A 56,946-nucleotide genomic window follows, 5' to 3' on the forward strand; every position below is an offset into this window, starting at 1 on the left:
CGACATCTAACTCTGGAGCTTTGACCAGTTCGGGGCCACGTTTAAACCCAAGTACCTGCACGCCAGGGACTTTACACAAAGCCAACTCTCCGAGGGTTTTGCCCATTAAGCGTGAACCAACCACAAATTCAGTCATGGCCAAGCCGCTGCCAAGTGGATGAAATTCAAGAACGCGTTTGTCGAGCATCTTCCTTGCCACGCGGATCCCCATATCGCGCTCCGGCATGATGATGTGGTCTGCGCCGATTTTTTGCAAAACTCGAGCTTGGAACTTGTCGTTGGCTTTAACCCAAACGGATTTGACACCCGCTTCTTTGGCAATCAGAGTGGCTAAAATGCTGGAGTTCATATCCGCACCAATGGCGACCATCACCATGTCGTAGTCATCCAATTTCAGCTCTGCCATGGTCTCTTCATGTGTACAGTTGGCCACTAGAGCTTGAGTGACAAAACCAGCTGCTAGCTTGACGCGTTCTTCATTAACGTCGATGGCCAGTACTTGAGCACCGGAATCGGTCAATTCCTGACACACCGCAAGACCAAAACGACCTAAGCCAATCACGGCAAATTGTTTTTCAGCTCGTCTCATGAGCGCCTCTTAATCTATGGATTTCGGCAGAAAAGTCTGCGCCTAATTTCACTGCGGTGCAAATTTATTGATGAGAATTTGACAGAAGATTAACGGAAATTGTGCATAAAAACAGCGATGTTTCATGATGGCGCGGGTGATGCGTGAAGCAACATGCCTAAGATTGAACAGAATAAATACTTTTGCTGATTTGTGTGAGAAATGGTGTCTGAATTTACTTGGCAAAAGGAGAGATAACTAACTTGGATGCGGCAGAAACGAAAAGGGCCACTAATGTCTTAGTGGCCCTTTTACTAAAGTGGCGGAGAGATAGGGATTTGAACCCTAGGTACGCTATTAACGTACGCCGGTTTTCAAGACCGGTGCTTTCAACCACTCAGCCATCTCTCCAGTGCGGGCAAATATATAAGCCCGGAATTCGTTTGTAAAGCCCTATGAATGCTAAGTGAATAGAAAATCACCAACCAATAGCGGCTTAGTTACTTTTAGCGTAAAAACGCTGTAACTCAGTGAGCCCTTGCATCAAAACGGGCAGTTTCGGGCTGTCGTCGCGAACTCTCTGATAGTGGTTATCGTACAGTTTGAAATTACCGAATTTATCGATCACCGTGGTTTGACTTGGCGTGATCAGCGCGATTTCGCGGGTATCGCCTGCAAGGATCCAACGGCGTTTACTTTCATCAAACAAATTGCGACCGGAGCTGAAATCAGCCGGATTCGACGCGACCCCCATCAGGTCTTGAAGTAGGGTAACGGAAAGATCCAAATGACTGGTACTTTGGCCAAATTGCGCAGGCAGTTTTCCTGGCCAATGAATCACCATAGGTACCTGTAACTGGTAACGACTGTAGTTACTGTTTGCGCCCCAGCTGTTGGTTTGAGTTTCGTTAAACTCGCTGCCGTGATTTGAGGTGATGATCACCACGGTGTTATCGCTTAACTGCTGTTCATCTAGGGTCGCAAAAATACGTTGTAGCGTGCTGTCGGCTTGTCGCACTGCAACATCATAAGCTTGCTTGAATTTGTCGCTCGCGTTGGCCGTGGTTGGCAGCGAAGCGGTTTCAATATTATCGAGTTCAGTCACTTCGATGTAGCTGAACCAAGGCGATTTCGCTTGGTTTAATAACCATTCGTTCCACGCATCGACCGCTTGTGCATCGGAATGAGTCACCGCTTGTTCCGCGTTTTTTTCTGCTTCGATCTGCGTCGCTAAATTCTGATTACGGAAGATAACTTCACTATACAAAGGCTCGTTAAAGCCATTGCCGCTAAACAAACCAAATTGATAGCCCTGCTCTTGAAGGACTTTCAAAAAAATGGGGGCGGTACCTTGCGCTTTAATGCTGCTGGCATAGCTGGTCGGTAGGCCATAGAAGAGGCCAAAAATGCCGTAACCATCGTTACTTGAGCTGTAGTGGTTGGTAAACCATTGGTTGTTAGAGGTAAACTCAAACATATTTGGCATTTGTTCTGCCGATAGACGATCGCTGCGTAAATTATTTACGCTGATCATCAGTACATTGAGGTTGTTACCACGACGGTTGAACGTTAGCTGATCTAATGGGTAACGCACCAACTCGACGTTGTTTTCGTTCGCTTCCAAACGTTTTAGGTATTCATCACGATCCAGTAGGCCATGTTTTTCCATAAAGCTTTTCGCTGTCATTGGGTAAGACAACGGGAAGTTGGCTCTTTGGCTAGTCACTGGATTATAGAAATAAGCATCGGACCACATGTAGATCAGATGACTAACAATAAAGCAGACAAAGAAGACGGCAGCTAACGGGCGGCCAATATGTTTGTGTGCGAGTTTACGTTGTTTCTTCCACACCCATTCCGACAAGCCAAGTTGCAGGAAAAAAATCAGTGGAAGCACAATAAACAGATGCTGGAGATCGGCGCTGAGAGCCGATTTGTCATCACTAAAGAGCAACTCCCAAACCACGGGGGTTAGGTGCAGGTTGATGCTTTGATACGCTTGCGTATCGATCAGCAGCACCGTCAATCCTGTGGTCGCAAAAACCACAGAGGTTAAACGGAACAACCGTTGCGATGGCAATAAAAAAGTTAAAGGAAACAGAATCAGCAGGTATAAGGCAAACACCAAAAAGCCAAAATGACCAACCCAAGAGACAACCAGATAAAATTGCCCGAGTAGCGTTTCTGGCCAAGGGGACTGGGTGATATAACGCGTACCAATCAACATCGCAGCAATGATATTGAAAAATGCGAACCAGTGACCCCATCCAACTAATCTGGATACGCGCTCGCCGTATGAGTTTCCGCTGTCAACCATGTCTGATTCTGTTATCCGTTATTAGTGAGTTTTTGGTTCTTGTAAAGAAGAGATCAGTGCCTGTGCAAACTTTTCAGCAATTAGCTTACGTTGAGAAGCGGCAACTTGTTGATTCAGAACGTTTGTTGCGATGTTTCCGGCAATCATCAGTGATAATTCTGGTGTTGCACCGTGCTTATCAAGCACTGCTCCAATCTCAGTAAGAATGGTTTCTACTTGTTCGTCTGTGTATTTCGATGTAATCGGCATAAAAACTCTAATAATGATAGTAAAAGCGGCCTATGATAACCTACAATGCCTCGCAACTAAAACCTTGAAGCAAGATAAAATACTATGAGTCTGCATCTTTCAAACGTTATTCTGCATCAGCTTAGTAAAAATGATCAGGATGAGCTAATGGTAAACTACCGTTCTGAGTCCCTGGTCAATGATTCTTCTACAGAAAATCTGGTCGCTGAGCTGCACCGCGTGTTTCATTCCAAAGCAGGAAAAGGCTTTGGTTGTTTTCAATCTGACAGCGAATTTCAGATTTGGCTCAATGAATTACAACGTGGCGAACTGGATTTTTATGATTTCTCACAAAAATGCGCCGTAAGACTGAAAGAAGAGTTAGCAAAATACCCGTTTGCGGACGAAGGTATTCTTGTGTTTGCGGAGTACCAAAGCCTAGCGACCGATTATTTGTTTGTGGGTATATTGCCGCTGAATCAAAGTTTGAAAGTGACAGAAGGGTTGGACATCAGCGCAACCGATTATTTGGATATCAATAAGATGGACATCGCTGCGCGTATTGATTTATCGGTGTACGAAGCAGATAAAGATTCCAACCGTTATCTCTCGTACATTAAGGGCCGAGTTGGCCGTAAAGTGGCGGATTTCTTCCTCGATTTCTTGCAAGCGGAAGTGGGCCTAGACAGCAAGCAGCAAAACCAAGTGTTGATGCAAGCGCTCGATGATTTCTGTACCGATGCAAAGTTGGAAAAACAAGAAGTCAACGAGTACAAGAAGCAAGTCTATGAATACTGTAATGGCCAGATCAAAGCAGGCGAAGAAGTGGAAATTCGCGAGCTTTCTGGCGAGTTACCACCAAGCCCATCTGGCGCGAGCTTCTTAGAATTTACGCAAGAACAAGGCTATGGTTTGGAAGAGAGTTTTCCTGCCGATCGTGGCTTAGTGCGCAAGTTGACTAAGTATGTTGGGGCAGGTGGTGGTCTTAACGTGAGCTTCGACAGTTTGCTGTTGGGTGAGCGCATTTTCTACGATCCAGAGACCGATACGCTGACGATCAAAGGCACGCCGCCAAATCTGCGTGACCAACTGACGCGAAATCGATAATACAAATGAAGAAAGAGAGCGAGATGCTCTCTTTTTTTGTGACTTCACATTACCCTAGCGGATTGTGTTATAAGCTTATGAAAGCAACTTGGAATCTCTGTGCAAGGATGGAGCATGGTTCGATTGAGTAATAAATGGGTATTTCGCTATTCTTTGGGTCTTGCCTTGGTGTGGTTGTGCTCTGTCGCGTTTGTTTGGATGCAAATCACCAACATGCGTGCTGCGGTCGATGCCGTAGAGGAAGTGGGGAACAAAATTGAAGAAGTGCACGCGGCGTTTTCTTACAAGCGTGAACAAAGAATTCAAAAGTTAGATGAAATTTCGCTGAATGTGCAATTGATTTATGCGTTACGTATTCAGCTCGAAGCAACCTATGTACACTCGTTTTTTGCCCCTGATATTACGCAGTTTTTGCACGTCACCGATCGCTACGTAGACAGCGTAAAAACCATTTTGCAAATCGACAGCCGCTTGTCAGACTTGGTTGCTGAGGTGCGTCGCCAACGTCTTCAGCAAACGCATGCGGATTCCATTCTCTCCTTTGCTTTACTTGGCTCGTATATTTCCGAGGCCACGTTAAGTAACAGCACGCGCTTAAGCCCAGTATTTAAAGATATCGATAACTTAGTGTTGTTATCGAATGATCTTGAAGAAGCGCAACGTGTGCCGTTACAAAAGTTGTTGGCCCAATCGGCGGTGGTACTTGGGCAAAATGCCGAAGTGAACCATCTGGTCAATCAAGTCAGTACCCACGAAGTGTACGCCCAGCAATCTTGGTTAGAAGAGCAGTATCACCATATTGTTTTGCAATCCATCGTGATTGTGATTGCGGTGAGTGGGCTCTGTTTTCTGGGTTTGTTGTGGTTACTGTACTGGGGCAATACGTTAGTGAAGTCGCCACAACAATCGGCAGAGAATGAGGTGTTGTGCGTTCCAACAGAAACCTTGAATGAACGATTGTCATCCGAAGCGGAGCAAACCGCGGAAAGGCCAGAGCAACCAAGCCGTCAAAGTGACACATCTCTGGTTGAGCAGGGCAAAGAGATAGATAGAAACCGTTCCGTTTCCACCACGACAGTACCGCATGGGAATGAAGAACTGCCGCCGATTAAAATCGATTTGATGATGGACTCTTTATCTGGAGATGAAGAATCGGTGCAGATGTTATTGAGCGTGTTTGTCCAAGATCATGCAGATGAGCACAGCAATTTTGTTGCAACCTATCGCGATGATCCCGAAACCGCACAGCGCATTGTTCACAGCCTGAAAGGGGTCGCTGCCAGCCTTGGTGCAGATGCTTTACGTAAAGTGGCGATGGAGATTGAATCCAGCATGAAGCATGGCCATGAACCGACAGAGCAACAATTGCAGCAACTGAAAGAGTGCATTGATAAAACCGTGGCTTACGCGCAACGCATTCTCAATCGCGAGATTGTCATCTCATCATAAGATGCTGATATTTCTCTGACTTATACTGGTTATATTCGTCATCCTTTTCTTTTTGTAGTGGTTATAGCAATGACTCGCTCAACGATGGTCGCTTTTTACAAAAGTTTTTGTTTGCCTATTTTGGTGCTAATGAGTTTGTCGGGATGCTCGTTATTAGAGGTGAAGCTGGATAGCCAAGTCACCCCGTTGACTCAGCAAGAGCTGAATACTCGTTTACATACGCGTGAATACGCATTGCAATTTTTTACCCAAGTCGAGCAAACGGCGGATACGCTTAAAAGTGGCTATCCTGCGACGGATACTCTGCACCAGTCCTATATTTTGTTGTGGAAAATCAATGCAGAGGAAGGTCTAGCACGGGCTGCGTATCAGGTTTCACCCACTGCGGCGCTGATCGACAGTTGGGTGTTTACTCAGCAGATGACAGACTATTTTTCTCAAGGGCCGGGTCGCGAGCAGTTTGAATCGACTCTCGCCTCAGATGCATCACAAGCTTTACTGACACAAGTGGAACAGTTGGCGAGTGTTCTATTGAAGAACAGTTCGTACAAGAGCAGCCAGCAATTTGTTCGCGAGTTTGCCACGCAACATCCATTTACCGATCTCAAATTTAATCCCACACCAGCTTACCGCGCTTGGCTAAAAGCCAATGATATTAACGAAGATGAGGCGATAACCACGCTAGGTACCATGCCGGAAGCTTTAGGCGATGTCTCCGATCGCCTCAGTTTGATTTCAGAGCAAACGCCGAAGATCATGAGTTGGAAAGCGGAGCTTATTGCCCTTAATAGCAGCATCAGTGGCGAAGATTTGTCACAAACCTTGGCCTCCATGAAGGCCACTTCTGAGGCCTTTCAAGATTTCGTGAAGAATAACCCAGAATACATGAAGAACTTGGCGGAGCAGATGGCCATAGAGTTGCAGCCGCTGGTGGCTGATATTGACCAAAAAACCTCGCGTCAGATGAGTAAACTCGATGAACAAAGGGCGGCGTTGGAAGCCATGGTTGCACGCGAGAGGGTTGAGCTGTTTGCGATGATAGAGCGTGAAAGAGAAGCGTTGAATAAGATGGTGACGCAAGAGCGAGTGAGCTTTACTCAAGACATGGATACGCTCTCACAAGATGTGGTCGCGCTGGCGATGGATAAGTTGGTTGAGCTGATCAAAAGCGTGATTATTTACTTTGTTCTGTTTATCGCTGTAATTTTCTTTGCTCCGCTTGGCTTAGGTTATGCACTCGGAAAGAGAGCACAAAGAAAGAGCAATTAGCCAAAGGGCTGGCCGTTGGCGCAACGAATGCTGCTGAAACGACAAACAAAAAAGCGTAGCTCGAGGGCTACGCTTTTTTATTGAGTGGCGGAGGTTAAGCGGTTTGTTGTCTTGTCTCTGCCAGTGTTTCTTCTTCGCTCGCTTGCGCGGTTGGCTCGCACTTGTCGACAAACCAACCCATGTAGGAGGTGAAAATCGTCACTGCGATACAGACAAAGCTCAACCACATGAACGGTGCGTAAGATAACGTCGCCACCCCTAAGATGCTCGCCATGTAAATGCCGTTATCACTCCAAGGCACCATACCGGATGTTAGCGTGCCGCCAAACTCGGCATTTCGTGACAGATTCTTACGTTTGTAACCTAGGCGATCGTAGTTTTTCGCACAAATCTTTGGTGTCAGAATCAGTGAAACGTACATCGCTGAACCGAACACGTTACCCATAAACGCTGTACCAATTGTGCTGGTTGCGAGAGAACCTGCATTTTGCACGCGACGCTCAAACAGTTTCGCGATGGTTTCTAGCACGCCAACTTTATCCAGTAGACCACCAAAACCAAGACCAAACACGATCACGGCCACCGAGCCCAGCATGGAGGACATGCCACCACGGTTTAGGATGGAATCAATGAAATCGACGCCTGAAGAAATCGCAAACGGTGCCCAAGCAGTATTGAACGCGGTTAGGAAATCCACATCTTGGATCATCACGGCCCAAATAATACCCAGTAGAGAACCAAAGCTGATGACTGGGAATGAAGGCATGCGCATGGCAAGTAGCGCCAATACGATAATGACAGGAACAAACGAGTAAGGCGTGATGTAGAACTGCTGATCCATCGCTTTAATCACAGATTCCACTTGGCTCATGTCAACATTACCTGCGTAATGGAAGCCAAATGCTGTGAACATAATGCCGGTAATGATGTAGCTGATCAGAGCGATAGGCAGCATGCCTTTGATGTGCTCCATGACTTCCACGTTCGACATCGAAGAAGCAAGGATCACTGAATCTGAAAGCGGAGACATTTTGTCACCGAAGTAACAGCCTGATAGTACCGCACCTGCGGTGATCGGTGCTGGTACGCCAAGGCCTTGGCCAATCCCCATCATTGCGATACCTGCGGTACCTGCTGCGCCCCAAGAGGTGCCTGTTGCAAGTGCTGTTAGGGAGCAAATGATCATAGTGGCTAAAAGGAAGATAGAAGGATGTATTGCCTTCAGACCATAGTAAATAATAGTGGGTACGATACCGCCGGAGATCCAGGTACCAACCAATGCGCCAACGGCTAATAGAATAAGAACAGCGCCTAAACCATTCGAAATTCCGTTTAATGCCGCTTTTTCCAGGTCTTTATACTGATGACCTAGACGTAAGCCCAACACCATAATAATGAACCAGCCGATATAAAGTGCTAGCTGAATAGGTAGATCTAATTTCGCGGTAAACGAAAAAGCCAAAAGTAAAAACAATCCCAGTGAAATGAGCACTTGGGGAAGACTTGGTAAGCGAGTAATTTCCTGCTTCATATATTCCTCTGATAAATGTCGGAGCGTTAGAGGGATTACGCCCCCGTATGTTTAGGATGCTTACATTACATTAACGTAGTGGATAATTCGATTTATTTAGTCGTTTGTTTTGATGTGGATCGGTGTAATACGTATTTTGTGAAATAATAAACTACTAAAGTTTAAAATAATTAGTTTTAAGTGTTGTGTAATGTGAAATAAATGTGCTTCATATGTGAATGTGGCGGCCGGGTAGGAAATCCTGCTCGGTCAGAGCTCTTACCAAAGCTAAATCATGAAGTTTTGCGACCTTAACAAATCAAAACGAAAAAGTTGGACGTTTTCGTCAATTAGTGCTTGAGATTTTGCCTAGAAAATAGAACTATTAATGCAAATTTATTTTGTTATTTGAATACACGGAGAGTTAATGTGATGAGAGTGGGTTTAGTTGGTTGGCGTGGCATGGTTGGCTCGGTGCTGATGCAGCGCATGGTTGAAGAAAAAGACTTTGATCTGATTGAACCAGTCTTTTTCAGTACCTCTCAAATTGGTATTCCAGCGCCAAATTTTGGTAAAGATGCTGGTTTACTACAAGATGCATTCAATATTGATGCGTTGAAACAGCTCGACGCAGTCATCACTTGTCAAGGCGGTGGTTATACAGAAAAGGTTTACCCAGCGCTGCGCGAAGCGGGTTGGAAAGGCTACTGGATCGATGCGGCATCTACGCTGCGTATGGCTCCAGATTCGATTATCACTCTTGATCCAATTAACCTAGCTCAAATTCAGCAAGGCATCCATAGCGGCACAAACACCTTTGTAGGTGGTAACTGTACCGTTTCTCTAATGCTAATGGCGTTAGGCGGACTATACAAACAAGGTATGGTTGAGTGGATGAGCGCGATGACTTACCAAGCGGCTTCTGGTGCAGGCGCACAGAACATGCGTGAACTGATTTCTCAGATGGGCGTGATCAATGATGCAGTAAGTTCAGAGTTGGCCAACCCATCAAGCTCTATTCTTGATATCGATCGTAAGGTTGCGGAAACGATGCGCAGCAGCTCGTTCCCAGTTGACAACTTTGGTGCGCCTCTAGCTGGTTCATTGATTCCATGGATCGACGTGAAACGCGAAAACGGTCAAAGTAAAGAAGAGTGGAAAGGTGGCGTAGAAGCGAACAAGATCCTTGGTTTACAAAACTCTCCAATTCCAATCGATGGTACTTGTGTTCGTATCGGTGCAATGCGTTGTCATTCACAAGCGCTGACTATCAAGCTTAAGCAAAATGTCCCTCTTGATGAAATTGAAGAGATCATTGCGAGCGACAACGAGTGGGTTAAAGTGATTCCAAACGAGCGTGACATTACCGCGCAAGAGCTAACGCCAGCTAAAGTGACAGGAACGCTTTCAATCCCTGTTGGTCGTTTACGCAAAATGTCGATGGGTGATGATTTCCTTAACGCATTCACCGTGGGTGACCAACTTCTTTGGGGCGCGGCAGAACCTTTGCGTCGTACGCTAAGAATCATCCTTGCTGAGAAGCAATAACTCAAATATGAGACATCATTCTAAAAAGCGCCTAAAAGGCGCTTTTTTATTTTTTCAATGACAGTTCGTTGACATTGATGACCTAATTTAGCGTGGGTTTTGAGAGTGGTGTGCTGTATGTATAAGAAATTTCGAGGTTTTACACTAATAGAATTGATCGTAGTGATTGTGCTTGTTGCCGTGTTAGCGGTGGTCGCTGCGCCAAGATTCCTGAATTTACAATCCGATGCACGGCGTTCCGTCGTCGAAGGTTTAGCTGGCGCCGTAACGAATGCGGCGGAGATGGCGTATGGAAAAGCCGCTGTGGAAGGGATGGAAGAGCTTGAATCCTACCACGTGCCGAATTACGGGATTGTGCAATATGGTTATCCGAGTGTCTCGCGTGGTGGAATGGAAAGCTTCTTACAAATTGACACGGGGTACCATGATTTAGAACGTGAATGGGTTTGGGCTGCACACAATAATGGCTCAGTCTCAGATCCCGATTGGTGGATCATTACGCAGTCACAATGGTTGGCCGATGACAACATTGTGGATTTCAATAAAGCCATTGAAGATAGCCGTTGCTACGTCAAATATACCGCAGCGATGGAACCGGGGGCGGACTTTGCCGTGGAAACCATCACAGACGGATGTTGAAGCCGCTACGGCTCATGCAACAAGGTAATCAAGCGCTCACACGAGCGCTTATTTTTTGTCGGCTTCTGCGTTTTGGACGGCGACCACTCGTTTATCGGGATCCGCCAGTTCACTGCCGCAGTGTTTGCAAAAGAGTGCATCGGATTCATGTCCAGCACGTGAGCAGTTAGGGCACTTGACCAATTGTCGGTGTGAGTTCATCTCTTGGTTGAGTTCGGCGGTAATGATCCCCGTTGGCACCGCCAAAATTGAGTAACCGAGTAACATTGTCAGCGACGCGATGGCTTTGCCTAGATCGGTTTGTGGCACGAGGTCACCATAGCCTACGGTCGTAATCGTCACAATGGCCCAGTAGATACTTTTGGGAATACTGGTAAAGCCATTGTGCGGACCTTCAATCACGTAGATCAGGGCGCCAAATATGGTAACCAAAATAGCCACCGCACTGAAAAATATCAGTATTTTTCTTCGAGCCATCAGCAAGGAGCGCATCAGCAAATTTGAGTCTTGCAAATAACGGACGAGTTTCAGAATACGGAAGATACGCATCACACGCAGCAGTCGAATTACGCCCATAAAAGCCGCTGATGGGAATAAAAAGGCAAGATAGGTCGGCAGTATCGCCAGTAAGTCCACCACACCATAAAAACTGCGTGCGTAGGCGGCAGGTTTTGGTGAGCAATATAAACGCAGCAAATACTCGAGCGTAAATAGGGCGGTAAAACCGTACTCAAGGTATTTGAGTTCGCTTGCCCACTGAGCGCGAATCGACGGGATAGATTCGAGTAAAAGCACCAGCAGCGAGGTCAAAATCGCGATGATCAAGCCAATATCAAAGGCTCTGCCTGCGGGCGTGTGCGTACCGAAAATAATAACGTAAAGATGATGCTTGAGTGACTGGCGTGACATGATGTTGCGACATAGTTGAAACGTTGCAACATCATACCTTTAAATCGGGAATCAGGCTAATCCGGGGAAGAGATTACGTAGACCATTGGCGATAAATTCGATGCCGAGTGCGCCCAAGATCAGACCCATAATACGGGTGATCACGTTGATGCCGGTTTGTCCTAAAAAGCGAACGATAATTGGCGCTGAGCGGAATAGCAGCCATGAGCAAAAGCTAAAGGCAACTATAGTGATCACAATACCCATGGTATCGAACATGCTTGGGTAGCGAGAACCATAAACGATGGTCGAGCTAATCGCACCAGGGCCTGCCATTAAAGGCATTGCCAAAGGCACAACACCAATTTGTTCGCGACTCACGTATTCCGACTGCTCTTGTTTGTTTTGTTTATCTTCACCCAACTTACCGCTCATCATCGAAAAGGCGATGCTAAGTAGTAGTAAACCACCGGCAACGCGGAAGGAGTCGAGAGAAATACTAAACATGTCGAGTAGCATCTGACCAGCTAGCAATGAAACGGTCAGAATAATCGCCACCGCCACATTGGCGGTAAGTGCGGTTTTGTATTTTTCTTCCGGTGTCATGTGGCCTGTAAGCGACACAAATACCGGCATGATGCCCACAGGGTTTACTGCGGCCACTAAGCCTAAGAAAAACTGCAAAAAGATAGCGACTTCGAACGTTTGCATTAGAGAAACCACACGAAAGATAGGAGAACAGATTGTTGGCGAAATATAGTCGATATTGCGCGACTTCACGAATGAAAAAAACTAACGTGTGAGCTGTTTGATTGCTGAGAAAAACTAATTATTGAAAGAGTTGTAAAATAATTTGTCACACTTTGTTGTGTATAATCCTTCGCGAACATCCAATCAATTTACATAAACGTTAACATTCGCACATTTTTGATAAAAACCAAGCGCGCTTCTTTAGCGAGTTAACCATTTGGATATACTCTCAGTAGCACAGAATTTCTCGTCTACATGTAATTTTATGTAATTTTGTAGATTTATAATGAAACTTTTTTACAAGGTTTTGTTGTTAATTTGACCTTTTGGTTCGTTTGCTTCTTTTTTGCTCAACCAAAAGTAACTTTTAATTTACTTGTTTATCAATGAGTTAGCGGTTTTTGTTGTACTGAAGCACCACTTTGGGGGTATTTAGAGTGTGTGAACTGATCCAAGTCAATTTTTTTCACACTCTGAAATATTATACTCAGCCCTGAAAGCAATTTACTAAGTCGGTTGTTCAGTAACTTACTGATAAACAGTAAAAACGATAGACAAGTAGCCTTACTAAAAAGTTTTTAATATTTGTTAATTTTAGGAGATTCCCTATGCCTGTAACTAATATGGCTGAACTAGATGCGATGATTGCACGCGTTAAGAAAGCGCAAGAAGAGTTCGCTACTTACTCTCAAGAGCAAGTAGATGCAATCTTCCGTGCAGCTTCTCTAGCCGCTAACCAAGCTCGTATCCCGCTAGCACAAATGGCGGTTGAAGAATCTGGTATGGGTATTGTTGAAGATAAAGTAATCAAGAACCACTTTGCATCTGAGTTTATCTACAACAAATACAAGGACGAAAAAACGTGTGGCATCCTAGAAGAGGATGACAACCTAGGTACGATGACTATCGCTGAACCAGTAGGTATCATCTGCGGTATCGTTCCAACCACTAACCCAACTTCGACTGCAATCTTCAAATCACTGATCTCTTTGAAGACTCGTAACGGTATCATCTTCTCGCCACACCCACGTGCGAAAAACTCGACTAACGACGCAGCGAAACTGGTTCTAGAAGCAGCAGTAGCAGCTGGCGCACCAAAAGACATCATCGGTTGGATCGACCAGCCATCTGTAGAGCTTTCTAACGCGCTTATGAAGCACGATGACATCGCACTTATCCTTGCAACTGGTGGTCCAGGCATGGTTAAAGCCGCTTACTCTTCTGGTAAGCCAGCAATCGGTGTAGGTGCAGGTAACGTTCCTGTTGTTATCGATGAAACAGCGGACATCAAACGTGCAGTTGCATCTATCCTAATGTCTAAGACGTTCGATAACGGCGTAGTATGTGCTTCTGAGCAAGCTGCAATCGTTGTTGATGCAGTATACGACGAAGTGAAAGAGCGTTTTGCTTCTCACAAAGCATACGTACTTAGCAAAGCTGAAGCAGAAAAAGTACGTAAAGTACTGCTAATCGATGGCGCACTAAACGCGAAAATCGTTGGCCAGCCAGCTGCAGCAATCGCTGAAATGGCAGGCGTTAAAGTTCCTGCTGATACTAAAGTTCTCGTTGGTGAAGGCCTAGGCAAAGTGTCTTACGATGATGCATTTGCTCACGAGAAGCTATCTCCAACTCTAGGTCTATTCCGTGCTGACGACTTCGAAGACGCAGTTGCACAAGCAGTAACCATGGTTGAAATCGGCGGTATCGGTCACACATCTGGTCTATACACTAACCAAGACGTAAACGCAGACCGTATCCGTTACTTCGGTGACAAACTGAAGACTGCACGTATCCTTGTAAACATCCCAACTACTCACGGTGGTATCGGTGACCTTTACAACTTTAACGTTGCACCATCTCTAACTCTTGGTTGTGGTTCATGGGGTGGTAACTCTATCTCTGAGAACGTAGGTCCTAAGCACCTAATCAACAAGAAAACTGTTGCGAAGCGAGCTGAAAACATGTTGTGGCACAAACTACCTAAGTCAATCTACTTCCGTCGTGGTAGCCTTCCAATCGCACTAAGCGACCTAGAAGGTAAGAAACGCGCATTCCTAGTAACTGACCGTTTCCTATTCAACAACGGTTACGCAGATGACGTAGTACAACTTCTTAAAGCTCAAGGCATGGAAGTTCAAACATTCTTTGATGTTGAAGCTGACCCAACGCTATCTGTTGTAGAGAAAGGCGCAGCGGCAATGCAAAGCTTCCAGCCAGATGTGATTCTAGCGCTAGGTGGTGGTTCACCAATGGATGCTGCGAAGATCATGTGGGTAATGTACGAGCACCCAGAAACTCACTTCGAAGAACTTGCAATGCGCTTTATGGATATCCGTAAACGTATCTACAAGTTCCCTAAAATGGGTAAGAAAGCTGAGCTTGTATGTATCACTACCACTTCAGGTACAGGTTCAGAAGTTACACCATTCGCGGTTGTGACTGACGACAAGACTGGTGCTAAATACCCACTAGCAGACTACGAATTGACTCCTCAAATGGCAATCGTAGATGCGAACCTAGTGATGAACATGCCTAAGTCTCTAACCGCATTCGGTGGTTACGATGCAGTGACTCACGCTCTAGAAGCTTACGTATCTGTTCTTGCGAACGAATACTCAGATGGTCAGGCTCTACAAGCACTTAAGATGCTAAAAGAGTACCTACCTTCAAGCTACGCGAACGGTGCAAAAGACCCAATCGCTCGTGAGAAAGTACACAACGCAGCGACCATCGCTGGTATCGCATTCGCGAACGCGTTCTTAGGTGTATGTCACTCTATGGCACACAAGATCGGTGCAGAGTTCCACCTACCACACGGTTTGGCGAACGCTCTACTTATCTCTAACGTGGTACGTTACAACGCGAACGATAACCCAACTAAGCAAACTGCGTTCTCTCAATACGACCGTCCACAAGCACGTCGTCGTTACGCTGAAGTTGCTGACCACCTAGGCCTAAGCCAAGCTGGTGACCGCACTGCTCAGAAGATTGAACGTCTACTAGCATGGTTGGATGAGCTAAAAGGTAACCTAGACATCCCAATGTCTATCCAAGCGGCAGGTGTTGCTGAAGCTGACTTCCTAGCGAAAGTTGATGAACTAGCAGTAGAAGCGTTCGATGACCAGTGTACTGGTGCGAACCCACGCTACCCACTAATCGCTGAGCTAAAAGAAGTTCTACTGGCTTCTTACTACGGTAAAGCTTTCGTTGAAGGTGAAACTTTCGAAGGTACGACTGTAATCAAGAAGAAAGCAGACCAAGTAGCGCCAAAAGCGAAAAAATAAGTCTGATACTTAGTCACTAAGTGTCAGCAAGAAGTAAGACTCAGGAATGAGGTAGGTTTTCGCTAGCACGAAACCTAAAAAAATCGGGAAAAAGATCAAAGCCCCAGTCGAAAGACCGGGGCTTTTTTTCAGTTTGATTTTTTGAGTTCAGTTAGATTTCGGTGGTCACCACTCTGCCACTGAAATACTCATTGGCGACGATGTACTCAGCGTTGCGAATGAGTTCATCCTGCACTTGAGCCCAATGTGTCGCGTCTATTTGTCCGTGAAGATGAGAGATCGAAGGGATCACACCGCCAACGCGAATATTAAAAGGGGTGAGCTCTCTCGCCCAACTGTGGGTAAACCCCGAAACTAGGGAAGTCACACTCTCAACACCGGTAAAATTTTGATGGTCATCGTGCGAAATAACATTAACGATCACGCCTTTCGTTTCGGTGCGTCGCATTCGTTCCGCGCACACTTGCACATAGCCGTATAGTGCGCCTGCGGTACTTGATAGCTTTTCTATGAAGCCTTCTGAGGTTGCTTCAGTATTCAAAAGTGGCAGAGGAGAGCTGGTCCAACAGTTTACGAGTACATTAGGGACTCGGTTAAACTGTGCCTGAATGTGGTCAAACAAGGATTGGATGGAAGATTGACTGTAGTCTTGCAAGGTGATCGGATAAACATCTTGAGTGATGGCATAAAGCTCTTTGTGCGTATCATTCAATGCAGCTTGGTCTTGGTCGCAGAGAATAACAATGGCACCGAGACGCGCAAAGTGCGCTGCCACTGTTCTGCCCAATAATGAGCCCGCACTCGTCACTAAAATCAAAGCGTTCTTGATATCCATCTCGTTGCTCTCCCTCAAGCATTCAGACCGTACTTTCATCTTGGGTGAGAAATTGGGTACGCTGTGTGAATAACTTCAAACAACGGTTAATCGTGCAAAAGAGATGATGAGATATTTGTAAACAGTCACAGTTTGGTGTTCTGAGGGATGAAAAATTGTCGCATAGCGTCTAGCAAAGTTGATCCGTGCCATGCCAGTAAATACAACGATAAACAGCGTGTTACGCGTAGGCGGCAAATTTCGCTTTGACCAGTGCAGTGGATAGGTGGTTGTACAACCCTGCTTCTGGTAGCAATTTAACTTCTGGGGTTGCGAGTTTTGTTCGCTCGTGCCCAGAAAGGTTTTGATAAACCTCTTCTGGTAGATCAAACGTCTCTTCTGGCATATAAGCCAATGGCTCTGCGCTGAGATAGTGACTCAGTTTGGCAGAAGGAAGCCCTGCATTGTGGAACTGTTTCGCTTGTTCTGCAGAAATCGCGTAACTTGATTGATCGCTTCTCAATTTTTGAGGTTCAGACAAACCAAATTGCTTACGCAACATGGCATCCGTCATTTCCTGCGTTTCAATTTGTTCTACGGGGGTGATGTGACGAGCGTCTTCAGAAAACATCGAAAGCAGCAGTGCAAAGTCGGCACGACGTCCTTGCTGAACGGCTTGGCTAATGCCATTACCGAAGCTCAGCTCGTTAATGATGCTTGCTTTGTCTAATGTGTGTATCTGCATGCGGCTCTCCATGTGATGCTTTATTAGCGGCACGTCGGCAGATAACTTTAGGGAAAATAAACAAAAAGCCCGCGAATGCGGGCTTTCAAGTATGACTAAATTGGAACTTAAGGGGCGAAAATTATTTCGCTAGGTTCTCTGCAACGAAATCCCAGTTAACCAGTGCCCAGAAACCGTTCATGTAGTCAGGACGTAGGTTGCGGTAATCGATGTAGTAAGCGTGTTCCCATAGGTCTACAGTCAGTAGTGGAGTTACGCCTTCTTTAGTGATTGGTGTTGCCGCATTTGAAGTGTTAACGATTGCTAGAGAACCGTCTGCTTTCTTCACCAACCAAGTCCAAGATGAACCAAAGTTGTTGATTGCTGAATCTGTGAATTTTGCTTTGAATTCTTCGAATGAACCGAATGCTGCGTTGATCGCTTCTGCAACTGCACCTGTTGGCTCGCCGCCTGCATTTGGAGCAAGACAGTGCCAGTAGAAAGTGTGGTTCCATACTTGTGCTGCGTTGTTGAAGATACCGCCAGTAGAAGTCTTGATGATCTCTTCTAGAGTTTTACCTTCGAATTCAGTACCAGGAATTAGGCCGTTTAGTTTCACAACGTAAGTGTTGTGGTGTTTGCCGTGGTGGAATTCAAGAGTTTCTGCAGAGATGTGTGGCTCAAGCGCGTCTTTTGCGTAAGGAAGAGCTGGTAGTTCAAATGCCATTGCTCGATTCTCCATTTGTATGAAGGGATTACCTTCGGTTGCTTCCAGTGAATTTATAATTAAATCAACCCGTTTGATGATTCATCAACGAATCGACTGTCAATATGACTGACTTGCGCTATAGTTTAGCAAGTTTTTACTTTATTAAAAGGAAAAATCCGCTTTTTGATATGAAATTTCTTTGTCATTCTAATGCGGATCTAGTACGGACAATAGCCCTTAATTTTATGTGCTTTTTATTCTGCACTAATAAGGTAGAATGTGCGAAAAATTTGCAGTCATTCCGTGAACGAGGAAGCAATGGAAACTATCGACAAAATCAAACAACAAATCGCAGAAAACCCAATCCTTCTCTACATGAAAGGTTCTCCAAAGCTACCAAGCTGTGGTTTTTCTTCTCAAGCAGCTCAAGCATTGATGGCATGTGGCGAAAAATTTGCTTATGTAGACATTCTACAAAACCCAGATATTCGTGCTGAGTTGCCAAAATACGCGGAGTGGCCTACTTTCCCACAACTATGGGTTGAAGGTGAGTTGATTGGCGGTTGCGATATCGTGATTGAGATGTTCCAAAAAGGCGAACTTCAACCATTGATCAAAGAAGCGGCAGCACGCGCAGCGGGCAACGACGCGGAATAATTTGGCCAACCACTATGGCGCTTGAAAGAGTTTCGGTAGTGGTTATCGTCAAACGAAGATAGAATACGAAGGAGCTGTTTGGCTCCTTTTTGTTTTTGAGTACTACCATGAAAATCAAACTATATTACGTCCATGATCCTATGTGCAGCTGGTGCTGGGGATACAAACCTACCTTGGAAAAATTGAAGCAACAGTTACCTGGAGTCATTCAGTTTGAGTATGTGGTTGGCGGCTTAGCGCCAGATTCAACATTGCCGATGCCACCTGAAATGCAGCAAAAAATTGAAAGCATTTGGCATCAAATTGAACAGCGCCTAGGGACTCAATTTAATTATGAGTTTTGGACTCGTTGTACACCAGTTCGTAGTACCTATCAGGCGTGTCGTGCGGTGATTGCCGCAGGTTTTCAAGATTCTTATGAGCAAATGCTAGAGGCGATCCAACACGCGTATTATTTGCGCGCCATGCCACCACATGATGAAGCGACACATCGCCAGCTTGCGCAAGAAATTGGACTCAATGTTCAACAGTTTGAAAACGATGTGACGGGGCGTTTATTGGAAGGTGTCTTTGCAGATCAACTGAGTTTAGCTCGAAGCTTAGGCGTCAACGCTTACCCAAGTTTAGTATTGCAAATTAACGACGCGTATTTTCCAATCGAGATCGATTACCTCTCCACCGAACCGACGTTAAAGTTGATCCGTGAGCGCATTGTCGAGAATATGCCCGCTCAATAGTGTAATGAAAATAGCGTGATGGAATAGGTCAGCGGGACACGCTGAAAAAGACCAACCTATTTTTATTGAAAGAGAAAGCCGCTCAACAGAGCGGCTTCTTTATGATTGTCGATCGTACAACGTATTAAAGCGCTTACAGCACCATAGCTGCGATCCAACCAAAAATAATGAGCGGGATATTGTAGTGGATAAAGGTTGGAACAACCGTTTCCCAAATGTGCTCGTGTTGCCCGTCGGCATTCAAACCAGATGTTGGGCCTAACGTTGAATCAGAAGCGGGTGAACCTGCGTCTCCAAGCGCTGCAGCGGTACCCACAAGAGCGATGGTTGCCATCGGTGAAAAACCAAAAGCGATGGAAAGCGGAACGTAGATGGTTGCTAAGATTGGAATGGTAGAGAAAGAAGAACCAATCCCCATCGTAACAAGCAGACCGACCACAAGCATAAGAAGAGCAGCGAGGCCTTTGTTGTCACCGATGCTGGTTGACAGCGATTCTACCAGTGTTTCAACGCCACCCGTTTGTTTCATTACCGCAGCAAAACCAGCGGCGGCGATCATGATGAAGCCGATCATTGCCATCATATGAACACCTTTAGTGAACACATCATGAGTCTCTTTCCAAGCAATGACACCACCAAAGGTGAAGACCATAAAGCCAGCCAGTGCACCAATGATCATTGAACCCGTGTATAGCTGAACACTAAGAGCTGCGATGATACCTAGGGCTGCAACCAGAATGTGCTTTTTGTTGATGCCTTCGCTTTCTTCATGCACCACGGTCAGCTCGGTTTCACGGTATTCGCGAGGTTTGCGGTAGCTAAAGAAAATAGCAGTCAAAAGACCAAACACCATACCTGCACCTGGTAGGAGCATTGCGGTCGGTACTTGGCTGGCGACAACGCTTTCTAAACCGTTATCGTGCAGGTTCTTCAATAGGATGTTATTGAGGAAAATACCGCCAAAGCCGACAGGCAAGACCATGTATGGCGTAATCAGGCCAAATGTCAGCACACACGCAACCAATCGACGATCGAGTTTGAGTTTTGCAAATACGCCCAATAGAGGTGGAATTAAAATGGGAATAAAGGCGATATGGACAGGAATGACGTTTTGGGATGACATGGTCACCAGTACGAGCGCGACCAAAACAGCGTATTTTAAGCCGGTGGTTGAAGCGTCACTTTCTTTGCCGTTAAGGCGCTTAATAACGCTTCTGGCAAGTAGGTCAGTAATGCCCGATTTTGAAATAGCAACCGCGAAGGTGCCCAACATGGCGTAGCTCAGTGCGATGGTTGCACCGCCACCAAGGCCACTTTCAAAAGCAGCGATGGTATCGCCTAGGCCCATTCCAGCAACAAGGCCACCAACGATGGCACTGAACGTGAGGGCGACCACCACGTTCACTCGCATCAAGGCTAAAATTAGCATGACGCAAACAGATATAACGACAGGATTCATAGTTTTCTCAGGTAGTTGTGTTTACTTATTATTTTTCGTTTTCATCTTCAATTAATGGCCAGCCTCCAAGCGCTTTCCATTTATTGACGATGCCACAGAACAGCTCTGCGGTTTTTTCGGTATCGTAAAGCGCCGAGTGGGCCTCACGATTGTCAAATTCCATCCCTGCGGTTTTACACGCTTTCGCCAGTACAGTTTGGCCATAAGCTAGGCCACTGAGCGTTGCGGTATCGAAAGTGGCAAAGGGATGAAACGGGACTCGTTTAAGTTTGCAACGCTCATTAGCGGCGTTAACGAAACTTAAGTCAAACGCTGCGTTGTGTGCCACCATAATGGCGCGGCTACAATCAGCGGCTTTTTGTTCTCTACGGATGAGTTTATAGATCTCTTTTAGCGCTTCTTGTTCCGTCACTGCGCCGCGTAATGGGCTAAACGGGTCGCGAATGCCGTTGAACTCAAGTGCTTCTTTTTCGAGATTTGCCCCCTCAAAGGGCTCAACATGAAAGTGAATGGTCGATGCCGGGTGAAGATCACCGTTTTCATCCATGGATAGTGTGACGGCGCAAATTTCTAAGAGGGCATCCGTTTGGGCATTGAACCCGGCGGTTTCAACATCGACGACAACAGGAAAATAGCCGCGAAAGCGTTTTTTCAGGGTCAGTGCTGTGTTTTCTACAGTCATGTTTCTATATTTTTGTGTGACAAAGGCTGCATTATTACAGATTATCCTTATGAAAAAAACGTTACAAAAGGAGAAAACCGCAAAAGTTTTGCTCCTATTTGGCGAGGTTTTTGCATAAATGTGTAAGTCAGATAGAATTCATCCGGTAGTGGCAAATGTCTGCCACGCAACCGTGAGCGAGTAAGAGAAGTAGTGATAATGAAAAAGTGGCTAATAACCAGTGGTTTAGTACTAACTACCTTTGCATCATTGCCATCGGCAGCGATGACGAAGCGTTATATTGCCACCCCGCAGCAATCACAATGGGAAATGGTGATGAATTCACCGCTGGAATGCCGTTTGGTGCATCCGATCCCTAACTACGGTGATGCGGAATTCTCTTCACGCGCAAGTAAAAAAATTGTGTTGGACTTTGAGCTAAAAATGCGTCGACCTATGGGCGAAACACGCAATGTGAGTTTGATTTCGATGCCGCCTCCATGGCGACCAGGAGAAAATGCCGACCGCATTACTAATATTAAGTTCTTTCAACAGTTTAATGGTTATGTTGGTGGACAAACGGCATGGGGCATTCTGTCTGAGTTAGAGAAAGGGCGTTATCCGACGTTTAGTTATCAAGATTGGCAAAGCCGTGACCAAAGAATTGAAGTTGCGCTATCTGCCGTTTTGTTCCAGCAAAAATACAACGTATTTAGCGATTGTGTCGCCAATCTGTTGCCTTACAGCTTTGAAGATATTTCGTTCACTATTCTGCATTATGAACGCAATGGGGATAAACTCACCAAGGCATCACAAAAGCGCTTGTCGCAGATTGCTGAATACGTGCGCTACAACTCTGATATTGATTTGGTGTTGGTTTCGACTTACACCGATTCCACCGATGGTACTAGCGTGAGCCAAAACTTATCGGAGCGTAGAGCGGAATCGTTGAGAGATTACTTCAAAGCACTAGGACTGCCGGAAGATCGTATCCAAGTTCAAGGTTATGGTAAACGCCGCCCAATTGCAGACAACGCAACGCCTATTGGTAAAGATAAAAACCGCCGCGTTGTCATTTCACTGGGGCGAAGTGAAGTTTAGTTGAGTTTGAACTTTGCGATGATTTCGCAATGGGTAGCCGTGTCAATCTTCTCCACCAGCTGCGCGATCTTTGGGTTTGGGTGGCGCTTTAAAAAATCGAACAACGCTTTTTTGCAGCATCCAATAGACTCGATAAAACTTTCACATTGGTGGTGAGGGCACTGAGGAATTAAGGTCAGCACCTTTTCCGAGGCCAGTTGCAGATATTTTAGCTCATAGTCGGTGTCACCCGCCCAGCGCCAAAATTGTGCCAAGTTGTGGCACGAGATCACGGATATCAGTAATTTGTCGTCAGCTTCTACCGTTGAGGAAGCAATGATGTCTTCGCTCAAATTGTAGGCTTGTTGATAGTGCAAAATACTACGAATTGGATCGTCAAGTTGCAGCGCGGTATCGGCGAGCAACGTGTGTTTTTCCCATTCACTGATCATGTGCTTATCCCAGTTAGCAAAATTGGGATTAATCTAAATGAAAATTATTATCATGTAAAGTTTCATGATTAAGATCAAAAGAGGAGGCTTTAGCCTCCTCGTTGCTATTCCGCCATATTGACGTGGCGATTAGCCTTCTAAACCTGCTGATGCTTGTTTGTTTTGGATCAGCTCAATCATATAGCCATCAGGATCTTTCACAAAGGCGATGTGGGTTGTGCCGCCTTTTACTGGGCCAGGTTCGCGAGTCACATTACCGCCAGCGGCTTTGATGGCATCGCAAGTAACATAAATGTCGTCGACGCCAATCGCGATGTGACCAAATGCACTGCCAAGGTCGTACTCCGTTTTACCCCAGTTGTAAGTTAACTCGATGACTGCGCCTTGTGATTCGTCACCGTAACCTAGAAACGCCAAAGTATATTCATACTCTTTGTTTTCATTGGTACGAAGCAATTGCATGCCCATAACTTCGGTGTAGAACTGAATCGATTTATCTAAATTACCCACACGCAACATAGTGTGAAGAATGCGACCATTTGACATTGTTATGCTCCTTACAGATAGAGATTAATTCTCTGGGTAGACTTTTTCTTTAAATTCGCACAGGTCTTCAATGATGCAACTGCCACAGCGAGGCTTGCGTGCAATACAGGTGTAGCGTCCATGCAAAATCAACCAGTGGTGGACATCGAGTTTAAACTCTTTTGGTACCACTTTAAGTAACTTCTGCTCGACTTCATCCACGTTTTTGCCTGGGGCAAACTTTGTGCGATTGGAAACGCGGTAAATATGGGTATCGACAGCGATGGTTGGCCAGCCAAAGGCGGTGTTGAGCACCACATTGGCGGTTTTGCGCCCAACCCCGGGCAGTGCTTCAAGAGCGTCTCGGTCTTCAGGGACTTCACCGTTGTGTTTTTCGAGCAGAATGCGACACGTTTTGATGGTGTTTTCCGCTTTGGAATTAAACAGGCCAATGGTCTTAATGTACTCTTTCAGACCTTCCACCCCAAGATCCAACATCGCTTGAGGGGTGTTGGCGACTGGGAACAGTTTGTCTGTGGCTTTATTGACACTGACATCCGTTGCTTGTGCTGATAACAAAACCGCTATCAGCAGCTCAAAAGGGGAGTTCCAATTGAGTTCGGTTTGTGGGTTGGGGTTGTTTTCTCGTAATCGTTCGAGAATTTGTATGCGTTTGTCTTTATTCATTGCTGACTTCCTGTTGTTCTAGGCTCATGGGCACTCTAGCGGTGCATATTTTGATGAGCCTAGACAGTGACTTACGCGTTAGTCACGCGAGCGCGTTCAATCGCGGGTTTTTCTTGTTTAGGTTGGCGAGCTTTCAACTGTGTATCGATGACATTTTTCAACGCGATAAGCAAGCCGACACCAATAAATGCCCCAGGCGGTAACAGTGCCAGTAGGAAGCTACTGTCAAATTGGAATACCTGAATCCGCAGTGCGCTCGCCCATTCACCCAGCAGAAGATCCGCGCCATCGAAAAGGGTACCGTTGCCGATGATTTCGCGCATTGCGCCGAGAACGACGAGCACGGTGGTCATACCCATGCCCATCCAAAAGCCATCTAATGCCGCAGGCAAAGGATCATTTTTTGATGCGTACGCTTCAGCACGGCCGATGATGATGCAGTTGGTCACAATCAAAGGAATGAAAATGCCCAATGATAGGTACAAGCCATAGGCGTAGGCGTTCATCAGTAATTGAACGCACGTGACCAGTGAGGCAATGATCATAACGAATACCGGAATACGAATTTCTTTTGGTACGTAGTTACGAATCAGAGAAACAGTGACGTTGGAGCCAACGAGAACCAATAATGTTGCTATGCCGAGACCAAGTGCGTTGGTGACGGTTGACGATACCGCCAGTAGCGGACACAGACCAAGTAGCTGGACCAGTGCAGGGTTGTTGTCCCACATGCCATTTTTAAGTAATTTTTTATGCTCACTCATAGTGGCCTCCACAGTTAAGTGGTTGATTCAGAATCTGTTCACGATGGGTATTGACGAACTCAACGGTGTTGCGCACCGCTTTAACAACCGCACGAGGTGTAATGGTCGCGCCGGTAAACTGGTCAAATTCTCCACCATCTTTACGCACTTTCCAACTGTTATAGTTGCCATCGTTTAACTGTTTTCCGGTGAAACTGGTGATCCAATCTGTCACTCTAAGGTCGATCTTGTCGCCTAACCCTGGAGTTTCTTGATGGCTAAGTACGCGCGTGCCAAGCACGGTACCGCTGGTATCGATACCCGTAATGATCTTAATGGCACCGTTGTAGCCATCTGGTGCTATGGACTCAATAGCAATGGCGGTGGCTTGGCCATTACGTGTAGCAATATAGGCTGGCATCGCCTTATCGGAGCCTAGCGCGGAATCGCTCACCAATGTACAAGATTCAAACAATAAGTTGTCATGTGCACTTTGCGGGATAACTTGATTAAGGACCGAAGAGAGCTGCTTTTGCTCCTGAAGTGTGATTTGGTCCTTAGTTAAATATTGCGTCATGGCCACTAGCCCTGTGGTAGCACAGGCAAATATTGCTAGTGTTAAACCGTTTTTTCGTATTGCGTTTAACATTTCATTTCCTGCCTTTTAGTGCCCGTACGTTCTTGGTTTGGTGTAGTAATCGATCAAAGGTACACACATGTTGGCCAATAACACTGCAAATGCCACACCGTCTGGGAAGCCTCCCCAGCTACGTATGATAAAGACGAGAGTACCGATGATCGCCCCAAAGAGGATACGCCCCTTTATTGTTGTTGAAGCGGATACGGGATCCGTTGCAATAAAGAATGCGCCAAGCATCGTCGCACCGGAAAGGAGATGAAACAGTGGTGATGCCGTTTCACCAGGGAAGAACAGGGAGAAAAAGCTGCTCATCACAAGCAACGCACCTAAAAATCCGACAGGAATATGCCATTGGATAACGCGTTGCTTGAGCAAAATCAGACCACCCGCCAAGTAGGCAAGGTTAACCCATTGCCAGCCCACACCGGCAAAACCTTCAAAAATAGGTTGGCTGAGAATTTCTGACGATGTCGCTCCGCTGTGCAGACCAGTTTTGAAAGCATCAAGCGGCGTTGCTGTGGTAATGCCATCGATGCCTGCACGAACTTGTTGCAGAGAAGAACCATCGATAGTGAGTCCGGTAAAGATCAGGGAAAGAAGATCCCCGAATGTCACTGGATCTTTGGCCACTTCGTGTCCGGCTTCAATCAGAGGTAGAGGAGCACTCCAACTGGTCATTTGCACTGGGAAGGAAATCAGCAGTACCACATAAGCAATCATGGCAGGGTTGAACGGGTTTTGCCCTAGGCCACCATAGAGATGCTTTGCAATCACGATCGCAAACAAAAGGCCAATCGTGATGATCCACCAAGGTGCCATTGGGGGGATGGCGACGGCCAGTAACCAAGCGGTGACCAGAGCACTATGATCGCGTAGCGCTCGCATTGGTGGACGTTTTCTGAATAGCATCACGAGTGCTTCTAAAGATAACGCGATGGTGATTGCCAAAATGAGTTGAACTAATGTGCCCCAACCAAAAAAGTAGGTTTGTGCCAACAATCCGGGTAATGCACATAGTGCTACCCATTTCATTAAATCTGGGGTGCTTTTGCGACTGTGGGCGTGTGGTGAGCTCGCAATAAAAAACGACATTACTCGTTCTCCTCAGTATTTTGTTTTTGTTCTGCTTGTTGAGCTTTACGCGCTTTGGCACGAGCAATCGCCGCAGCGACGGCCGCTTTCTTCGGATCGTCTTCTGCTGGTTGCGATTCTTCGCGGTTTTGCTCAGGTGCAGGTTCGTCTGTTTGCTGCGCTTTTCGTGCTTTGGCACGAGCAATCGCCGCAGCGACTGCCGCTTTCTTAGGATCGTCCTCTGCTGGTTGCGATTCTTCGCGGTTTTGCTCAGGTGCAGGCTCGCTTGTTTGCTGCGCTTTTCGTGCTTTGGCACGAGCAATCGCCGCAGCGACTGCCGCTTTCTTAGGATCGTCTTCTGCTGCTTGCGATTCTTCGCGGTTTTGCTCAGGTGTAGATTCGTCTGTTTGCTGCGCTTTTCGTGCTTTGGCACGGGCAATCGCCGCGGCGACGGCCGCTTTCTTAGGATCGTTTTCTGCTGCTTGCGATTCTTCGCGGTTTTGCTCAGGTGCAGGTTCGTCTGTTTGCTGCGCTTTTCGTGCTTTGGCACGGGCAATCGCCGCGGCGACGGCCGCTTTCTTAGGATCGTCTTCTGCTGCTTGCGATTCTTCGCGGTTTTGCTCAGGTGCCGACTCGTCTGTTTGCTGCACTTTTCGTGCTTTGGCACGGGCAATCGCCGCGGCGACGGCCGCTTTCTTAGGATCGTCTTCTGCTGGTTGCGATTCTTCGCGGTTTTGCTCAGGTGCCGACTCGTCTGTTTGCTGCGCTTTTCGTGCTTTGGCACGGGCAATCGCTGCAGCAACAGCGGCTTTCTTATCTTCAGGTTCATCCGCCGATGATTCGGATGAAGCAAGTGGTGGTTGCTGCGCTTTTTTCGCTTTTGCTCTTGCAATGGCGGCGGCAACGGCAGATTTTTTATCCCCTTGCTCTTCAGAGTCTGGGGTTTTAGATTGCTCTTTCTCTGCTTTGCGCTCGCGAGCAAGACGCTTACGTTCTTCGCGGAGCTTCACCATTTCTGAATTGTCTGGTTCAGACGAACCGGAGTCAGCTGCAGCGGCTTGTTTGGCTTTTGCTTTGGCAATGGCTGCAGCAACTGCCGGTTTAACGCTTGGTGTTTGCTCGCTATCTTGAGTTTTTTGCGCTTTAACACGAGCGATAGCGGCGGCAATGGCGTCGTCGCCTCCCGTGGATTTCATTTCCTTACGGCGATCTTCCGCGGCTTTCTTAAAGCGATTCTCGCGTTCTTCTTTCTCGCGCTCCATGCGCGCTTTTTTCTCTTCAAAGCGCAGTTTGGCACGTTCTGCTGCGTCAGCTTCTTGAGCGCGCGTCCGAATTTCGGCTTTGGCTTGACGATAATAGCCGACAAGTGGGATTTCACTTGGGCACACAAAGGCACAAGCGCCACATTCGATACAATCTTTTAAGTTTAGCTCTTCACACTTGTCGAACTCTTCGGCTTTAGCGTGCCATTGTAGCTGCTGAGGAAGCAGTGAAGCAGGACAAGCTTCAGCGCATGCGCCGCAGCGAATACATTCCATTTCGTAACCCGCAGGAGAAATCTCTTTGCGGGTTGGAGCCAAAATACAGTTGGACGTTTTGGTGATCGGAACGTTTGCATGAGGCAGGCTAAAGCCCATCATCGGACCGCCCATGATCAAACGTGGCAACTTTTTGTCTGCTTGGTAGCCAAATTGTTCTAATAAAGCATGGACTGGTGTGCCCAGCGGTACCCAAACGTTACATGGTGTCTCGAAGGTGTTGCCCGTTAAGGTGACGACTCGATTGACCATTGGTTCGCCGTCCATTACCGCGCGCTTAATCGCGTACAGCGATCCGACATTTTGAACAAGGATACCAATATCCGCAGGAATACCGCCCGCGGGAACTTCTTTATTTGTCAGAACCTTAATCAGCTGCTTTTCGCCACCAGAGGGGTACTTGGTGGGGATAACGCGAATAACGATGTCTCTATTTTGTGCGGCGGATTCAAGGGCTTTAATTGCTTCGGGTTTGTTATCTTCAATTCCGATGATGGTTAGTTTAGGCTGCAAAATGTGTTCTACAATTTCGATACCTTGTAGAACCTCTTCCGCGTGTTCTTGCAAAAGCTTGTCGTCTGCGGTGATGTACGGTTCACATTCTGCCGCGTTGACAATCAAAATTTCTGTTCGGCCTAAGCCAGATTGGATTTTTTTCGCGGTCGGAAAGCCTGCGCCTCCCATTCCGGAAATGCCCGCCATGCGAATCACATCCAAAAGATAGTCACTGCTTTGTTGTGAATAATCGATGACAGGTTGTTTTTCACACCAAGTATCTTGGCCATCTGGCGTGATGACCACACACATTTCGCTCAAACCAGAAGGGTGCGCCACTGTGCGTGTTTCAATAGCTGTTATGGTTCCGGAAGTCGAGGCGTGAATTGGAAGTGTAAAACCGGCATTCGATTGGGTGAGCAATTGCCCTTTTAAGACGTGATCGCCTACGTTGACCAAGATGTTTCCCGGTTTGCCGATGTGTTGTTTGAGCGGTAACACAATCTCATTGGCTAGCGCTGCGTGCACCAAAGGCTGCTGGTTTGACTGGCGTTTGTTTTCCGCAGGATGAACACCACCTGGAAAATCCCAAAGCGCGCCTGTACGAATTTGTTCAATTAAAGACAACATCTTCTTTGCCCTTTAGTTATTCTGATCTCTGCTGGTGGCAGAGTTAGGGTTAGCTTCGGAAATATTGACCACAGGTATAGCATTAAGCTGCCACTTCCATGTTTCCGTGGTTGTCTCCAGAGGAATCATTTCAATACAGTCTGTCGGGCAAGGAGCCACGCATAAATCGCAGCCCGTACATTCATCTTTAATGACCGTATGTAGAGCTTTGGTTCCACCAACAATAGCATCGACCGGACAGGCTTGGATGCACTTGGTGCAACCAATACACATGTCTTCGTGGATAAACGCGACTTTTTTAACTTTGCCTTCGAGATCATGGGCGGATTCTTCCGCTTCAACGCCCATAAGATCGGCCAGTTTCTCAATGGTCGCTTGGCCTCCTGGTGGGCACTTATTGATGCTGTCTCCATTCGCGATGGCTTCTGCGTAAGGACGGCAACCAGGATAGCCACACTGACCACATTGCGTTTGTGGCAATATGGCATCGATTTGATCCACGATTGGATCCGCTTCGACTTTAAAGCGAATTGAGGCAAAACCAAGGATAGCGCCAAATAGCGTAGCCAGCAGTGCAATGGCTAGCACGGCAATCATGATGGTTGTCATCTTATTTCACCAACCCTGTAAAGCCCATAAACGCTAGAGACATTAATCCTGCTGTAATCATCGCAATGGAAGCCCCTTTAAAAGGCGCAGGCACATCCGCTGCAGAAATGCGCTCACGCATCGAAGCAAACAGAATCAGTACCAAAGAAAAACCAACCGCTGCACCAAAACCATAGATGATGGATTCAACAAACGAGTGGTTTTCATTGATATTCAGTAGAGCAACCCCCAACACGGCACAGTTGGTGGTAATCAAAGGTAGAAAAATACCCAGCAGACGATAGAGGGTTGGGCTGGTCTTGTGAACCACCATTTCCGTAAACTGGACCACCACCGCAATCACCAAAATAAAGCTCATGGTTCGTAGGTATTCGATGTGCAATGGCTCAAGAATGTAGCTTTCAACAAGATAAGCGCACACGGAAGCCATAGTAAGGACAAAGGTCGTTGCCAAGCCCATACCAATTGCGGTTTCCAATTTTTTTGACACGCCCATGAAGGGACACAATCCGAGAAACTTCACCAGTACAAAGTTGTTTACGAGGACGGTGCCAATCAACAACAAAATATATTCGGTCATAATTATTACGTTCTGCAAATCCGATCCCGATATTATCGTGCTTTGTCCGGGTAATAACAACCAATGAAAGGTAAGGTTTTGAGTAGCTGACGGAATTTTATACGTGGTAAACGATTGACTTAAGGTCGTGCGAGATGTTTAGGCTGGGAAATATAAAAAAACGCCACATCCGAAGGTGTGGCGTTTTTTAGAATTTGGCTCCTCCTGCTGGGCTCGAACCAGCGACCTGCGGATTAACAGTCCGTCGCTCTACCGACTGAGCTAAGGAGGAATTGCTTCACTTAAAAGCGTGACGCATGTTACTCAGCAGGTTTGGGTGTGTCAATAATAATAATGAGACAAATTGCCAAGAAACTGTAAAAAAAGTGCTTTACTTTTCTGCACCCCTTTTCTTTATTGGCCTGCCTTTACTTATCCACCAAATTTGTGGATAAGTGTGTTAGTGAAACTTGAGCAAAATAAAAACAGATACGAATTAGAGCAAGTACCCAATTGCTTTAAAGTATGGTGTTTCTTTTTAAATTTTGAATTTGAAAGGTTTTTATTAGGAATTGGTATTTCTAGAGCTTGTGGATAATTTTCTTGATTTAGGCTGGAATGAAAGAAAAAAACAAAAAGTGGGGAAAAGATGTGGATGACAAAAACGTCATTTTTGCAGATGGAGCAATGATTGGGCGGAGGAGGATATCAGAGTTGAAATTGATAAGCCAGAAAAATGTCATGAAATGGTTAACTCTCTTCAACAATAAAAAGTGGTCACTGTCGCCTGATTCGCTTGGCTGACTAAAAGGTGTGGTGTATGCCTAAATTGCAACTGTTCTTATGAAGGTTGGGAGTGTATATTTATACAGTTTTTACGTTGTGCTGTAGTGAGAGGGAAAATGAGCAAACTTTACGATCTGGTTTCTGACTATGCGCCATCGGGAGATCAACCAACGGCGATCAAACAACTGACAGAAGGGTTAGATGCTGGCTTGGCTCACCAAACCTTACTTGGGGTGACGGGATCCGGTAAAACATTTACTTTGGCGAATGTGATTGCTCAAGCACAACGTCCTGCAATTCTGCTCGCGCCAAACAAAACTCTTGCCGCCCAACTTTACGGCGAGATGAAAGCGTTTTTCCCCAATAACGCGGTCGAATATTTTGTCTCTTACTACGATTATTACCAACCTGAAGCCTATGTGCCAACCACCGACACCTTTATAGAGAAGGACTCATCGGTCAACGCTCATATTGAACAAATGCGTTTATCGGCCACCAAAGCGTTATTGGAGCGAAAAGACGCTATTATCGTCGCCTCTGTTTCGGCTATTTATGGTTTGGGTGATCCCGAGGCCTACCTGCAAATGATGTTGCATATACGCCGTGGTGATGTGATGGATCAACGCGACATACTGCGCCGTTTGGCTGAGCTGCAATATAGCCGTAACGATATTGCTTTTGAACGAGGCCAATTTCGCGTGCGCGGAGAGGTGATCGACGTTTTTCCGGCTGAATCGGACCAAGATGCGGTGCGCATCGAGATGTTTGATGATGAGATCGACTGCATCAGTGTGTTTGATCCACTGACCGGAGTGGTCAAACAACGCGATTTACCCCGCTTTACTATTTACCCTAAGACTCACTACGTCACACCTCGAGAGCGTATTCTGCAGGCGATTGAAAACATCAAACAAGAGCTGCGTGAGCGACAAACTTACTTGCGTGACAACAATAAATTGTTGGAAGAGCAACGTATTAGTCAGCGTACCCAATTCGATATTGAAATGATGAATGAGCTGGGATTCTGCTCTGGCATCGAAAACTACTCGCGTTACCTCAGCGGTCGAGCGGAAGGTGAGCCGCCTCCAACGTTATTTGACTACTTACCACACGACGGTTTGTTGATCATTGATGAATCTCACGTGACAGTGCCACAAATTGGCGCAATGTATAAAGGTGACCGCTCACGGAAAGAGACCTTGGTTGAATATGGTTTCCGTTTGCCTTCAGCATTGGACAATCGACCATTGAAATTTGAAGAGTTCGAAGCGCTTGCGCCACAAACTATTTTCGTTTCAGCCACTCCGGGTAATTACGAACTAGAGAAAAGTGCGGGCGAAATTGCTGACCAAGTGGTACGTCCGACCGGATTGCTCGATCCCGTACTGGAAGTGCGACCAGTGGCGACTCAAGTGGATGATCTGCTTTCTGAGATCCGCATTCGCGCAGTGAAAGATGAACGCGTGTTAGTGACAACACTGACCAAACGTATGGCGGAAGATCTAACTGAATACTTGCATGAGCACGATGTGAAAGTGCGTTACCTACACTCTGATATCGACACGGTTGAACGAGTGGAGATCATTCGTGACTTGAGGCTAGGGGAGTTCGATGTGTTGGTGGGGATTAACTTGTTACGCGAGGGCCTCGACATGCCCGAAGTGTCTTTGGTTGCGATTCTCGATGCTGATAAAGAAGGCTTTTTACGTTCAGAGCGCTCATTGATTCAGACCATTGGCCGTGCAGCCCGTAACCTCCATGGTAAAGCGATCTTGTATGCAGACTCCATCACCAAATCGATGAAGAAAGCGATGGATGAAACGGAACGACGCCGTGAGAAACAGCAAGCGTACAATGAAAAGATGGGCATTCAGCCTCAAGCCTTGAAGCGTAATATCAAAGATATTATGGAGCTGGGCGATATTACGAAATCTCGCAAGCAGAAAGTGAGCAAAACAGTGCCATTGTCGAAAGTGGCTGAACCATCACTGTCCTATAATGTGTTGACGCCACAACAACTGGAAAAAGAAATCACAAAACTGGAAGCGCAAATGTACAAACACGCTCAGGATTTGGAATTTGAGTTAGCCGCGCAGAAACGTGATGAAATTGAAAAGTTGCGTCAGCAGTTTATTGCTAACAGCTAACCAGAGTGTGGTGAATTAGCGCTTGAAATGAACAAAAAAAAGCCAACAGTCATTTCACTATTGGCTATCAATTGTGAACACTAGGTTCACTAACAACGTCAGTTGGCTAGGTGACCCGAGGGGTCACTTTCGTTTTTGCATTGTTTGTGCCAGTTTTAACGCCGCTAAGTGATGATTATTTACCGTTAAAAGTGAATATTTGCCATTGTTATTTGCAAAATGCATCGCGCAATGCGATTATTATCCAAAACACAAATGATAATTGGCTAGATTATGCAACAAATAACGACAACGAAACAGCGCTACTTGCTGATGGTAGAAGACACCGCTTCTGTCGCAGCCCTCTATCGCTCCTATCTCATGCCATTGGGTATCGATATCAATATCGTGGGGACTGGGCGTGACGCGATAGACAGTCTAAAACATCGCATTCCAGATCTTATTCTGCTGGATTTACGTCTACCGGACATGACGGGAATGGACGTATTGCATGCAGTGAAAGCAAGTCACCCTGATGTTCCTATCATTTTCATGACCGCACACGGCTCGATCGATACTGCCGTTGAAGCTATGCGACATGGGTCTCAGGATTTTCTTATCAAGCCATGCGAAGCGGATCGCTTGAGGGTCACGGTAAACAACGCTATCCGCAAAGCGAGCAAATTGAAGAATGATGCGGACAGTGCAGGCAGCCAAAATTATCAAGGCTTTATCGGCAGTAGCCAAAAAATGCAGCAGGTTTATCGCACTATTGACTCCGCGGCGAGCAGTAAAGCAAGCATCTTTATCACAGGTGAAAGTGGTACAGGTAAAGAGGTGTGCGCAGAAGCCATTCATGCGGCCAGTCGACGTGGAGACAAGCCATTTATCGCGATTAACTGTGCAGCGATCCCCAAGGATTTGATTGAAAGCGAGCTATTTGGTCATGTCAAAGGTGCGTTTACCGGCGCTGCGACCGATCGCCAAGGGGCGGCAGAGCTCGCTGATGGGGGCACACTTTTCCTGGATGAGCTGTGTGAAATGGACTTGGATCTGCAAACAAAATTGCTGCGTTTTATCCAAACGGGTACTTTCCAAAAAGTAGGCTCTTCAAAAATGAAGAGTGTTGACGTGCGTTTTGTGTGCGCGACAAACCGAGATCCCTGGAAAGAGGTACAAGAAGGGCGCTTTCGTGAAGATTTGTACTACCGACTTTATGTGATTCCACTGCACTTGCCACCACTTCGTGAACGTGGAGAGGATGTCATCGAGATCGCTTACTCGTTACTGGGTTACATGTCACATGAGGAAGGGAAAAACTTTGTTCGTTTCTCTCAACCTGTGATAGATAGATTTAACGAATATGAGTGGCCAGGTAATGTGCGTCAGTTACAAAATGTGCTGCGTAATGTCGTGGTTCTTAACAACGGTAAAGAGATTACCATGGAGATGCTGCCGCCTCCTTTGAACCAGCCCTTTGAACGCAAAGAAAGTGTGCAGCCTGATCTGAGTGAGTTGATTTCCGTCAGGGATATTTGTCCATTGTGGTTGACAGAGAAACTGGCGATTGAACAAGCGATCAAAGCGTGTGATGGTAACATTCCGAGAGCCGCCGGCTATCTGGATGTCAGCCCGTCAACGATTTATCGCAAGTTACAGGCGTGGAACGAAAAAGAAGAAAAACAGAAAGCATAATGGAATTACTAAATCAGAAGAAAATTGCCTCGTTGACAGAGGAAATAGGCGCCGACAATGTCCCCGTGTTGTTGGAGATATTTTTGAGCGAGCTTGAGAGCTATTTAAAGGTTCTGTGCGATGCTACCTACAGTGACAAGCTCGTCTATCTCAAAGACATCAGTCATGCCTTAAAAAGCAGTGCTGCCAGTTTTGGTGCGGATGCACTGTGTCATTTTGCCGTCGAGATCGACACGCGAGCAAAAGAAGGGGATGCCTTGGATGAAACGCAAGATGTGGTAGCAATGATTGACCGCCTGCATCAAACCCAGCAGGCTTACCTCTCCTGGCAGGCAAACGGCTTCTGAAATAACGGCTCGTAGATACGAGCCGTTTTACTATCAAAATACAAGGGACTTACTGAGTCCTACTTGCTGAGTTCTAAGTAATGCTTCGTATGCTCAATCGCTATTCGGTGAGCTGCTGTTCTATGGCGAGGCGTAATTTTTTACGGTCATGACGCCAATCGCGATTGGCGGAAGCCAAGGATTGGGTGACGAAGTGCCATTGATCTTTCAATTCTGGGTGTTCGGTATCTCCGAGCACCACATCAATTTTTCTGCCTTGGCAGGCGCGCTCGCACCATTCCAATTTCTGCTCAAAGCTCATTCTGCCTGCTGGGCCAAACTCTGGGCTTAGGTTTGCGACAAAGATCAATTTGGCTTTGGTGTTTTTGGCAATCGCTTTGCCAAGTTCAGGCAGCAACAATGGCGGCATAATGCTGGTTAGAAAACTGCCGGGGCCAAGGATGATGGCATCGGCCTCTTCAAGGGCGGTAACAGCTTCTTTGGTGGCCGGCACTTCTGGGGAGAGATCTAAGCGGCGCAAATCCGTTTCCATTTCATCCACATTTGTCTCACCGGTTACCCAGCGTCCATCTGTCGAAAGGGCGGTGAGATCGGAGGGATGTTCGGACATTGGTAAAATATTGACTTCGACTTTCAATAAATCTCGAACCAGATTGATGGCATCTAAAGGGCGGACAGAAAGGTTATCTAGGGCCGTCAACATTAGGTTACCAAGGTTGTGTCCATCCAATTCACCGCTTCCTTTAAAACGGTATTCGAACATCATCGAGCTGATTGAAGGTTCGGTGATCAACTGATTGATGCAGTTGCGTGTGTCCCCCCACGCAATGCCCCCTTGGCAGTGGCGGATGCGACCAGTTGAACCACCATTATCGGTAGTGGCGACGATGCCTGTCGCGTTACTGCCAAAATCCTTGAGTGCAGCCAACATCCTTCCTAGACCGTGACCTCCGCCAACGGCAACAACTTTTTTGGAAGCGTATATGTTCATTCTCTTCTTCTTATTTTTTCATAACCAACTACAATTTAGAGTATCCCGTTAATATCAGGTACTCACAAGGTGGTAAATTGTGGCTTTAGTGAGGTTTTTCTCGTTTAGAGCTAGATTCCGCTACAAATATTAAGTATTTTATCGAGCAAAGCTACCACTTGAACGAACAAGTTCAAGGGTTGCCATAACTCCGAGCTTAACTTGCTAAGTTATTTTATTTCAATGATGGAATGATAAGCAGCTTAAGCCAGTGACATGATGTCACAAGGGCGTAATTGGAAATGACTACGCCTCCCGTGTTTGGAAAGGTGTTCCGTGGCGCAACAATTCGAAGATAGATTCCACCGCAAATTCTATTACTTGCGTTTGTCTGTGACGGACGTGTGTAATTTCAAATGTACCTATTGTCTGCCTGATGGTTACCAACCTTCGGGGCAGAAAAACTCGTCTTTTTTAAACCTCTCTGAAATCCGTCGAGTCGTTAAGGCTTTTGCTGACTGTGGCACAAGTAAAGTGCGTATTACTGGCGGAGAGCCAAGTCTGCGTAAAGATTTTACTGACATTATCCACACGGTCGCGTCAACTCAAGGCATTAAGCGAGTTGCCACTACCACCAATGGCTATCGAATGGAAAAGCATATTGGAGAATGGAAAGAAGCAGGTTTAAACCAAATTAATGTCAGCGTGGATAGCCTTGAACCACGTATGTTCCATCAAATTACTGGTGAGAATAAATTTCACCAAGTGATGTCGGGGATTGATCGCGCGTTCGAAGTGGGTTTTGAACAAGTGAAAGTCAACGTTGTGTTGATGAAAGATCTCAACCACAACGAGTTACCTGCTTTTTTGCACTGGATTAAGCATCGCTCCATCCAATTGCGTTTTATCGAACTGATGCAAACGGGTGAGATGGATACTTTATTCCAACAACATCATGTCTCCGGTGTGGCGATTCGCAATCATCTGATCGCAAATGGCTGGTTACTGAAAGTGAAGGCGGCTAATGATGGCCCTGCGCAAGTGTTCGTTCACCCTGATTATCAAGGTGAGATTGGTTTGATCATGCCTTACGAAAAAGACTTTTGTGCGAGCTGTAACCGCTTACGAGTTTCTGCAAAAGGCAAATTGCATTTGTGTCTATTTGGTGACCGAGGCGTCGAGCTTCGCGACCTGCTGCAACAAGACGATCAAGAGTCTGATCTCATTGCCCGAATTCAGTCGGAGTTACAGACTAAATCTGTCAGCCATTTCTTAAACGAAGGTCAGACGGGCATGACGCCGCACTTAGCATCTATTGGCGGCTAATACAGAACAAAGAATACCTCTCAGGCGGTCACGATGATGACCACCGATAACGCTATTAACTCAAGAGAAAAGGTGAACATATGGGTCACGCTGAAAGTAAATTCCAACCAGCGAATATCGCTGTTCTAACTGTTTCTGATACGCGCACGGAAGAAAATGATACATCTGGTGCGTACCTCGTTGAAAATGCAAAAGAAGCAGGCCACAACGTGGTCGACAAACAAATTGTCATCGATGACATGTACAAGATTCGCGCGATCGTCTCTCAATGGATCGCAGATGAAAACGTGCAAGCGATTATGATCACTGGTGGTACCGGATTCACTTCTCGCGACAGTACTCCTGAAGCTCTAAAACCGCTTTTTGATAAAGAGGTTGAAGGTTTTGGTGAGTTGTTCCGTTTGGTTTCTTATGAAGAAATTGGCACTTCGACGATTCAATCTCGCGCGATTGCCGGTTTTGCAAATCATACAGTGATTTTTGCTATGCCTGGCTCAACGGGGGCTTGTCGTACGGGTTGGACTAAAATCATCAAGCAACAATTGGATGCGAGCCATCGTCCTTGCAACTTTATGCCTCACCTGAGCGTATAAAGGAGAGCCCATGAGCCAGTTTACTCACATCAACGCCTCTGGCGAAGCAAACATGGTGGATGTATCTGCCAAAGCTGAAACGGTACGCGAAGCACGTGCGGAAGCGTTTGTGCATATGGCACCAGAGACATTACAGCTTATTGTTTCTGGTCAGCATCACAAAGGGGATGTGTTTGCCACGGCGAGAATCGCAGGCATACAAGCGGCGAAGAAAACTTGGGATTTGATCCCATTGTGTCATCCGTTATTGCTTTCAAAAGTTGAAGTGCAGCTAGAAGCGATCGAAGCGGAGAATAAAGTGCGTATCGAATCGGTTTGTAAGCTGGCAGGCAAAACGGGTGTAGAGATGGAAGCCTTGACGGCAGCGTCGGTCGCGGCACTGACAATTTACGATATGTGTAAAGCAGTGCAGAAAGACATGGTGATAGGCCCCGTGCGTTTGCTAGAGAAAACGGGTGGTAAGTCTGGACACTTTAAGGTGGAAGCATGATTAAGGTTTTATTCTTTGCTCAAACCCGTGAGCTGGTGGGTGTGGATTCAGTCGATGTTGAGGCAAACTTCGACACCGTTGAATCGCTTCGAGCACATTTAGCAGAGCAAGATGGTAAGTGGTCACTTGCTTTAGAGGCGGGGAAATTGCTTGCTGCAGTCAATCAGTCGATTGTTCCACTGGAAACAACACTGCAAGATGGTGACGAAGTGGCCTTTTTCCCTCCTGTGACAGGGGGGTAGCGTGGATAATCGTATCTCAGTTCAAGTCGAAGATTTCGACATCGCAGCAGAATATGCGTGGTTGTCACAGGGGAGCGCGGCAGGCGCTGTCGTGACTTTTGTTGGCAAGGTGAGAGACATGAACTTGGGCGATAATGTCACGGGCCTAAGTTTGGAGCATTATCCAGGTATGACGGAAAAAGCGCTGGGTGAGATTTGTGATCAAGCCGAGCAGAGATGGCCGTTGCTGAATGTCCGTGTTATCCATCGAGTTGGCGACCTCAATATCGGTGATCAAATCGTGTATGTTGGGGTGTCGAGTGCACATCGCGGTGCGGCGTTTGAGGCTTGTGAGTTCATTATGGATTATCTCAAGACCAAAGCGCCTTTCTGGAAAAAAGAACGTACAACTGAAACGACTCGATGGGTTGAGTCTAGAGAGTCTGATGCCCAAGCGGCTGAGCGTTGGCAATCATAGCGGTTTCCGCTATACGCTAAATTTGTGATTCAAAGCGATGGTTCGACCCATCGCTTTTGTTATTTTGCTGTGACAAAGCAGTTTGTTGTGACCGAACAAACGCTCTAACAATTTTTCCTTCTTCAATTTCCGTTCGGTGAGTCTCTTCACACTCTTCAATTTTCTGACAATACAATTCCCACAATTCGTTAGACGTCATGTGTCGTAAATGTTAATTTTTGGCTAATTATCTAGCACAAGATGCTGGTATGTGGTTATTTTTTAGATTTATTGGCACTTATAGCTATGGCTGATTGGTCTGGTAAATGAAAATAACCATAAGAAATTAATATACTGGCATAAGGTGCTATTTTCGTGGCGTTCAGTCAGGATTATTGAGTTTTTTGCTACATTTTTATGGCAAATTACTTCAATGATTGCTAATGTGTGCCGCAATCTTTGCAATGCTTTTAGTTGTTTTGTTTTCTAAAACGCAGCTAAAAAGTTCTAAAACACTGCCGTTCTGGTGTTTTGGCAAAGAAGTCATGGATGCAAATATAAAACTTGGAGTTTATGCATGTATAAGAACAAAATCACCCAAGCACTTCTTCTTGGTGCTGGTCTAACACTCGCAACTACCTCTCTTTCTGCTCTTGCCGCAGACGTACCAGCTGGAACTAAATTAGCAGCAAAACAAGAACTCGTTCGTGGTAACGGTACTGAGGTTGCTACCATCGACCCGCACAAATCTCAAGGCGTGCCAGAGTCACATGTGATTCGTGACCTATTGGAAGGTCTAGTAAACCAAGATGCAGACGGCAACACCATTCCTGGTGTCGCAACGAGCTGGGAAACGACGGACAACAAGACCTTTACTTTCCACCTACGTAAAGATGCAAAATGGTCTAACGGCGACCCTGTTACCGCGCAAGATTTCGTATACAGCTGGCAACGTGCTGTCGATCCAGCAACAGCATCGCCATACTCTTGGTACATGGAATACACCAAGATGAAAAACGCGAAAGACATCGTTGCAGGGAAGAAAGACAAGTCTGAGCTTGGTGTAAAAGCGGCTGACGATTACACGCTAGTGATTGAGCTTGAAACGGCGGTTCCTTACTTTGTGATGATGACTGGCCACACCACCATGAAACCAGTACACAAAGCAACGGTAGAGAAGTTTGGTGATCAATGGACTAAGCCAGAAAACTTCGTCGGTAACGGTGCGTTTGTTGTAGACAAATGGGTTGTTAACGAACGTTTAGAAATGGTTCGTAACACCAAGTACTGGGATGACTCTAAGACAGTGATCAACAAAGTCACTTTCCTACCAATCGAAAACGCGGTTGCAGAAATGAACCGTTTCCTTTCGGGTGAAATTGACTTTACATCAACTCTACCAACTGAACACTTCAAGCGTCTGAAAAAAGAACACCCAGAATCGGTTTCTGTTGAAGGCAGCCTATGTACTTACTACTATTCTTTCAACACGAAGAAAAAGCCGTTTGATGACGTACGTGTACGTAAAGCGATCTCTTACGCGATTGACCGTGACATCGTAGCAAACGCGATCTTAGGTCAGGGTCAGAAGCCTGCGTATTTCCTAACGCCAGAGATCACTGCAAACTTCAACCCAGAACTTCCTGAGTACGGTAAAATGTCTCAGAAAGAGCGTAACGCAGAAGCGGCTCGCCTACTTGAAGAAGCGGGTTACGGCAAAGGCAACCCTCTGAAGTTTACTTTGCTTTACAACACCAACGAAAACCACAAGAAGATCGCCGTTGCGCTCGGTTCTATGTGGAAGAAAACACTTGGTCTAGATGTTAATCTTGAAAACCAAGAGTGGAAAACTTACCTATCTACTAAAGATCAAGGTGATTTCGAAGTGGCACGCGCCGGTTGGTGTGGCGACTACAACGAAGCATCTTCGTTCCTAACTCTGATGGTGAGCGCGAATACAACGGGTGGTCAGCACTGGGGTAATGCAGAGTATGATGCTCTGATCGACAAAGCGCTGAAGTCAACATCTGAAGCAGAGCGTACTGCGCTGTACTTGGATGCTGAAAATCTGATGGCAAAAGATATGCCTATCGCACCAATCTACCAATATGTACGTTCGCGTCTACTAAATCCACGTGTTGGTGGTTTCCCATCAAACAACGCGGAAGAGAAGATCTACTCAAAAGATCTCTACATCATCGCGAAGTAATCACCTAAGCTGATAACTATAAAAATAGAGACACTGCATGTGGTATAGCCGCATGCAGCGTCTAATTTCATTTAAACTGTCACAGACTGAAAGAGTGAGTTTATGCTTAAATTCATCATTAAAAGGATCTTTGAGGCGATTCCAACCATGTTGGTTTTGATCACCGTATCTTTCTTTCTTATGCGTTTCGCACCAGGTAACCCATTTTCAAGTGAGAAGCCACTTCCACCTGAAGTTATGGCCAATATCGAAGCCAAATATGGCCTAGATAAGCCGGTGATCGAACAATACACCACTTACTTATTTAACGTTATTCAGGGCGATTTTGGCCCGTCGTTTAAATACCTTGACTATTCAGTAAACGAATTGATTTCCGTTGCGTTGCCGGTATCGGCGAAAGTTGGTTTCATTGCGTTTATCTTTACCGTTATTCTCGGGGTCACAGTCGGGACCATTGCCGCGCTCAAACATAATACTTGGGTGGATTACACCATTATGTCTACGGCCATGATTGGTGTGGTTATGCCATCGTTTGTGTTAGCTCCCGCGCTGATCTATCTCTTTGCGCTGCATTGGGATCTGTTCCCGGCAGGCGGTTGGTATGATGGAGGTCTGAAGTATCTTGTCCTACCGGTTATCGGTATGTCGCTGCTTTATGTTGCGACCTTCGCACGTATCACTCGTGGTTCGATGATCGAAACGCTCAACAGTAACTTTATTCGTACAGCTCGGGCGAAAGGGTTGAGCTACCCTTACATCATCGTAAAGCACGCACTCAAACCTGCTATGTTGCCTGTGGTTTCTTACATGGGTCCTGCGTTTGTCGGCATTATTACCGGCTCTGTTGTTATCGAAACCATCTTTGGTCTACCAGGTATTGGTAAGCTATTTGTTAACGCCGCATTTAACCGTGACTATTCGCTGGTTATGGGCGTAACGATTCTGATCGGTTTCTTGTTTATTCTGTTCAACGCCATTGTAGATATTCTGTTGGCGATGATTGATCCGAAAATTCGCTACTAACAGGGACGTATATGGTTATGTTGACGAAAAAAGAGAATCTGGAAGCGCTTGAGAAGTTTTCAGAAAACCTAGAAATTGAAGGCCGCAGCTTATGGCAAGATGCCCGCATTCGCTTTATGCGCAACAAAGCTGCGATGGTGAGTTTGTTTATCCTTATGGTGATGACACTTGCTGTCATTTTCCTACCAATGCTAGCACCTTTCACTTTTGATGATACTGACTGGTATGCCATGCACGTTGGACCAAATGCTGAGCATTGGTTTGGTACGGATAGTTTAGGCCGAGATTTGTACGTCCGTACCTTGATTGGTGGTCGTATCTCACTAATGGTGGGTGTGCTCGGCGCATTGGTCGCGGTTACGATCGGTACGCTCTACGGCGCGGCCTCAGGTTTTATTGGTGGCCGTACTGACCGTATTATGATGCGTATTCTTGAAATCCTTTACGCAGTGCCTTTCATGTTCCTTGTTATCGTACTGGTGACATTCTTCGGCCGTAACATTGTGCTTATCTTCGTGGCTATCGGTGCTATTGCTTGGTTGGATATGGCACGTATTGTGCGTGGTCAAACACTGAGCTTACGTAGCAAAGAGTTTATCGAAGCCGCCCACGTTTGTGGTGTGAGCAAGTGGAAGATCATCACTCGCCACATTGTGCCAAACGTACTTGGCATTGTTGCGGTTTACTCAACACTATTGATTCCGAGCATGATTCTGACTGAATCTTTCCTTTCATTCCTTGGTCTTGGGGTTCAAGAGCCAATGACAAGTTGGGGCGCACTTCTACAAGAAGGCTCTCAAACAATGGAAGTGGCTATTTGGCAGTTGGCTTTCCCAGCCCTGTTCATGGTTGTCACTCTATTCTGTTTCAACTACGTCGGTGATGGCTTGCGCGATGCGCTGGATCCAAAAGACAGATAATTAGAACGATAAGATTAAGGAAGCAATGATGAGCTTATTAGATGTCAAAGATCTGCGCGTCGAATTTACCACGCAAGATGGTATCGTGACCGCAGTAAACGATTTAAATTTCTCACTCAATCAGGGTGAAACACTCGGGATCGTAGGTGAGTCAGGTTCAGGCAAATCGCAAACCGTATTTGCGATCATGGGTCTGCTGGCCAAAAACGGTATTATCTCAGGCAGCGCAAAGTTCGAAGGTAAAGAAATTCTGAACTTGCCAGAGAAAGAACTGAATAAAGTTCGTGCTGAACAGATTGCGATGATCTTCCAAGATCCGATGACCTCTCTGAACCCATACATGAAGGTGAGCGATCAGCTCATGGAAGTGTTGATGCTGCACAAAGGCATGGGCAAAGCAGAGGCGTTTGAAGAGTCTGTGCGCATGTTAGAAGCGGTTAAGATTCCAGAAGCTCGCAAGCGTATTACCATGTACCCGCATGAGTTTTCTGGCGGTATGCGTCAGCGAGTGATGATTGTGATGGCGCTTTTGTGCCGTCCTAAATTGTTGATCGCCGATGAGCCGACGACTGCGCTTGACGTAACGGTTCAAGCACAGATTATGGATCTGCTCAACGAGCTGAAACAAGAGTTCAACACTGCCATCATCATGATCACTCATGACCTTGGTGTCGTGGCTGGCTCTTGTGACAAAGTGCTGGTTATGTACGCCGGTCGTACCATGGAATATGGCAATGTTGACGAAATTTTCTACAACCCAAGCCACCCATATGCGGAAGGTCTGCTTAAGGCGATCCCACGTTTGGATACCGAAGGTGAGATTCTACCAACCATTCCTGGTAACCCACCAAACCTACTGCGCCTACCGCCTGGCTGCCCTTACCAAGAGCGTTGTCATCGCGTAATGGATCGTTGTAAACGTGAAGCGCCAATCTTGACCCCATTTGCCGATGGTCGTCAACGTGCGTGTTTTTCTGAATGGGAGGCTTGGACAAAATGAGTGCACAAGAGAAAAAAATCCTACTGGATGTAAAAGACCTTAAAGTTCACTTTAGCATTGCATCCAAGTCGGCATGGCCATGGAGCAAACCGTCGAGTCTTAAAGCGGTTGACGGTGTGAATATTCGTCTTTATGAAGGTGAAACCCTTGGCGTAGTGGGCGAGTCCGGTTGTGGTAAGTCTACTTTCGCGCGTGCCATCATTGGTCTGGTGAATGCGACTGAAGGTGAGGTGGTATGGCTAGGTCAAGACCTCACTAAGATGAAAGAAGTGCAACGTCGCGAAACACGCAAAGACATGCAGATGATTTTCCAAGATCCGCTTGCCTCGCTTAACCCACGTATGACCATCGGTGACATCATCGCTGAGCCACTAGAAACCTTCTACCCTGAACTTGGTAAGCAGGAAGTGAAGTCTCGCGTGAAAGAGATGATGGCCAAAGTGGGTCTGCTACCCAACGTGATTAACCGCTACCCACACGAGTTTTCTGGTGGTCAGTGTCAGCGTATTGGTATTGCACGTGCGCTGATCCTCAATCCGAAAATGATCATCTGTGATGAACCGGTTTCAGCACTTGACGTATCGATCCAAGCTCAGGTGGTTAACTTATTGAAAGAACTGCAAAAAGAACTGGGTCTTTCTTTGGTGTTCATTGCGCATGACCTTTCGGTGGTAAAACACATTTCTGATCGCGTTTTGGTGATGTACTTGGGTAATGCGGTTGAGCTGGGCACTTCTGAAGCCTTGTTTGCGGACCCTAAGCACCCATACACACGCGCACTGATGTCGGCTGTGCCCATTCCAGATCCAAAGTTGGAGCGCGCGAAAACCATTCAAATGCTTGAAGGCGACCTGCCTTCACCGATGAATCCGCCGTCTGGTTGTGTGTTCCGCACTCGTTGCCCACAGGCAACAGAGGCGTGTGCGCAAACCAAACCAACGATTCAAGGTAATGACACACACGCAGTGTCTTGTTTACATGTAGAGATGTAACGTAATTCAGCCTGTGACGGGCTTAAGCGCGGTTTCTTTATGAGCCGCGCTTTTTTTATCTCTATTATTTGAGTTCAATCTTGCCTTGTCGGTGATACGTTCAAATTTTTCGAATATCACTTGCAAATATTAGCGCTTAATAAATCACGTCCTTTTCCTATACTGAGAAAAAAGTGAGGAGGGTTCATGGGCAAATTAATTGAAGGGGTATGGCACGACGTTTGGTACGATACAAAGCAGACCAAAGGAAAGTTCGTGCGTGAAGATGCAGGATTTCGTGACTGGATTGAAAATAAACCACAAGCACCCTTTCAGCCGGAATCGGGTCGCTATCACCTTTATGTTTCGTTAGCTTGCCCTTGGGCACACCGAACGCTGATTTTCCGCAAATTAAAGGGGCTGGAAGAGCATATTGATGTCACCGTGGTTTGCCCTGACATGCTCAGTGATGGATGGAAGATGGGGTTGCCAGAGCCCTTGTTTGGTCATACCAAATTGCATCAAATCTATACCCAAGCAAAACCTGATTATACTGGGCGAGTGACGGTTCCCGTTCTTTGGGATAAGAAAACCAATACAATCGTGAGCAACGAATCATCGGAAATCATTCGCATGTTTAACTCGGAGTTTAATCAACTGACGGGGAATCAAGATGATTACTATCCAGATTCATTACGTGAGGTGATCGAAGAGTGGAACGCCTTCATTTACCCCAATATCAACAACGGCGTTTATCGTTGTGGGTTTGCCACGACGCAAGAGGCTTATGAAGAAGCGTATTACGCTCTTTTTTCTGCACTCGATCGTGTGGATCATCATCTTGCGACGCATCGTTACTTAGCGGGCAGCCAAATGACGGAAGCCGATTGGCGCCTGTTCACCACACTGATCCGCTTTGATGCGGTGTACGTTGGTCATTTTAAGTGTAATCAAAAGCGTATTGCGGATTACCCCCATCTTAATGGCTACATGAAAGAGCTGTATCAGATCGAAGGGATTGCTGAAACGACAGATTTCTACCACATTAAACGGCATTACTATTTTAGTCACATTGGGATTAATCCAACGCAAGTCGTGCCATTAGGCCCCAATTTGGATTTGGACAGTGACCACGGTCGTGAGGGCATTGGACGTTAGGGAATTTGCGATCAGATGTCGTGAAGTGAACTTAAATAAAACGGAGGTCATGACCTCCGTTTTTGCTATTATTGAGCGCTGCTTTCGAAGCAAGCCGCTATTGTGGCTGACAGCTAGCCGCCGTCACCATCTCATCGATGATCAGTTGCCCACGAGAGTTGCGAATTTTGATGCGGTACATCAGCCCCATATCGAGTTGGTTTCGCACGGTTGCGTCTTCACAGTATTTACTTACGCTGGTGGAAAGCAGCTCTTGTGTCGGTTTTGCACCAGTCGCGTCGGTGTTGTAGATCATCATGATCTCAACAATGTTTTTCGATGATGAAATACGCATGACTTTAAGTGGACCGTATTCAATCGGTAATCCCGCCGAGAGTACACCAGCGCGGTTAGACGCCATGAGCTCTAATTGGCGCTCTTTCTCACCATTTGAAGAACAGCCCGCTAATGCCAACAACACTAACGATGCAGAGAGTACTTTTTTAAACATTAGAACACTTTCTTGAAAGGTTTAACGATCACATTGGCATAAACACCCGCTGCGATATAAGGATCGGCATCCGCCCACGATTGAGCTTCTTGCAAAGAAGAAAACTCAGCGATCACGGTAGAACCTGTGAAACCTGCTTCACCAGGGTTGTCAGAGTCGATGGCTGGCATCGGGCCTGCAGTTAATAGACGTCCTTCGTCTTGCAATGCTTGCAATCTCTCTAGGTGTTGTGGGCGTACACTAAGGCGTTTTTCCAACGAATTCTCAACGTCCTGAGAAAAAATGACATACCACATTCTCTTTTCCTTTCTAATGGTGATACTAACTTGGCTTAATCTATCTCAATTACAGGGAGTTAGAACAGCTAAATTCGAGAAACTGTGAAACTCTACGGAATTTATGCCGTAACGATAGGCCGTGGTTTGCCGTCTGCATCAATGGCGACATAGTTAAACGTGGCATCGCAAACCATAAAGCGATCTTCGATTCCGTGGTCGCGTACGGGCTTCACCCAAACCTCGAGATTAATCGACATTGAAGTGCGACCAATTTTGGTGCATTCACCGTAAACACACACGACATCGCCCACGCTGACTGGTTTTTTAAAGGTAATTCCGGACACGGATACAGTGACGATTCGTCCGTGCGAGATCTCTTTCGCCAAAATACCACCGGCGAGATCGAGCTGAGACATGATCCAACCACCAAATACATCCCCATTGGCATTGGTATCGGCTGGCATGGCGAGGGTTCTTAACAGTAACTGACCCTTTGGAGAGTGAAATTCCTGACTCATTTTGACATCCACAACAAACAAAACAGCGACCAAAGGGTCGCTGCGAAAAATAAGAACAGGATTATAGCAAAAAATGCAGTTTATTCATCCGTTGGCACGTCCGATGACTGGCCATTTTGTTCTTTAGGGAGATGTTTATAAATATAGCCGCCAGTGAGGACGGTAAAAACCAACGTCGCCGCTAATAAACCAAAGACTTTAAAATTCACCCAAACATCTAAAGGAAGCTGGTAGGCCACATAGATATTCAGCCCTGCACAAAAGGTGAAAAAGCCAACCCACGCCCAGTTAATGTTTGCCCATACTGACTCAGGCAAGGTGATCTCTTTCCCCAACATGCCTTTGATGGCCGATTTGCCCATAACATGGCTGACCGTCAAACCAATGGCAAATACGGCGTAGACGATGGTCACTTTCCACTTAATAAAGTTGTCGTCATGCAGGAAAATGGTCATGCCACCAAAAATGGCCACCATTAAGAAGGTGATTAACTGCATCTTCTCAACTTTCTTGTACAAGGCGTAGGTGACAACGATCTGAATGGCTGTCGCTGCAATCAGAGCGCCTGTTGCAACATAGATATCATACATCTTGTAGAGGGCGAAAAAGATGATTAGAGGAATAAAATCAAGTATTTGCTTCATGTGGCAAAAATGTTCCTGTCGATTGAATTGCCCACAGTCTAAACAAAACTGGCTTAATGTGAAGCCTTGAAAGTAAATGGTGGGTTATTGGAGGCTTAGGAAGCCCGCCGGCTTCCTAAGATTCGCCGCGCTTAAGCTGCCCCCTGAAATTGGGCGATGACACGTTTCATGTCTTCCAAATAGCCTTCGGTGCGAAGATTCTCAACGGTCACCTCAAGTTCGTCGTCGGTCATTGAAAAGCACGTCGTTTTGCCGGTGGTTATGCCAAGGTAGTGGTGATACTCATCTTCGGTAAAATGGCCAATGCGGTCTAACAGTAGTGCCTTCATGCCATGATGGATAAGGCCATAATAGGTGCGTCGATGTAACGTCATAATGCTGTCCTCATTCTGCGTCGAAGCACAAACTGCGTGATGAATTTGACGCTTCTGATGGTTATGAGCAAGAAGCAATATGAGTGCCACTTTCAGTTTTCCGCCTTTGGCGCTTTCTGCAGGCATAAAAAAGGGGCAACGCATTGGTCACCCCGTTTTGAGAATCAATTTGCAAAAACTGCGATTACGCTTCTTGCTTATTCATCTCAGCTTGTTTTTCATTTTCTTCATCAAGCAGTGCATCGACAATGACGGCACACGCTGCATCACCAGTGATGTTGAGCGCGGTACGAATCATATCGAAGATACGGTCAAGAGCGAACAACAGTGGTAGACCTTCGATTGGAATGCCCGCTGCGAGCAAGACGGCAACAACGAGGAAAGAAGGACCAGGAACACCTGCTTGACCTACTGCGCCGAGCGTTGCGGTCACAATGATGGCAATGTAAGCACCCATGCTCAAATCGATGTTGAATAGCTGAGCAAAGAAGATCGCGACTAGGCCGTAGTAAATGGCGTTACCAGACATGTTGATCGTTGCGCCCAGAGGTAAAACGAAAGATGCGGTGGAGTTGCGGACACCCAGTTCTTTCTCAACGGTATCCATGGTGACTGGCAGGGTTGCCATTGAAGAAGCGGTTGACAGAGCAACAGCTTGTGGCTTTTTCATCGCACTGATGAATTTCTTCGCAGAGGTTTTAGTAAACAGCTGAATCATCAGTGGGTAAGCTACGAAACCAAAAATAAGAATCGCCGCAACGTAAACCACAAACAGTTTAAACACCACCATCAGGGCGCCAAAACCAAACGTACCTACGGCTTCTGCCATCAGGCCAAATACACCTAGAGGCGCGATGACCATCACTTTGTTGATCATCCAAACCATGGAATCAACAATGCAGTTTACGCCATTCATGATTGGCTCACGCTTCTCTTTCTCTTGTTTAGAGATGGCGATACCTAAAAATAGACAGAAGACGAGGATCTGTAGGATGTTGGCTTCATTAAGTGACTGGAAAACGTTGGTTGGGATCATACCTGTGATGGTAGCCCAAAAAGTAGGAAGTTCACCTTTAGAAGCGTACTCAGCAGAGAACATGCCTTCGACACCGGAAACATCGATACCCATGCCCGGCTTGAAGACTTCACCCATGAACAGGGCAAGTGCAACGGCAAGTGCAGATGTTAGACCGAAGTAACCTAGTGTCACGAAACCTACCTTGCCAGCAGATTGACTATTGCCTAGGCCCGCTGCACCAGAAATTAGGGCAACAGCGACAAGAGGGATAACCAGCATCTTGATCAGGTTGATGAAGATGGCCCCCAGTGGAGCAAACATAGAGGCGCTATCACCCATCAAGGCACCAACGGCAGTACCCACGATCATGGCGATGACAACCTGCACACCAATGTTGCGTAACAAACTCTTTTCTTTTAACACTTCCATAACCTCTGTGCTAATAAATATTAAAAATCCAGAATTACCCACTGAACAAAAAGTGTTCTTTGGATAAATATTCGATCGGATTTTTACACGTTTATTTCACATTTAGCAATATGGAATAAGAAGCGAGGGTGTGAATATCAGGCGTTTTATTGACGATTGACAATTTTTTAAGCAGAAGGCAAACGTTTGCTATAGCTTGGCCTTATATAACGTTGGCGTTTTATTGAGTGATTGTTCGTTTATAAGCCGAGATGGAAGTGAGTTGGAATGTTAAAAAAAAGATCGATTTCTAGTGGTGAATAAGAAATCGATCTCATAGATGTTTAGATGTCTACCACGTTACTTTTGTGTTGCAGACTTCATGCTGGAAACAAAGTTTGCCAGTGCCGTTAACATCGCGTCAGGTTCATTGAGGTGACTTTCGATGATTTTGACCACTGCAGAGCCTGAAATGGCACCTGCCGCACCCGCATCGATAGCCTGTTTGACTTGTTCAGGCTCTGATATACCAAAGCCCAACAGTGCAGGTGGCGCATTAAATTGTTCTAGCTTCGCAAGCATATCACCCACAGGCATGTTGGCTTTTGTTTCAGCTCCTGTGACCCCCGCTCGAGAGAGAAGATAGGTATAACCGCCACCCAGTTGTGAAACCTGTTTTAGTGTTTCATCACTGGCCGTTGGTGGTGCGATAAAGATTGGATGTACACCAAACTTTTCGGCTGCCGCGACAAACTCTGCACTCTCGTTCGTTGGGACATCGGCGATCAACACAGAATCAATGCCTGCTTGAGCGCAACGTTGGTAGAAATTCTCGATACCACGTGAATAGACCAAGTTGGCGTACATCAACAGGCCAATCGGTAGATCTGGGTATTTAGCTCGGATTTGTCCGATCAAATCAAAACAGATATCAGGTGTTGCGCCTGAATCCAGCGCGCGAATATTTGCGCCTTGGATCGTTGGGCCGTCGGCCAATGGATCAGAAAATGGAATGCCAAGTTCAAGAGCATCGGCACCCGCTTGAACTAAGGTATCCATGATCTTGAGTGAGAGTTCAGGGTTAGGGTCACACACGGTAACAAAAGGAACAAAGGCACCTTGTTTTTGCGCGGCGAGGCGCTCAAATGTCGCTTGATAACGGTCCATTAGATTGCTCCTTTTTCTTCTAAAATGGCATGAACGGTAAAGATGTCTTTGTCACCTCGACCAGATAGGTTAACGACCAACAACTGCTCTTTCTCTGGGTTGTTGCGGGCCATTTTCAGCGCATGTGCCAAAGCGTGAGACGATTCTAACGCAGGTATAATACCCTCACTTCTTGCCAACTCTTGGAAAGTATCAAGTGCTTCATCATCGGTGATGCTGTCGTATTCAGCGCGACCAATGGCATTAAGGTGAGCGTGTTGAGGACCCACTGATGGGAAATCGAGACCTGCGGAAACGGAGTACGATTCTTCGACTTGGCCGTTTTCATCTTGCATGAGTGGCGCTTTCATACCAAAGAAAATGCCAGTTTTGCCATGTTTTAAGGGGGCACCATGTTGGTCGGTATCAATGCCTTTGCCCGCAGGCTCAACACCAATTAGGCGAACTGTTTCTTCTTCGATAAAATCGGCGAACATACCGATGGCGTTTGAGCCGCCACCAACACAAGCAATCACTGCATCAGGTAGGCGACCTTCACGTGCGAGGATCTGATTCTTCGTCTCTTCACCAATCATACGTTGGAACTCACGTACGATGGTTGGGAAAGGGTGGGGACCCGCGGCAGTGCCCAATAAGTAGTGGGCGGTTTCATAGCTACCCGACCAATCACGCAATGCTTCGTTACACGCGTCTTTTAGTGTGGCAGAACCTGAGTGCACCGGAATCACCGTCGCGCCCATCAACTTCATACGAAACACGTTTGGACTTTGGCGCTCAACGTCTTTTGCTCCCATGTACACACGGCATTTCAAGCCCAGTAGTGCACAGGCAAGTGCGGTGGCAACACCATGTTGGCCTGCACCCGTTTCAGCAATGATCTCGTTTTTGCCCATGCGCTTAGCCAGCAGTGCTTGGCCAAGTACTTGGTTGGTTTTGTGCGCGCCACCGTGCAGCAGATCTTCACGTTTTAGGTACAGTTTGGTTTTGGTGCCTTTGGTCAGATTGCGCGTCAGCGTCAGTGCGGTTGGGCGGCCTGCGTATTCTTGGAGTAACCCCATAAACTCACTGCGGAAGTCAGGGTCTTCTTGGGCGTCAATGAACGCTTGCTCGAGCTGCTCTAATGCGGGTACCAGAATCTGAGGTACGTACTGACCGCCGTATTCGCCAAAGTAGGCATTTAACTTAGTCATGTTTGCTTCCTTAATTGTGTTTGGCTATGTGCCAGAATTTGTTCTTCACTGAACCTCAGGTTCAGATCATCAATATCAATAATTTCGTATGGCTGCAAACGCTTGCTGCAGCTTCGTCAGATCTTTTTTCCCTGGGCTTTCTTCAACACCAGAGTTTAAATCCAGCCCTAAACATCCAAGGCTTGCTGCCTTTTGCGCGTTGTCTGGATTGAGACCGCCTGCCAACATGATATGGCTTGGATCATCCAATAGAGCCCAATCAAACGTGGTCCCTGTTCCACCGCTTTGTTGGCCGACTTGCGCATCGAAAAGATGACGATCAACATCTTGAGTAAGTAGAGTCGGTGCTTGGTCGGTCACGCCATAGGCTTTCCAAATCTCAATCGATTCGTTGAGTTGCTTGCGCAGTTGTGCGATGTAATCGGCTTCTTCGTTGCCATGTAATTGCACCGCATGCAGTTGCAGCTGGTTTGCGGTTTCGGCCACCAAGGTAACGGGGTGATTTTGGAACACGCCAACATAATTGAGCGGAGCGCCACTCATCGTCAGTCTTGCCTGCTCTATATTTACAGCACGTTTGGATTGCTCTACAAAAATCAAACCACCAAAGACAGCGCCAGCTTGATAGGCTTTGGCGGCTTCCTCCGGATGAGTGAGACCACAGACTTTGTTTTCACCCAGTGTCACTTTACGTACCGCGAGCTCGAGGTTTTTTTCTGCCATCAGTGAGCTACCGATCAAAAAGCCATCAGCGTATTGGGCGAGATCGCGCACTTGCTGGTGGGTGTAAATGCCCGATTCCGAGATCACAATCGCTTCTGGTGCTAGGCGACGCAAAGTTGGCGCGAGTACTTTGGTGCGATTCAAATCGGTGGTGAGGTCTCGTAAGTTGCGGTTGTTAATGCCAATCACTTTCGCCCCCAGCTTCACAGCACGCTCAAGCTCTTCGTCATTACTGATTTCTGTCAGCACACCCATTTGCAACTGGTGGGCAACATCCGCCAGTGCTTGATACTGCTCGTCATTGAGGACGGACAACATCAATAAAATGGCGTCGGCTTGATAGTGACGAGCGAGATAGACTTGATAGCTATCAACCATAAAATCTTTACACAACACAGGCTGGCGCACTTGCTGACGCACTCGGGGCAGAAAGTCGAAGCTGCCTTGGAAGTATTTCTCATCGGTGAGTACCGAAATCGCATCTGCGTGGTGGTTGTACACCGACGCGATGTAATCCAAGTCGAAATCTTCACGGATCAATCCCTTCGATGGGGAGGCTTTCTTACATTCGGTAATGAATACCGTGCGTTGGCCCTGCAAGGCTTGGTAAAAACTGCGATCCGATGGTGTCAATGTGGCTTGAAAACTGGCCAATGGTTGCGCGTGTTTACGCTCGGCCACCCACTGGTATTTATCGCGAACTATCTTGGCTAGGACTTCCGCCATTTGTGCTTCCTGCAGAGAAACGTGTTCTGACAGTTTTTCGTTGCTGTTTGTCATCATAAACCTCAGGCGTGTTGAGCCAATTTTTCGACCAGTTGATACGCTTTACCAGAGTTCATTACGTCGATCGCTTGTTGCGTATTGGCTTTAAGATCCTCATGACCAAAAAGACGCATGAGCAGGGCGACGTTGACGGCAACGGCACTCAATTGAGCTTCCGTTCCTTTTCCGGTGAGTAAGTGAGTGATGATGGCTTTGTTTTCCTCAGGATCACCACCCTTAATCGCTTCCAATGGATGTGTATTGACGCCAAAGTCCGCTGGGGTGAGAGTGTATTCGTGAATTACGCCATCTTTGATTTCTGCGACCAAGGTGTTGCCATGAATAGCGACTTCATCCAAGCCGCTGCCATGCACGACCGCGGCACGTTTCATGCCCATTTTCAACATGGTTTCTGCGATTGGGCGAACCAGTTCTTGGCTATATACACCCATCAGTTCGATGTTAGGACGCGCAGGGTTAATCAAGGGGCCTAAGATATTGAAGATAGTGCGCGTTTTCATGGTTTGGCGCACAGGCATCGCATGCTTCACTCCGCTATGGTATTGAGGCGCAAACAAAAAGGCGACGCCAATATCATCGACGGCTGACCGAGTATCTTCTGCGCTCATCGCGAGGTTGATGCCAAATGAATCAAGTAGATCGGAAGAGCCAGATTTACTTGAAACGCTGCGATTGCCATGCTTAGCGACTTTCAACCCACAGGCTGCGGCCACAAAGGCTGCGGTTGTCGAGATATTGATGGTGTTGTGGCCATCGCCACCCGTGCCCACGATGTCGGCAAAATCGTAATCAGGACGCGGAAAAGGTTGCGCATTGGCAAGCAATGCTTTGGCTGCACCGGCAATTTCATCGGGTGTTTCCCCTTTGATTTTCAGTGCGGTTAGGGCTGAAGCCATAAGAATAGGGTCTAGCTCGCCGCGAATAATGGTGTCGAAAAGTTGTTGGCTCTCTTGCTCTGTCAGAGATACTTGCTGATACAGTTTGTTGATGATGGCTTCCATAATCTTTTCTCCCAATCCTTATGCTAATGCCCAGTTAATCGCGTTGGCTAACAACGTTGCACCTTGTGTCGTCATGATGGACTCTGGGTGAAATTGAAAACCGCACACTTTGTCTTCTTCGTTAACCACCGACATAACAAGGCCATTCACTTCGGCGGTTACGGTCAGCGTTTGCGGTACGTGTGTTGCCACCAAAGAGTGGTAGCGCGCAATAGCCAGTGGGGATGGCAACCCTTGATAAATCGCATGGCTTTGGTGCTCCATCATCGAGACTTTGCCATGGATGATCTCGCCTGCGCCTGCCACAGTACCGCCGTAGGCTTCCACAATAGCTTGATGGCCGAGACAAATGCCAATCACTGGAACTTTGCCTTTGACGCGAGTAATTAACTCTGGCATACAGCCCGCCTCTGATGGTGCACCGGGTCCTGGAGAGAGCAGCACCACTGGGCGTTCGAGTTGTTCAATTGCGTCGATAATGGTGTCTGTGGCAATACTATTGCGGTAAATCGTGACTTGGTGGCCCAAAGAGCGGAACTGATCAACCAAGTTGTAAGTAAACGAATCGAAGTTATCGATAAATACAATGTCCGCCATCTTTACGACTCCTTGTGGGCTTTCTGAATGGCAGAGATGACTGCCTGAGCTTTGCCGCGCGTCTCATCGGCTTCGGCTTGGGGGTCGGAATCAAAGACCACTCCGGCACCGGCTTGCACCTGTGCAATGCCGTTTTCAACGTAAGCCGAACGAATCACGATACAGGTATCCAGTGTCCCTTCGCCAGTGAGGTAACCGACAGCCCCACCGTAACTGCCACGGCGAGCCCCTTCAACATCACGAATCAATTGCATGGCACGAATTTTCGGAGCGCCCGTTAATGTGCCCATATTCATACACGCTTGGTAGGCGTGTAGTGCGTCAAGATCGTCACGTAATTGTCCAACAACGCGTGAGACCAAGTGCATCACATGGCTGTAGCGGTCCACTTTAAGTAAATCGGCGACGTGGCGTGTCCCTGCGCGAGAAATGCGTGCGACATCATTTCGAGCGAGATCCACCAACATCATGTGCTCGGCGTTTTCTTTCTTGTCAGTGCGAAGTTCGAGTTCAATTCGACTATCGAGGTCGAAATCGATCTCACCATTGGCTCGCTTGCCACGGCGTCGAGTACCAGCAATGGGGTAGATCTCCACCTGATTGGTTTGCGTTTCATATTTCAACGCGCTTTCCGGTGATGCGCCAAACAACGTAAAGAGTTCATCTTGCATGTAAAACATGTAAGGGCTTGGGTTGCTGACTTTGAGCTCTTTATACGCCGCCAATGGTGACGGGCAGGGCAGGGTAAAGCGGCGTGATGGTACGACTTGGAAAATGTCGCCTTTGACTACGTATTGCTTTAGGTCGCGTACCACTTGGCAAAAGGCGTCATCGCTGATATTGGTATCGACCTCAACCTTATCGAGATGAATGGCTTTAGGTAGCGCTTTCGGGGTAGCACACAGAGTGCGGATTTGTTCAATACGCTGATTTAGTGCTTCTTTTTGTGAGTCGTCTGCAAAAAGCGTTGCTTGTAAATGGCAACTCTCGGTCTGGTGGTCGACCACCATCAGCGTTTCTGCCACGTAGAAGACATAGTCAGGACATTGATTTATTGCGTGGGCTTCACCCAGTGGTTCAAAGTTGGCCACCAAGTCATAGGCAAACAGACCG

57 protein-coding genes, 2 tRNA genes and 1 riboswitch (2 of these 60 running past the window's edge) are annotated in these 56,946 nt (G+C 46.7%); of the genes, 24 read left to right on the forward strand and 35 right to left on the reverse strand.

The genetic code is table 11. From position 1 onward, the window contains the following. From PQQ36_RS15800 to PQQ36_RS15815, 4 genes are all read right to left on the reverse strand, one after another. On the reverse strand, window positions 1–589 hold the 5' portion of the coding sequence (locus PQQ36_RS15800) for a potassium channel family protein (RefSeq protein ID WP_011080923.1). The gene continues 74 nt to the left of window position 1, outside the view; only the first 589 of its 663 coding nucleotides appear in the window; its start codon is at window positions 587–589; its stop codon lies beyond the left edge, outside the window. Between the two features lie 299 nt (window positions 590–888). Beyond that, window positions 889–979 (reverse strand) — tRNA-Ser (locus tag PQQ36_RS15805). Between the two features lie 85 nt (window positions 980–1,064). Next, the gene (locus tag PQQ36_RS15810) at window positions 1,065–2,885 is read right to left on the reverse strand and encodes a DUF3413 domain-containing protein (RefSeq protein ID WP_273661776.1); all 1,821 of its coding nucleotides are present in this window, start codon (window positions 2,883–2,885) and stop codon (window positions 1,065–1,067) included. A gap of 21 nt (window positions 2,886–2,906) precedes the next feature. After that, a complete protein-coding gene (locus PQQ36_RS15815; RefSeq protein ID WP_011080921.1) occupies window positions 2,907–3,134 on the reverse strand; it encodes a YejL family protein in 228 nt (75 codons plus the stop codon). Window positions 3,135–3,218: 84 nt separating this feature from the next. Here PQQ36_RS15815 and yejK point away from each other — a divergent pair, with 84 nt between their 5' ends. The 3 genes from yejK (at window position 3,219) to PQQ36_RS15830 (ending at window position 6,938) form a co-directional block, all read left to right on the forward strand. Then, window positions 3,219–4,220, forward strand: a complete 1,002-nt coding sequence (gene yejK / locus PQQ36_RS15820; RefSeq protein ID WP_017428848.1) for a nucleoid-associated protein YejK — start codon at window positions 3,219–3,221, stop codon at window positions 4,218–4,220. 114 nt (window positions 4,221–4,334) lie between these two features. Beyond that, window positions 4,335–5,669 carry an Hpt domain-containing protein gene (locus PQQ36_RS15825; RefSeq protein WP_043877109.1) on the forward strand — a complete coding sequence of 445 codons (1,335 nt, stop codon included), beginning with the start codon at window positions 4,335–4,337 and terminating at the stop codon, window positions 5,667–5,669. A 57-nt stretch (window positions 5,670–5,726) separates the two neighbouring features. After that, the gene (locus tag PQQ36_RS15830; protein ID WP_080557500.1) at window positions 5,727–6,938 is read left to right on the forward strand and encodes a chemotaxis protein; all 1,212 of its coding nucleotides are present in this window, start codon (window positions 5,727–5,729) and stop codon (window positions 6,936–6,938) included. A 94-nt stretch (window positions 6,939–7,032) separates the two neighbouring features. Here the strand turns inward: PQQ36_RS15830 and nhaC are convergent, their stop codons facing one another. Then, complete coding sequence (nhaC, locus tag PQQ36_RS15835) at window positions 7,033–8,469, reverse strand: Na+/H+ antiporter NhaC (protein WP_011080917.1); 1,437 nt, start codon at window positions 8,467–8,469, stop codon at window positions 7,033–7,035. Between the two features lie 411 nt (window positions 8,470–8,880). Between nhaC and asd the strand changes: the two genes are divergently transcribed. Both asd and PQQ36_RS15845 read left to right on the forward strand, forming a co-directional pair. Next, the gene (asd, locus tag PQQ36_RS15840; RefSeq protein WP_011080916.1) at window positions 8,881–9,996 is read left to right on the forward strand and encodes an aspartate-semialdehyde dehydrogenase; all 1,116 of its coding nucleotides are present in this window, start codon (window positions 8,881–8,883) and stop codon (window positions 9,994–9,996) included. 117 nt (window positions 9,997–10,113) lie between these two features. Next, on the forward strand, window positions 10,114–10,635 hold the full coding sequence (locus PQQ36_RS15845) for a prepilin-type N-terminal cleavage/methylation domain-containing protein (RefSeq protein ID WP_181454943.1): 522 nt from the start codon (window positions 10,114–10,116) through the stop codon (window positions 10,633–10,635). Between the two features lie 48 nt (window positions 10,636–10,683). On the opposite strand, the gene PQQ36_RS15850 is transcribed toward PQQ36_RS15845, so the two are convergent. Next, the gene (locus tag PQQ36_RS15850) at window positions 10,684–11,544 is read right to left on the reverse strand and encodes an ion transporter (protein ID WP_011149896.1); all 861 of its coding nucleotides are present in this window, start codon (window positions 11,542–11,544) and stop codon (window positions 10,684–10,686) included. A 51-nt stretch (window positions 11,545–11,595) separates the two neighbouring features. Beyond that, on the reverse strand, window positions 11,596–12,234 hold the full coding sequence (locus tag PQQ36_RS15855; RefSeq protein WP_011080913.1) for a YchE family NAAT transporter: 639 nt from the start codon (window positions 12,232–12,234) through the stop codon (window positions 11,596–11,598). A gap of 647 nt (window positions 12,235–12,881) precedes the next feature. Between PQQ36_RS15855 and adhE the strand changes: the two genes are divergently transcribed. Continuing rightward, window positions 12,882–15,557, forward strand: a complete 2,676-nt coding sequence (gene adhE / locus PQQ36_RS15860) for a bifunctional acetaldehyde-CoA/alcohol dehydrogenase (RefSeq protein ID WP_011080912.1) — start codon at window positions 12,882–12,884, stop codon at window positions 15,555–15,557. 151 nt (window positions 15,558–15,708) lie between these two features. On the opposite strand, the gene PQQ36_RS15865 is transcribed toward adhE, so the two are convergent. The 3 genes from PQQ36_RS15865 to sodB all read right to left on the reverse strand — a co-directional run bounded on the left by PQQ36_RS15865 (window position 15,709) and on the right by sodB (window position 17,822). Next, the gene (locus tag PQQ36_RS15865) at window positions 15,709–16,392 is read right to left on the reverse strand and encodes an SDR family oxidoreductase (protein ID WP_011080911.1); all 684 of its coding nucleotides are present in this window, start codon (window positions 16,390–16,392) and stop codon (window positions 15,709–15,711) included. 220 nt (window positions 16,393–16,612) lie between these two features. Then, window positions 16,613–17,116 carry a VC2046/SO_2500 family protein gene (locus tag PQQ36_RS15870; protein ID WP_207218401.1) on the reverse strand — a complete coding sequence of 168 codons (504 nt, stop codon included), beginning with the start codon at window positions 17,114–17,116 and terminating at the stop codon, window positions 16,613–16,615. Window positions 17,117–17,237: 121 nt separating this feature from the next. Continuing rightward, entirely contained in the window at window positions 17,238–17,822 is a 585-nt protein-coding gene (gene sodB / locus PQQ36_RS15875; protein WP_273661778.1) for a superoxide dismutase [Fe], read from the reverse strand. A gap of 300 nt (window positions 17,823–18,122) precedes the next feature. Between sodB and PQQ36_RS15880 the strand changes: the two genes are divergently transcribed. Further along, on the forward strand, window positions 18,123–18,461 hold the full coding sequence (locus PQQ36_RS15880) for a Grx4 family monothiol glutaredoxin (protein WP_013572123.1): 339 nt from the start codon (window positions 18,123–18,125) through the stop codon (window positions 18,459–18,461). A 107-nt stretch (window positions 18,462–18,568) separates the two neighbouring features. Next, entirely contained in the window at window positions 18,569–19,198 is a 630-nt protein-coding gene (locus PQQ36_RS15885; RefSeq protein ID WP_011149901.1) for a DsbA family protein, read from the forward strand. A 133-nt stretch (window positions 19,199–19,331) separates the two neighbouring features. On the opposite strand, the gene PQQ36_RS15890 is transcribed toward PQQ36_RS15885, so the two are convergent. Further along, complete coding sequence (locus tag PQQ36_RS15890) at window positions 19,332–20,657, reverse strand: Na+/H+ antiporter family protein (protein WP_011080906.1); 1,326 nt, start codon at window positions 20,655–20,657, stop codon at window positions 19,332–19,334. A 28-nt stretch (window positions 20,658–20,685) separates the two neighbouring features. Next, window positions 20,686–21,339, reverse strand: a complete 654-nt coding sequence (rnt, locus tag PQQ36_RS15895) for a ribonuclease T (protein WP_011149902.1) — start codon at window positions 21,337–21,339, stop codon at window positions 20,686–20,688. 198 nt (window positions 21,340–21,537) lie between these two features. Between rnt and motY the strand changes: the two genes are divergently transcribed. Further along, window positions 21,538–22,419: a flagellar protein MotY gene (motY, locus tag PQQ36_RS15900; RefSeq protein WP_026050796.1), complete on the forward strand. Its 882-nt coding sequence runs from the start codon at window positions 21,538–21,540 to the stop codon at window positions 22,417–22,419. Here the strand turns inward: motY and PQQ36_RS15905 are convergent. From PQQ36_RS15905 to PQQ36_RS15950, 10 genes are all read right to left on the reverse strand, one after another. Further along, complete coding sequence (locus PQQ36_RS15905; protein ID WP_011080903.1) at window positions 22,416–22,850, reverse strand: DUF2753 domain-containing protein; 435 nt, start codon at window positions 22,848–22,850, stop codon at window positions 22,416–22,418. The two genes, motY and PQQ36_RS15905, sit on opposite strands and share 4 nt — an antisense overlap. Window positions 22,851–22,979: 129 nt before the next feature. After that, window positions 22,980–23,396 carry a lactoylglutathione lyase gene (gene gloA / locus PQQ36_RS15910; protein WP_011080902.1) on the reverse strand — a complete coding sequence of 139 codons (417 nt, stop codon included), beginning with the start codon at window positions 23,394–23,396 and terminating at the stop codon, window positions 22,980–22,982. A gap of 24 nt (window positions 23,397–23,420) precedes the next feature. Further along, a complete protein-coding gene (gene nth, locus PQQ36_RS15915) occupies window positions 23,421–24,062 on the reverse strand; it encodes an endonuclease III (RefSeq protein ID WP_011080901.1) in 642 nt (213 codons plus the stop codon). Window positions 24,063–24,133: 71 nt separating this feature from the next. Further along, a complete protein-coding gene (locus tag PQQ36_RS15920) occupies window positions 24,134–24,826 on the reverse strand; it encodes an electron transport complex subunit E (RefSeq protein ID WP_011080900.1) in 693 nt (230 codons plus the stop codon). After that, entirely contained in the window at window positions 24,819–25,454 is a 636-nt protein-coding gene (gene rsxG / locus PQQ36_RS15925) for an electron transport complex subunit RsxG (protein ID WP_118893854.1), read from the reverse strand. The genes PQQ36_RS15920 and rsxG overlap by 8 nt, the downstream gene beginning before the upstream one ends. A gap of 15 nt (window positions 25,455–25,469) precedes the next feature. Next, window positions 25,470–26,537 (reverse strand): electron transport complex subunit RsxD, encoded by a 1,068-nt coding sequence (rsxD, locus tag PQQ36_RS15930; protein ID WP_011080898.1) that lies wholly within the window; start codon window positions 26,535–26,537, stop codon window positions 25,470–25,472. Further along, a complete protein-coding gene (gene rsxC, locus PQQ36_RS15935) occupies window positions 26,537–29,179 on the reverse strand; it encodes an electron transport complex subunit RsxC (protein ID WP_225470949.1) in 2,643 nt (880 codons plus the stop codon). Before rsxC ends, rsxD begins: the two co-directional genes overlap by 1 nt. 12 nt (window positions 29,180–29,191) lie before the next feature. Further along, a complete protein-coding gene (gene rsxB / locus PQQ36_RS15940) occupies window positions 29,192–29,788 on the reverse strand; it encodes an electron transport complex subunit RsxB (RefSeq protein ID WP_011080896.1) in 597 nt (198 codons plus the stop codon). Between the two features lies 1 nt (window position 29,789). Further along, entirely contained in the window at window positions 29,790–30,368 is a 579-nt protein-coding gene (gene rsxA, locus PQQ36_RS15945; protein ID WP_011080895.1) for an electron transport complex subunit RsxA, read from the reverse strand. A 195-nt stretch (window positions 30,369–30,563) separates the two neighbouring features. Beyond that, window positions 30,564–30,639: transfer RNA gene (locus PQQ36_RS15950), tRNA-Asn, on the reverse strand. Between the two features lie 326 nt (window positions 30,640–30,965). Here PQQ36_RS15950 and PQQ36_RS15955 point away from each other — a divergent pair. From PQQ36_RS15955 to luxU, 4 genes are all read left to right on the forward strand, one after another. Next, the gene (locus PQQ36_RS15955; RefSeq protein ID WP_011080894.1) at window positions 30,966–31,151 is read left to right on the forward strand and encodes a hypothetical protein; all 186 of its coding nucleotides are present in this window, start codon (window positions 30,966–30,968) and stop codon (window positions 31,149–31,151) included. Window positions 31,152–31,249: 98 nt separating this feature from the next. Beyond that, the gene (gene uvrB, locus PQQ36_RS15960; protein ID WP_011080893.1) at window positions 31,250–33,280 is read left to right on the forward strand and encodes an excinuclease ABC subunit UvrB; all 2,031 of its coding nucleotides are present in this window, start codon (window positions 31,250–31,252) and stop codon (window positions 33,278–33,280) included. A 273-nt stretch (window positions 33,281–33,553) separates the two neighbouring features. Beyond that, window positions 33,554–34,954 carry a quorum-sensing sigma-54 dependent transcriptional regulator LuxO gene (gene luxO / locus PQQ36_RS15965; RefSeq protein WP_011149911.1) on the forward strand — a complete coding sequence of 467 codons (1,401 nt, stop codon included), beginning with the start codon at window positions 33,554–33,556 and terminating at the stop codon, window positions 34,952–34,954. After that, window positions 34,954–35,301, forward strand: a complete 348-nt coding sequence (gene luxU / locus PQQ36_RS15970) for a quorum-sensing phosphorelay protein LuxU (protein WP_011080891.1) — start codon at window positions 34,954–34,956, stop codon at window positions 35,299–35,301. Before luxO ends, luxU begins: the two co-directional genes overlap by 1 nt. A gap of 100 nt (window positions 35,302–35,401) precedes the next feature. Here luxU and PQQ36_RS15975 read toward each other — a convergent pair whose 3' ends face one another. Further along, the gene (locus PQQ36_RS15975) at window positions 35,402–36,292 is read right to left on the reverse strand and encodes a YvcK family protein (protein ID WP_011080890.1); all 891 of its coding nucleotides are present in this window, start codon (window positions 36,290–36,292) and stop codon (window positions 35,402–35,404) included. A gap of 176 nt (window positions 36,293–36,468) precedes the next feature. Then, window positions 36,469–36,619, forward strand: a riboswitch (molybdenum cofactor riboswitch). Between PQQ36_RS15975 and moaA the strand changes: the two genes are divergently transcribed. The 11 genes from moaA to PQQ36_RS16030 all read left to right on the forward strand — a co-directional run bounded on the left by moaA (window position 36,608) and on the right by PQQ36_RS16030 (window position 46,639). Further along, window positions 36,608–37,597 carry a GTP 3',8-cyclase MoaA gene (moaA, locus tag PQQ36_RS15980; protein ID WP_263189650.1) on the forward strand — a complete coding sequence of 330 codons (990 nt, stop codon included), beginning with the start codon at window positions 36,608–36,610 and terminating at the stop codon, window positions 37,595–37,597. (Overlaps the previous riboswitch by 12 nt.) A gap of 80 nt (window positions 37,598–37,677) precedes the next feature. After that, window positions 37,678–38,190, forward strand: a complete 513-nt coding sequence (gene moaB, locus PQQ36_RS15985; protein ID WP_011080888.1) for a molybdenum cofactor biosynthesis protein B — start codon at window positions 37,678–37,680, stop codon at window positions 38,188–38,190. Between the two features lie 10 nt (window positions 38,191–38,200). Further along, window positions 38,201–38,680 (forward strand): cyclic pyranopterin monophosphate synthase MoaC, encoded by a 480-nt coding sequence (gene moaC, locus PQQ36_RS15990; RefSeq protein WP_011149915.1) that lies wholly within the window; start codon window positions 38,201–38,203, stop codon window positions 38,678–38,680. Next, complete coding sequence (gene moaD, locus PQQ36_RS15995) at window positions 38,677–38,922, forward strand: molybdopterin synthase sulfur carrier subunit (protein WP_263189651.1); 246 nt, start codon at window positions 38,677–38,679, stop codon at window positions 38,920–38,922. The genes moaC and moaD overlap by 4 nt, the downstream gene beginning before the upstream one ends. A 1-nt stretch (window position 38,923) precedes the next feature. Next, window positions 38,924–39,379: a molybdopterin synthase catalytic subunit MoaE gene (gene moaE / locus PQQ36_RS16000; RefSeq protein WP_011080885.1), complete on the forward strand. Its 456-nt coding sequence runs from the start codon at window positions 38,924–38,926 to the stop codon at window positions 39,377–39,379. Window positions 39,380–39,935: 556 nt separating this feature from the next. Beyond that, on the forward strand, window positions 39,936–41,567 hold the full coding sequence (locus PQQ36_RS16005; protein WP_011080884.1) for an ABC transporter substrate-binding protein: 1,632 nt from the start codon (window positions 39,936–39,938) through the stop codon (window positions 41,565–41,567). Window positions 41,568–41,669: 102 nt separating this feature from the next. Beyond that, a complete protein-coding gene (gene oppB, locus PQQ36_RS16010; protein WP_273661784.1) occupies window positions 41,670–42,590 on the forward strand; it encodes an oligopeptide ABC transporter permease OppB in 921 nt (306 codons plus the stop codon). 17 nt (window positions 42,591–42,607) lie between these two features. After that, the gene (gene oppC, locus PQQ36_RS16015) at window positions 42,608–43,510 is read left to right on the forward strand and encodes an oligopeptide ABC transporter permease OppC (protein ID WP_013572108.1); all 903 of its coding nucleotides are present in this window, start codon (window positions 42,608–42,610) and stop codon (window positions 43,508–43,510) included. 28 nt (window positions 43,511–43,538) lie between these two features. Continuing rightward, complete coding sequence (locus PQQ36_RS16020) at window positions 43,539–44,510, forward strand: ABC transporter ATP-binding protein (RefSeq protein ID WP_273661786.1); 972 nt, start codon at window positions 43,539–43,541, stop codon at window positions 44,508–44,510. Next, window positions 44,507–45,502, forward strand: coding sequence for a murein tripeptide/oligopeptide ABC transporter ATP binding protein OppF (oppF, locus tag PQQ36_RS16025; RefSeq protein WP_011080880.1), 996 nt, complete (start codon window positions 44,507–44,509; stop codon window positions 45,500–45,502). The genes PQQ36_RS16020 and oppF overlap by 4 nt, the downstream gene beginning before the upstream one ends. Window positions 45,503–45,688: 186 nt before the next feature. Continuing rightward, window positions 45,689–46,639 (forward strand): glutathione S-transferase family protein, encoded by a 951-nt coding sequence (locus tag PQQ36_RS16030; RefSeq protein WP_026050799.1) that lies wholly within the window; start codon window positions 45,689–45,691, stop codon window positions 46,637–46,639. Between the two features lie 97 nt (window positions 46,640–46,736). Here PQQ36_RS16030 and PQQ36_RS16035 read toward each other — a convergent pair whose 3' ends face one another. The 12 genes from PQQ36_RS16035 to PQQ36_RS16090 all read right to left on the reverse strand — a co-directional run. Continuing rightward, window positions 46,737–47,129 carry a GspS/AspS pilotin family protein gene (locus tag PQQ36_RS16035; protein ID WP_011080878.1) on the reverse strand — a complete coding sequence of 131 codons (393 nt, stop codon included), beginning with the start codon at window positions 47,127–47,129 and terminating at the stop codon, window positions 46,737–46,739. Next, window positions 47,129–47,425: a YciI family protein gene (locus tag PQQ36_RS16040; protein ID WP_045619925.1), complete on the reverse strand. Its 297-nt coding sequence runs from the start codon at window positions 47,423–47,425 to the stop codon at window positions 47,129–47,131. Before PQQ36_RS16040 ends, PQQ36_RS16035 begins: the two co-directional genes overlap by 1 nt. A 101-nt stretch (window positions 47,426–47,526) precedes the next feature. Further along, window positions 47,527–47,925, reverse strand: coding sequence for an acyl-CoA thioester hydrolase YciA (gene yciA / locus PQQ36_RS16045; protein ID WP_011080876.1), 399 nt, complete (start codon window positions 47,923–47,925; stop codon window positions 47,527–47,529). A gap of 80 nt (window positions 47,926–48,005) precedes the next feature. Next, the gene (locus tag PQQ36_RS16050) at window positions 48,006–48,569 is read right to left on the reverse strand and encodes a septation protein A (RefSeq protein WP_011080875.1); all 564 of its coding nucleotides are present in this window, start codon (window positions 48,567–48,569) and stop codon (window positions 48,006–48,008) included. A 131-nt stretch (window positions 48,570–48,700) separates the two neighbouring features. Next, on the reverse strand, window positions 48,701–48,943 hold the full coding sequence (locus PQQ36_RS16055) for a hypothetical protein (protein ID WP_026050800.1): 243 nt from the start codon (window positions 48,941–48,943) through the stop codon (window positions 48,701–48,703). A gap of 184 nt (window positions 48,944–49,127) precedes the next feature. After that, window positions 49,128–50,390, reverse strand: coding sequence for a dicarboxylate/amino acid:cation symporter (locus PQQ36_RS16060; protein ID WP_026050801.1), 1,263 nt, complete (start codon window positions 50,388–50,390; stop codon window positions 49,128–49,130). A gap of 339 nt (window positions 50,391–50,729) precedes the next feature. Then, window positions 50,730–51,536 (reverse strand): tryptophan synthase subunit alpha, encoded by an 807-nt coding sequence (gene trpA, locus PQQ36_RS16065; protein ID WP_011149925.1) that lies wholly within the window; start codon window positions 51,534–51,536, stop codon window positions 50,730–50,732. Then, window positions 51,536–52,726 carry a tryptophan synthase subunit beta gene (gene trpB / locus PQQ36_RS16070; protein WP_263179930.1) on the reverse strand — a complete coding sequence of 397 codons (1,191 nt, stop codon included), beginning with the start codon at window positions 52,724–52,726 and terminating at the stop codon, window positions 51,536–51,538. The genes trpA and trpB overlap by 1 nt, the downstream gene beginning before the upstream one ends. Before the next feature lie 75 nt (window positions 52,727–52,801). Beyond that, window positions 52,802–54,232, reverse strand: coding sequence for a bifunctional indole-3-glycerol-phosphate synthase TrpC/phosphoribosylanthranilate isomerase TrpF (gene trpCF / locus PQQ36_RS16075; RefSeq protein ID WP_419836177.1), 1,431 nt, complete (start codon window positions 54,230–54,232; stop codon window positions 52,802–52,804). A gap of 5 nt (window positions 54,233–54,237) precedes the next feature. Beyond that, window positions 54,238–55,236 (reverse strand): anthranilate phosphoribosyltransferase, encoded by a 999-nt coding sequence (gene trpD / locus PQQ36_RS16080; protein WP_038940269.1) that lies wholly within the window; start codon window positions 55,234–55,236, stop codon window positions 54,238–54,240. 18 nt (window positions 55,237–55,254) lie between these two features. Then, window positions 55,255–55,833, reverse strand: a complete 579-nt coding sequence (locus PQQ36_RS16085; protein WP_263179932.1) for an aminodeoxychorismate/anthranilate synthase component II — start codon at window positions 55,831–55,833, stop codon at window positions 55,255–55,257. Between the two features lie 2 nt (window positions 55,834–55,835). Then, a protein-coding gene (locus PQQ36_RS16090) for an anthranilate synthase component 1 (RefSeq protein ID WP_039553230.1) crosses the window boundary here: on the reverse strand, window positions 55,836–56,946 show its 3' portion. It continues 455 nt past the right edge of the window; the window shows 1,111 of its 1,566 coding nt (coding positions 456–1,566); its start codon lies beyond the right edge, outside the window; its stop codon occupies window positions 55,836–55,838.

It is taken from the genome of Vibrio sp. CCUG 15886 (assembly GCF_028570825.1).
In the GTDB taxonomy this organism is placed as follows: Bacteria; Pseudomonadota; Gammaproteobacteria; order Enterobacterales; family Vibrionaceae; genus Vibrio; species Vibrio vulnificus_B.

Bases quoted from the DNA above. Each gene is read 5' to 3' on its own strand.
- PQQ36_RS15810 (WP_273661776.1), bottom strand. From the start codon at position 2,885: ATGGTTGACAGCGGAAACTCATACGGCGAGCGCGTATCCAGATTAGTT.
- PQQ36_RS15815 (WP_011080921.1), bottom strand. From the start codon at position 3,134: ATGCCGATTACATCGAAATACACAGACGAACAAGTAGAAACCATTCTT.
- yejK (WP_017428848.1), top strand. From the start codon at position 3,219: ATGAGTCTGCATCTTTCAAACGTTATTCTGCATCAGCTTAGTAAAAAT.
- PQQ36_RS15825 (WP_043877109.1), top strand. From the start codon at position 4,335: ATGGTTCGATTGAGTAATAAATGGGTATTTCGCTATTCTTTGGGTCTT.
- nhaC (WP_011080917.1), bottom strand. From the start codon at position 8,469: ATGAAGCAGGAAATTACTCGCTTACCAAGTCTTCCCCAAGTGCTCATT.
- asd (WP_011080916.1), top strand. From the start codon at position 8,881: ATGAGAGTGGGTTTAGTTGGTTGGCGTGGCATGGTTGGCTCGGTGCTG.
- PQQ36_RS15845 (WP_181454943.1), top strand. From the start codon at position 10,114: ATGTATAAGAAATTTCGAGGTTTTACACTAATAGAATTGATCGTAGTG.
- PQQ36_RS15850 (WP_011149896.1), bottom strand. From the start codon at position 11,544: ATGTCACGCCAGTCACTCAAGCATCATCTTTACGTTATTATTTTCGGT.
- PQQ36_RS15855 (WP_011080913.1), bottom strand. From the start codon at position 12,234: ATGCAAACGTTCGAAGTCGCTATCTTTTTGCAGTTTTTCTTAGGCTTA.
- adhE (WP_011080912.1), top strand. From the start codon at position 12,882: ATGCCTGTAACTAATATGGCTGAACTAGATGCGATGATTGCACGCGTT.
- PQQ36_RS15865 (WP_011080911.1), bottom strand. From the start codon at position 16,392: ATGGATATCAAGAACGCTTTGATTTTAGTGACGAGTGCGGGCTCATTA.
- PQQ36_RS15870 (WP_207218401.1), bottom strand. From the start codon at position 17,116: ATGCAGATACACACATTAGACAAAGCAAGCATCATTAACGAGCTGAGC.
- sodB (WP_273661778.1), bottom strand. From the start codon at position 17,822: ATGGCATTTGAACTACCAGCTCTTCCTTACGCAAAAGACGCGCTTGAG.
- PQQ36_RS15880 (WP_013572123.1), top strand. From the start codon at position 18,123: ATGGAAACTATCGACAAAATCAAACAACAAATCGCAGAAAACCCAATC.
- PQQ36_RS15885 (WP_011149901.1), top strand. From the start codon at position 18,569: ATGAAAATCAAACTATATTACGTCCATGATCCTATGTGCAGCTGGTGC.
- PQQ36_RS15890 (WP_011080906.1), bottom strand. From the start codon at position 20,657: ATGAATCCTGTCGTTATATCTGTTTGCGTCATGCTAATTTTAGCCTTG.
- rnt (WP_011149902.1), bottom strand. From the start codon at position 21,339: ATGACTGTAGAAAACACAGCACTGACCCTGAAAAAACGCTTTCGCGGC.
- motY (WP_026050796.1), top strand. From the start codon at position 21,538: ATGAAAAAGTGGCTAATAACCAGTGGTTTAGTACTAACTACCTTTGCA.
- PQQ36_RS15905 (WP_011080903.1), bottom strand. From the start codon at position 22,850: ATGATCAGTGAATGGGAAAAACACACGTTGCTCGCCGATACCGCGCTG.
- gloA (WP_011080902.1), bottom strand. From the start codon at position 23,396: ATGTCAAATGGTCGCATTCTTCACACTATGTTGCGTGTGGGTAATTTA.
- nth (WP_011080901.1), bottom strand. From the start codon at position 24,062: ATGAATAAAGACAAACGCATACAAATTCTCGAACGATTACGAGAAAAC.
- PQQ36_RS15920 (WP_011080900.1), bottom strand. From the start codon at position 24,826: ATGAGTGAGCATAAAAAATTACTTAAAAATGGCATGTGGGACAACAAC.
- rsxG (WP_118893854.1), bottom strand. From the start codon at position 25,454: ATGTTAAACGCAATACGAAAAAACGGTTTAACACTAGCAATATTTGCC.
- rsxD (WP_011080898.1), bottom strand. From the start codon at position 26,537: ATGTCGTTTTTTATTGCGAGCTCACCACACGCCCACAGTCGCAAAAGC.
- rsxC (WP_225470949.1), bottom strand. From the start codon at position 29,179: ATGTTGTCTTTAATTGAACAAATTCGTACAGGCGCGCTTTGGGATTTT.
- rsxB (WP_011080896.1), bottom strand. From the start codon at position 29,788: ATGACAACCATCATGATTGCCGTGCTAGCCATTGCACTGCTGGCTACG.
- rsxA (WP_011080895.1), bottom strand. From the start codon at position 30,368: ATGACCGAATATATTTTGTTGTTGATTGGCACCGTCCTCGTAAACAAC.
- PQQ36_RS15955 (WP_011080894.1), top strand. From the start codon at position 30,966: ATGAAAGAAAAAAACAAAAAGTGGGGAAAAGATGTGGATGACAAAAAC.
- uvrB (WP_011080893.1), top strand. From the start codon at position 31,250: ATGAGCAAACTTTACGATCTGGTTTCTGACTATGCGCCATCGGGAGAT.
- luxO (WP_011149911.1), top strand. From the start codon at position 33,554: ATGCAACAAATAACGACAACGAAACAGCGCTACTTGCTGATGGTAGAA.
- luxU (WP_011080891.1), top strand. From the start codon at position 34,954: ATGGAATTACTAAATCAGAAGAAAATTGCCTCGTTGACAGAGGAAATA.
- PQQ36_RS15975 (WP_011080890.1), bottom strand. From the start codon at position 36,292: ATGAACATATACGCTTCCAAAAAAGTTGTTGCCGTTGGCGGAGGTCAC.
- moaB (WP_011080888.1), top strand. From the start codon at position 37,678: ATGGGTCACGCTGAAAGTAAATTCCAACCAGCGAATATCGCTGTTCTA.
- moaC (WP_011149915.1), top strand. From the start codon at position 38,201: ATGAGCCAGTTTACTCACATCAACGCCTCTGGCGAAGCAAACATGGTG.
- moaD (WP_263189651.1), top strand. From the start codon at position 38,677: ATGATTAAGGTTTTATTCTTTGCTCAAACCCGTGAGCTGGTGGGTGTG.
- PQQ36_RS16005 (WP_011080884.1), top strand. From the start codon at position 39,936: ATGTATAAGAACAAAATCACCCAAGCACTTCTTCTTGGTGCTGGTCTA.
- oppB (WP_273661784.1), top strand. From the start codon at position 41,670: ATGCTTAAATTCATCATTAAAAGGATCTTTGAGGCGATTCCAACCATG.
- oppC (WP_013572108.1), top strand. From the start codon at position 42,608: ATGTTGACGAAAAAAGAGAATCTGGAAGCGCTTGAGAAGTTTTCAGAA.
- PQQ36_RS16020 (WP_273661786.1), top strand. From the start codon at position 43,539: ATGAGCTTATTAGATGTCAAAGATCTGCGCGTCGAATTTACCACGCAA.
- oppF (WP_011080880.1), top strand. From the start codon at position 44,507: ATGAGTGCACAAGAGAAAAAAATCCTACTGGATGTAAAAGACCTTAAA.
- PQQ36_RS16030 (WP_026050799.1), top strand. From the start codon at position 45,689: ATGGGCAAATTAATTGAAGGGGTATGGCACGACGTTTGGTACGATACA.
- PQQ36_RS16035 (WP_011080878.1), bottom strand. From the start codon at position 47,129: ATGTTTAAAAAAGTACTCTCTGCATCGTTAGTGTTGTTGGCATTAGCG.
- PQQ36_RS16040 (WP_045619925.1), bottom strand. From the start codon at position 47,425: ATGTGGTATGTCATTTTTTCTCAGGACGTTGAGAATTCGTTGGAAAAA.
- yciA (WP_011080876.1), bottom strand. From the start codon at position 47,925: ATGAGTCAGGAATTTCACTCTCCAAAGGGTCAGTTACTGTTAAGAACC.
- PQQ36_RS16050 (WP_011080875.1), bottom strand. From the start codon at position 48,569: ATGAAGCAAATACTTGATTTTATTCCTCTAATCATCTTTTTCGCCCTC.
- PQQ36_RS16055 (WP_026050800.1), bottom strand. From the start codon at position 48,943: ATGACGTTACATCGACGCACCTATTATGGCCTTATCCATCATGGCATG.
- PQQ36_RS16060 (WP_026050801.1), bottom strand. From the start codon at position 50,390: ATGGAAGTGTTAAAAGAAAAGAGTTTGTTACGCAACATTGGTGTGCAG.
- trpA (WP_011149925.1), bottom strand. From the start codon at position 51,536: ATGGACCGTTATCAAGCGACATTTGAGCGCCTCGCCGCGCAAAAACAA.
- trpB (WP_263179930.1), bottom strand. From the start codon at position 52,726: ATGACTAAGTTAAATGCCTACTTTGGCGAATACGGCGGTCAGTACGTA.
- trpCF (WP_419836177.1), bottom strand. From the start codon at position 54,232: ATGATGACAAACAGCAACGAAAAACTGTCAGAACACGTTTCTCTGCAG.
- trpD (WP_038940269.1), bottom strand. From the start codon at position 55,236: ATGGAAGCCATCATCAACAAACTGTATCAGCAAGTATCTCTGACAGAG.
- PQQ36_RS16085 (WP_263179932.1), bottom strand. From the start codon at position 55,833: ATGGCGGACATTGTATTTATCGATAACTTCGATTCGTTTACTTACAAC.